Origin of the sequence: Nostoc sp. (assembly GCF_036917315.1) — a bacterium.
In the GTDB taxonomy this organism is placed as follows: Bacteria; Cyanobacteriota; Cyanobacteriia; order Cyanobacteriales; family Nostocaceae; genus Nostoc.
The window spans coordinates 230,687-288,357 of the sequence record NZ_JBALDR010000048.1 but is presented as its reverse complement, the minus strand read 5'-3'; the positions used below and the strand labels follow the sequence as shown (position 1 = coordinate 288,357).

Here is a 57,671-nt window from a genome sequence, read left to right as displayed (position 1 = left end):
CCGCGTTGCACAGCTGGACGTTGCTGCACCATGTCTACCCAGCGTTTGAGATTTGGGTGGTTGTCGAGTGTTAAACCCTGAAATTCATAAATTGCTACCCACGGATAAGTAGCAATATCAGCAATAGAATAGTCACCACAAATAAATTCATTGTCTTGCAGTTGTTTATCTAAGACACCATAAATACGTAAAGTTTCCTTTTCATAACGCTCGATGGCATAGGGAAATTTTTCGGGTGCAAAGCGTTTAAAGTGGTTAAGTTGCCCAAACATTGGCCCGACTCCTCCCATTTGGAACATCAGCCACTCTAGGACTTGAAAACGGCTTTTTTGTTCAGTGGGTAAGAGTTTACCTGTTTTTTCGGCTAGGTAAATTAGAATTGCACCCGATTCAAAGACTTTAATCCCAGTTTCTTGGTCAACAATGGCCGGAATTTTACTATTGGGATTGATGGCGATGTATTCAGGTGTAAATTGCTGTTGAGTAGTAATGTCAATTTTGTGGACATTGTAGGGCAATTCGACTTCTTCCAGCATGACGGAAGCTTTGCGTCCATTGGGCGTGGTGAAGGTGTAGAGATCAATCATCTGCTGCTATCCCAAAATCTTGACATTTTCCGATGGTAGTGTAGCTTTGATTGAGAAATTAGGGTATTAGCCGATAGAGAGATAACAGCAATACTGAACAGGTACAGCTTAGAGTTGATTCTTCTTTTAGTACTTAGTTGTTTTTAATACGCAGTGGTGAAACTGACCACTTTAAATAAAATTATCAGCCCGTTGGGGAGCATCGGTAAGTCAATAAACAAGCGATCGCACTCTGGCGCAATATCCTTTGAAGAGAGTACTTAGAATTTATCAGTAGAAACTCATGAATAACCAACCGAATCACGATAACGTTACTCCACAAGAGACACCATGCCCTATCTGCGGTTCACAAAATTTTGTTTGGGGTCGTACCGTTGGAGAATCAGTAAGTCAGTGGGTGTATTTCCGTGCTGATGGGGCTGCGTGGGGGGAAGGCGAAAAGCTACGGGCGCGTAAATGTAGAGATTGTAACAATGTTCAACTTTTTTCGTATGATTAGCTGATAAGTAGCCACCAGTGAGTAAATTGTAGTCAAATACTTGGCATTATTTATCCATCATAGGAGAAATATTACGCTACATTTTACCTCCTTACCCAGTCCGAACCCAGCAATCAATTTTGGCGGGGCAGACTAATAGTGTAGTTAGATGGCATTTTGGGCATACTCAAGTACAAAACTATACCTTTTGCAACTTTGATAAAATCCACTAAATAACAGTTAATTAGATAGTTTATTTTTTGATAAATTTACGGTAGTTTGTCTTTAGTGAAGGTAAACACTACCTAATATCAAAATCAAATTAATTATGCTTAGATTACGGGCTGTATGGTTCACTCCGGTAGCTGCCGCGCTTTTGAGTTTTGGACTAGGTACAAAAAAAGTAATGGCGCAGATACAATATCCATTTTCAGCTATCTACAATTCAGAAACTACTCTTGAACCGATTGCAGGAAACATTTTAAAAATAACCAATATAGGTGAAAGTGCTAATCCGCCATACGGTCTAACTAGACTTGTAAATATCAGTTATGGCAATCTCGACAATAATACAGGTGTGATTACAATTGAGCCAGATCCAGCAACGTTTGGGTTAGACGACTTACCGCTTGGTAATATTACAATTTTTGGTCAAGGAGAAGATAAGCTATTTGGAACCACCAGGGGTACTGCTACCCTTGACTTTCAAAATTTTGTGGGCACGGTTTCTAATACTATAAGTATTACTGGCGGCTTAGGTACATTCGACGGTGCAATTGGCACACTGATCTTGTCAGAGAATCTTACACTCAACCCAGATATAACTTCTCCTGTAAGAGGTCTACCTCTAATCTCAGGTTCGTTTCAAACATTTCAAACAGTTCCAGAACCGAGGAATAACGCGGCGATCTTTAGTATCGGCTCAATTGGAGTAGGTTTCCTATTACGCCGACATAGACTTAGAGTTAGATCATTTGAGTAATCATAAGCTGTATGTCTCGTTTAATTTAGCGGATTGGCGGTATTTTAACAAACATCCCCATACTGGTTTTTGTCCTCAGCTAAGTCAATCGTCGAAGTTGCTAGCTTGAGATAGTTAACTGTAACGCTTGCATTTGAGGAAAATCACGCTTAATAATTTCGATAGCTTTTTTTTGACTCTCTTGATTTTTAACTATCAGTTGTGCAGTGCCATCCCCCTGAGAACCTACGCCTTTTCCTCCAAAGATATAAGGCTTAAGTGGCTCGTGATGGAGAAGCAGATGCAGCTTTTTTGCAGTTAATTGATCGGGACAAGCCGGAACTACATATCGGTCAAATTCCGCTTGTGTTTTTGTCATTAAAGCTCCAAGAAGTTGGGCATCTCCAAGTTGTATTGCTTCAACTGCTGCCTGGGTAATTTCAGAGCTAATAGAACCAAAATATTTTTGGACATTTTGCTCTATTGAATTAGTAGCCAAAGGATAACACTGATTCAATCGTATTAGTATTTCTTGTGTGTTTTTGCTCCCGCCGAGATCGACAATCACAAAAAACAAATCCTCACTCACTTTCAATTCGAGTAGGTCGATTTTTTCGCCATCAAATATCATCAATATTGGGCGATTTCCATAAGCACAAGCCTGATCCATACGACCACAAAGGCTAGGAGTGGTTCTTTCTCCCAGATAGGCAAACTCCATTTCTGAACGAATTGTCATCTTCAAGTCATAGAGACGATTAAAAGACCGAGCAATGAGAACGCAAAAGGCAGCACTCGAAGATAATCCCTTTTGGATGGGTAAGTCGGTTAGATAATTATTAACCTCAAGCCCACCGACACCATAGTGAGTCAGAAATTGATAAGCTGTACCAGCAGCATAACTAAAAAAACCACCCTTTGCCGCTATGCATTTCAGGGTATTAGATTCCATAGGTAATCTCAACGGTTCATAACTCTTGCCATCATTGAGAGAAGTACGAATAATTAATTCAGTAGAATTAGGTTTGACCGAGGCATAAATTCCTTGATTAGTACCAACAATTAAGGTATAGCCCTTTGCTAGCAGAGGATTAACACTGCGATATTCTCCTGCCCAGTCAGTGTGTTCTCCGAACAAACAAAGACGGCCTGGAACAAAAATTCTCATTTTAAGTTTCCTGTTCTTAATCGAGGTATATTATCCTGATTAATTTGAATAAACAACATACCACTCATCACTCCAATAGCCCACATCAGCAGAACTTTTGGCAATAAAGAGAGAGAATTGATTGAGGAGGCGAGTTTAAAAGGAAGTAACAGAGCATTCAGGATGATTCAGGATTTTTCTAGAACCAATTACTGCTCAAGAGAAATATTGGCCGAGTAGATATGCCATCTACGTTGCTTTGGAGTTGAGCCAGGAACTTTATTGACTCGTCGCAGCTTATAGCTACCACGAAAACGCTGTGGAGTTCCATTGCTAGTAACACTCGTAACAGTAACGGGAATTTCAATATATAGCGAGCCTGCTGCCCCTTCTAAAGAACCCGGTTTTCCGACTTCTTCAACAATGGATACGGTGTTAGCAAAACCCTGCTGAAATTCCTCAAATGATTGCTTACTGGCAGTACCATCTCCATCCCAAGCCAAGTAAGCTTGTTTATAGTCTTGGCGAGCGATGGCATCGTAATAATCATGAATGAGTTGGACTGCTTGTTGTTCTGGGGACTGGTTATTTACAGGATTTTGTGTGCCAGAGGCAGGTAGAGAAGATGGATTAGACCTGTCCGAAATATTTGCCGACGTTGGGCGATTGGCAGATGCTAGTTGTGATGTGGCAGAGTTATTGCAAGCTGTAATAGACATAGCAAGCAATAAAACTCCAATGACTGTATAACGTTGTTTTAACCAGATACAAAAAGAAAAGTTGATATTGAACAAAGCTATCTCCTGTGGAGTCTGCGCTAGTAGCCTGATAAATTCAGCATACTTGAATTTATTGGTTACAGCCATTGAAAAATTAAGATAAATATGAGTTTGAGTAATGCAAATTTGGCTTTGCTATCAGCATTTTAACCTCTAATATAATAATTACCGTTCGCAACCCACACCATCCCTATCAAATCCGTGCGGTTCTGGTGGATTAACTCTAAATCTGCGGTAAGGAATATCAGGACAATTCAAATCAACCAAATTTGGTAGAATGCAAATATCTGGGTAAGCCCTATTGCATTATTGCACCTGCTGTCCGCGTGGTTGTTCCTTGAGTTAGTTTTTTGCTGCGTCCGAAATCTTAAGACATTACTGGTTGAAATTGATTCCAAAAACCCAGCTTTTTGACTTTAGCATCAGCCTCAGCCTTACGGTTTTATCTGCCAAACTTTAATAGATTTGTACATATCGAGCGATCGCAGGCAATGTTTCAGTCCCCGTGAGGGGATTTGGTTATCGGAAACTATGCGATCGCTTTCAAGAATTGCGACATTTTCAAATTGTTTCAGTCCCCGTGAGGGGATTTGGTTATCGGAAACGAAAAAAAGAGCTACCTTAGCGATCGCTCTTAAGATTATGTTTCAGTCCCCGTGAGGGGATTTGGTTATCGGAAACCCCAAACGAAACCATTACTAGCATTTACCATAAGCATGTTTCAGTCTCCGTGAGGGGATTTGGTTATCGGAAACCGCTCCATCCGAAACTCTTATGGAGTATGGTTCCTGGGAAGGTTTTTGGCGGATCGAAAAAAAGGTTCATTTTCAACCGCTATTATTGCAAGTAATTTGCAACTTTCCCAATTCTTGAAACGCTGTAATTATTATTTATTTGTCTAGGTTCTGGCGATTTTGGCAGAACCCCCAGGGTTTTAGACCCCGCTTCGATTTGCCAATCATCAAGCTGATTACATAATCATAAGACTATTGTTTGCTCTTGTCGAAGAATTTCGCAACCATACGTCCAAGTGCAAGCGATCGCTTTCTGTCCCAACAGGAACTTAATCAATCATGACATACCAAATCTACAGCCATCAACAGCTGCAACTGAAATCCATTGCCAGACTCAAGCAAATCTACAGCGAAATCGCCTGCACAGTCGAAGTAAGCGACAAACGCTGCAAGGATTCTTGGATTAGTGCGATCGCCGATTAAGCTGTTACGCAGCTTATCGTACTTGCAAGAGAATCAAATTCAGCCGCTCTCTCCACAGGAATTATTCTCATAAATCACAGCAGAGATTGAGCTTTATCAACAACAAATAAATATTCTCAAGCAACAGTTAGCCATAGTAACTGGAGGTTTCACAAATGTATAAGACGGTTGACAACAGCTTTGACCGTAGAGCAAATCATTTGCTGCGTTCGATTCGGCTTTGTGGTGGTTGTGTTCCTCTGCACCGTTTGCAATTCCAATTCTCCGATTCAGTCATTCAAACACTGCTGGATAAAGAACTGGTGCAAGTACAGAACACGGGGCGCGGCTTTTTGTTGGAGATTGCCGAGGATTTTTAACTGACGAAACAATCATTGTTGTCAGAATTTCTAAACACTATGCCTGCATATCCTGTTCCATTGTCAAGTTTTAATATGAATAATACTTACCCAGTCACCTCCTTCAGAGCCATTTCCGCTAAACCGTTCAGGAACACCAGGCCAGATATTGTTGGCATCCAACGCCTGAATATTACTAACTGTTAATTTATTGCTATCTGTCTTAAGGATGTAAACTTGACCCCCATCGACTAAGCGCCATTTTAAATTTTCCTTTTCCGTTACCAAACTAATATTTGGAGAAAGTGAAATTCCCTTTGATTGAAACTGCTGACGCAAATCATCAGAAATACTACCTTTGTTTAAATCTCCTTGCAAATTCAAATTTTCAAAATCAAACAATGGTTCTTCATTCATAATCCAATCACCATGTAATAGGACAGTAAACTGGTAGATATTACTCTGATTAAAAACAGTTTTTTGTGACCAATCATCAGGTGTAATTAATCGAACAGCTTGAGCATAACCATTATTTCCATTTTTTAAAGATTCAACTTCTGTAATTAGATTGACATTACGATCTAACACATCAGTGCCAATTGCCCAACGGATAGACTTTGGTTCAGATTTTTTAACTTGAACTGGTTCAACCTTCATTGGCAATATATAAAATACTTCCCCTCTAAATACATTATCCGTATGAGCTAAAACAGAAACACTACTCTTGTGTAAACTATCAATGCGGACTGGTTTTTGAAACTGAATTACTAGACCTAGTTTAGTAAATAAATCTTTCAAAGGCTGGGATTTTAAATTAAATAATTGATCGTCTGGTATATTGCTAGAATTTTCCTCTTCTTTTCCAAGGCTAGCTTCAAAAACTTGGTCGTGATGCCAGCTAGCATTGATTATGCAGTTGAATTCTTTAATTGTTTGTGTAGGATTTTCCTTAGTATCAACTGGCGCTGTAGAATTAGCTTTTATACTAACAGGTACTGTCGTAGAATCTTTACTACTAATCTTTCTTCGGCAATCATGAACTATTACTTTATCAGGATTACCTAAAATTACCGCTAGAGGTGCATAATAATGAGCTATACCATGCGGTGGTTGAGGTTGAGGCTCTAATTTTCCTTCTTTGTTTTTTTGTTTGGGCCATTCTACATTGCCAGTAGCTGTTCGGACAGGAATTAACCAATAATCACCTACTTGATAAAAGTTATTCTGAGTATCTGCTTGAAATTGAATCTCAATTCCATCTTCAAGGGGAAACCATTTATTACTCCCTTCAGATAAATTTACTTCGACTTCTTTAGAGTCCCAACGGCGTAATAGAGGGTGCTTTTCTGGAAGCAATGTGTTGCTCTTGCTATCTCCTGAGAGAATTACTTGATTCTCAATGCGATCCACTTGCTCAACTTTTAGTAATTGGCGATCGCTATCTCCAAGTATATAATCATCATTGATGATTTCAACCCAATCACCTGCTGATAAACTAGAATTTTTGTCTTTTCCTAAATGTTCTAGCTTGAATACAAGTACTGAGGAATTTTTCTCAGTAGATGTCACAATAGGAAAAACAATTGAGCTATTTTCGCGTGACCAAACAAATGATAGTTGATTAGTGTTTTTAACAGTAGAAACTCTAAAAATTTCCGCCCGATAAAGATGGTTTTCAGCACCACGAAATTTGGAATTAAACGGAATAACACATGGATCGTTTATTCCTGTAGAACTAGGCTTTGTAATTCTGGCAATAATTTCGCCTTTTCCAGGCTTCAATAATTCTTGACCTAGCACACTCTGAAAATAATCACGATCCTTACTAACTTGCTTGGCAACCGTTTCAATATCTTGATTATCTTTTAATTGTTTGAGCTTGACTTGCCAAACTAACTTAGAGCGAATTGCTGTATCTGCTCCCCCTAAAGCAACTTCACGAATATTAATTTTGAAGTCGTCACGATCTTCAATCGGAGTTATATGTCGTTCCCAAACATCAAGATAAGCAAGATATGTTGCTCCATTTAATTGAACTTTACAAGGATCTATAACTTCCGGCGTAAAATCTGGCTGCTGAAGATAAGATACAAATTCCTCATTTTCACAAAGTATACCATCTACATAATAATTGCCTTTGCTAATTAAATAGCTTTGGCATTGGAGCCGTTTTTTTAATTCATGTTTTTCTTCATCATTCAGGTTATCAATATTATTAATTTGCTCCTCAGTGGCGATAAATTCAAAACCACAATTCTGCTCTGGTCCACCTTGTAGTCCAAATATATCTTTGGCCAAAGTTTGCAGGCGATTTAGTAAAATTGATGTCTGTTCGTTGAAGTCTGCATCTAATTGCACTCTACCTTGTTGCATCAATACTCGAAGGAAGTGCTTGCTTTTGTCGTAGGTATCACGAGTAAAATCGCCTCTAAATTCTCCTTGCATAAAATCCTCTTTAGCTAGCGTAAATAATGCCAATTTCAGTATTAGCGGGTGTATATTCATCTAAACGGATGCGTAGGTTAGCCTCTTTTTGAGGCTGATATAGATTGTGAAAAGCACCCATTTCTGATTCATCATCAGCGCCACGTTTGATTTCTTCAGCACAGGTTGACGCTAACTGACAATAAGTAGGTGTGCCATAACGTATACTGTTGAATTGAGGTCGTAAGTGATGTCTGATGACAAGCAGGTTTGTATCTAACTGTTCTGTCTCTAGTTCAGTTTCTTGTCTAATCTTTTGCTCCACTAAATCAGGTTGACAATTATACCGACGTGGTGTGCGTGAGTTGGGCATCACGTAGCAGAAACGGATACAACCTTGTTGACGACGAGCAACGAATATAATGCCGTTAAAAATACTGTTTTCTGCCAAATCAATTGCATGTATTTGCATCTGGCCAATGACTGTGCAACGTGCAATAGTCAAACGCACATGGGCTATAGAATAACCTACTGCACCGATCGCTTCACCTTCTATATTGATAGCATCTATAATGCTATCACTAATATTTATAGGTAAAGGGTCAGTCTCTAGCTCATCTTGGTTAACCTGAATGGAGCCAATAATACTGTGTGCGATCGTTACGCACGCATTGATATTAAATAACTCCAAACTTGGCTCGCTAGAACGTCGGGGTTCGCAGTCACAATGTAATGACCAGCCCGGCACTAATGTAGAATGGCGGATAATAATCGCAGATGGTTTTTGTACAATAGAGGTAGAATAATCTGCAAATTGAGTCGGATTACCTTCTATATGCACTCCCCGACCAGTAATCAATAAACCATCCAGAACAAAGCAACTTCCTGACTCTACTGTGACATTTAAAGCGTCACCCAAAGAAGTTCTCCAATCTAGAATGCGTATTACCGGACGCTTGTGGTTAGCTGCACGTAATTGCAGACTTTGGTTTTGTTCCAGTTCAATATTAATTCGTTCTACATAAACGCCACTATCAATAATTTCAATTACAGCATTATGGGGTTTGTCTCGTTGCCACTGTGAGATTGCTTCAGTAATAGTTTGATAATACCCTCGTGAAGTTTGACTGACGCTGTAATGAGCATAATGCTTTCTGATTTGAGATGGAAAAGCTTCTTCTAATAGCAAACGATTACAGCGAATCAGTTCTTTACCTTGGAGATTTTGCTGAACCAAACGTTTAGTTTTGGCACTCAAGGTGATAGATGCAAAACGTTGTTCATCATAAAGGCTTTTACCTAAAAGTAGTTGATTTAGCTCTGAAAGCAAAGCTGCAATTAAAGCTGGTTCGGGAGGAGGACTGGTGTAGGCATCCAAAAGCCTTTGGGTATCACTGGAAAATTGCGATCGCAAAAAATCGGATAATGCAGAAGCATCTTGTTGTAAGCTAAAAATTGCTGGCTCTTGAATATCACCAACATCAAGTAAGAAATGTGCTGTAGAATCTAACAAAGTTCGGTCATATTCGCCACCACCAATATCAGCACTGAAACCATAATGATAAGAAACCCAAACACCATTTTTTGGTAACTGGCGGATCGGAAAAATCATTCGGCCTAATTCTGGATCAACTGCTATATAGTCTTGCTCTAGTTGATAATTCCAATCGCCCAGATCGGCAATAATAATTTGCTCTGGAGAGATTAGATGCAGTTTTGAGCCAACACCTTTCCAGACTTGCAAACTTTTGGTAAATTCTTCTGGATTTGGGTTTGAATCAAAATAATCGCTTTTGTGAGATTGCAAAACTTGCCGTTGAATGGGAATAGGTAAATTTAATTCGCAATCAATTTGGGTTGCATCTTTTGCTAATTGGGGACGAGTGTAAAGCGGAGTGTCGTTACCCGTAATACTAAATGTGTAGCAGTTAGAGCTAACTTCTTCCAAACAGAAAGCTGGTGTGACAGTCATAGAATAAGCTTTTAATCGCCAAACAAAAATACCAATATTTGGAGTATTATACTTTCCAGGTTGCTCTTGTGAAGAAATATGGTGGATATCTACTGTATGAGCTAATTCATCGAATGGGCTATTTAATTTTGTGATTCCATCCACCTGGCGCAGATTTAATGTTGTTGAGGTTGACGAACGCAGGTGATTGATATGCTGTGTTTTGCTAACTAGCCGATCAAATTCTACAACTCGTATCGGCCAGCCAGCTATTTTATCAGCCAGCAATTCCAACAAAGCTAGCGTTCCCTTGCGCCGTCGATAGCGAATAGTATTTGCTACTTCCCGACGAGGATTTAAAATCTTGTTATCTTGCTGTTTTGTACCAGAACTATGAACGCTTTGATAACCAATTAAATCACCAATGTATGGTACTACCCAATCTTGGCAAGTTTCAATAAACCAGTTCTCATAGAGTTGAGTAATATCTGCTTCAACAATATCTACTTGTTCAGCAATGACACGTAATAAATCCCGTAGGGGATAGCCAAGTTCTGCATCACGTATGCGGTAAACGGCTGGCAACAGTTCATAAAGACGGTCTGGGGAATTGCTCATGATTTCAACTCCTTCAGAATTAGTGTATCTGGTACTTTCGGGTTGAGAATAGCTAATTGAGCCGGGAAAAGTTGATTTATTGTTGAATCAAAAACAGCCAAGTTTACAGGAATCCATTGTTTTGGTTGTCCATTTCCACCAGTGCTGCCTACTTTTGCCAATTCTTGAAGTTTAGTATTTAAAATGCCTGGACTTTGGGCTTCAGTTTCGGAAACGCTATCTAAAATATCTACATCCACGTAGTCTACGCCAGGTACTTGTTGAATCGTGCTGATAACTCCACTGAGGACAACATTTTCTCCTAGTTCCTGATTTTCAAAGCTAAATTTATCGAATAAAGCAGTGCGAATTTCCTGTGCTACAAATGACCATTGATAATTTGCTAAAATTCGCACATTGGCGCTGATAATTAACAGCATTAGTTCCCGCATATCTATTTGTAGTGACTGATAGGGGTCGCCAAACTGGTATAATGCTTGCACAAAACTGCGATATAAATCTGAGTTTCTATCAATATAAATATCATCAGCCCCAGCGATGGTAATATGCAGAATTTGATCCGAACCATTTGAAAGACGTTGAGCATTTGATTTGCCAATTCCAGTAAAAGTACGCGCAAAATTGGCATAGTCCTGCACGGAAACTGCACGGTTGAGAGATGTTATGCCAACGGGTGCATTGCGGCGTATTTCATAATCGCTTTCTGGGTCTGCGCCTCCTGTTGCTGCTATGGGGTTGAGTACGCCACTCAAACCTAGAGGTTGCATTGCCAGTTGCGTAATTTTTTCTGCTGCAACATTACCACTTTTGCCAGTGCCAGCGCGGTAGACTGCTTTGACATTTTCAATCCCACTAGGCAACCTAGCTCCATGTTCACCATTGCCAAAGATAATAGTTGTATTGCCATCGCTATCAGTTTGGGTGACATAAGCGCGGTCTGTTGGACTTAACTCAATCAAATTTTCTACTTCTTGCCAACGGACATCATTAACATATACTTCTAAAGTGCTAGCAACACCACTAGGGATAGGTGCTGGTAGATAGCTAAGGGGCGGTAGTGATAGAGTAAATTGTTGATTTGCTTTAGTACCATCACCACTGCCCAGTATTTCAGTATGAGTCTCGCCATGAGTGGCTTTGACTACGTTGCCATAGATAGTAACAGTCTCTCGTTTGTAAGAATAAGCTAAAGGTCTAGCAAATTTCAGGAATGTATGGGGTTTGTCATTGGATAAATTCGCACATATATCTTGTCTCACCCCAGCTAACATAACAACTTCGCTAGCCCAGACACCGTTGACATCAGATATATCACTGCGTTCACCGGAGATAATTAACCAACGTCCAGGTTGGAGATTTTCGTAGAGATTGTCTAGTTCAATTTCCATCTGGTCAGATATATAATTTTGAGCGCTTGGTGCATCTTTCAGGTCAACTGGTTTTTCCACCAAATTCAAATCTTCACTCTTGAGATACACTGTAGTTTTACGCATGACATCTAAAGATATATCCTGTTCTTTTAACCAAGGCTTATCTAAAGTGAGTTGGGTAATTCTTCCTACTATGTTATAGGCAATTTTAGAGATATTTTCAATTTTTATTACTTGATAAATCTCAATTTCATTAACATCTACACGTTCAATCGCTAGGGAACTTCCAGGTGTAATTCCATCATATTGAGCATCTAAGGCTAAGATATTTCGTAATTCTGATGGTAGTGTGCTAGAGGAGCTTGATGTTGACTCATTTACATCTGCAATTTGCCATTCCTCATATTTTTCAATTCGCCCTTGCTGGTCAAAAATCGGCTTCAAAGCTACGTCATGTCCGAAAGGTGCAGCTTTGATTCCTAAAAACTCAATTCGGTTTAACTGATTAGCAGAATTAACTTGATTGTTAGTTAAAATTTGATATATTGCTGTGTTTGAAGCGGGATTTAAAGTATTATTAATTAACCGAAAATTCATATCAATATTTTCGGGAGAGAAAATCTGTTGTTTTGTCCGCTCAAGTTCTAGAGCATTGGCAGGTTGTAAGGATGGCAGTTTGATTAATTGTTTTATTCTTTCTTCTATTGTATTTACTGAATTTTCATTAGTTAATTTCTGTGTAACTTTTGGTGGTAATTGTAATGTAAGTTTTGTCCGGTTTTCCTCTGTTTGAGGCTCAATAATTTGAATTTTGCGAATGAATTGTTTAGCATCACCAAAGATCAGTAAAAGTGGATCGTTAGGTTTGAGATTCGCATTTATACCATCTAAATAAATCTTATCAATTTCGGTAACGGTTGTTGAATTAACTTGTTGTGGTTGACTCATCCGGGGCTTGAGTTGATTCAACTGGGCATAAGCTCGCAGTTTTTCGGATGTTTCAAAAAATTCCGGCGATTCGTCAGAATCAGGTATACTCTGGCTACTCAAACCAACAGGAATTTCCAAATTGTAACCATCTTCTAGGGTAAAAGCTAAATAAACGCTGGCGCTAACACCGGGACTATGTGCATAGTCTACCAATCGAGCTAATTCTACTAAGGAACGTCGCTCAATCGCAGTACGTAAGTAACCTTCATTGGCTATGCGTTCCTGATAAAATGTTAGAACGTCTGCGACAGTAGCCCAAGCATCTAATAGAGCTAGAGACGGGTCTTGAGAATCGCGGGTTTTTAGATGTTTGAGTGAGGGAAACTTGCTCTCACCCAGACGCGCTTTCATTGTCTCGAAAAAGCTTGCATGGGTTCCAACTCGATAAGCTAGGGTAGAAAAACCAGGTTGATTTGCTACTGATGTGGGAGTGATAATTTGGACACCTTCACAGCAACCACAACTAGAGCGATCGCTTGGTTTATAGTTATGACAGTTACAGCTACAACTTAATTTCATCTGCCACCTCGCAAATCGAGTGTAAATTTACCGTTTTCGGGAAAGTTGGGGTTGTTGTCGAGTCGGGCAATTTCCAAAGAACCAATGGGTAAAAAACCTGCTTCAATCTCGTGATTGTCACCTGCAAAAAGACGTTCTAGCTTAGTTATAGAGACGCTTTCAACGCCTGAAACACTATAAGCTTGAGCTACAATCTGACTTAATGCAATTCCTTGCCCAAAAGTCGAGTTATCGGGATGGAAAAAACCACGCCGACCATCAGCTAAAATCCGGTTACTGAAAATATCCAGTAAAGCAGCTTTGACATGACCGCGCAAATAGTCAAATTTAACATCAACTCTCATCGCTATATCTAAACACACGTATGCTGCTCGTTGAACGATGACATCATGACCAATGCGACGATATTTTTCTAAGTCTGTGGTAATATTTTGCAGTAATTTGCGATCTACCGTTTCTTTGTTGAAGGGATCTACTGTCACCCAGACTTCATACCCACTGCCCGTCCAGCGTAAAATGGCTGTTGCTTGTTGAACTTTTGTTGGGAAATGTTGCATTACTAATTGTGCGTAGTCATCAGCAGTAATGGCACGCTCTAATTTTTTGTGAGATAGGTGCGGTGCATATAATTTCACCTGAGATAGAGGTTCGGGTGCTGTCCCACCTTGAGCGCTTAAGGGCTGGTGTGGCTGCAATGTCGAACCACTAATTGGTTCATTGTGAAAAACAATATAAGAAATCGCTTCAGCACTAATATTACCTGCAAGTCCATTACCTACCCGGTAAGTTGCTTGGAAGTGAGTATTGGGTGCTGGTTTTATTCCTAATTCACCGTCTCCAAAACGCAAGTGAGCTTGTCCATCGTTGTCCATTTCCACAACAAAATGTTGATCTTCGTTGTTGCTGTCTATGAGATCGTATTGGGGAGTCCAAGTAGAGTGATTTCCAGTACTCCTAAGTTGGATTTGGGGTAATGCTTGCTGGGGGTCTTGAATTAAGAGACTTTTAGCATCTTGGGTGAGGTTTTTTCTAGACAGAGGTTGACTGAAAATTAAAGGCGTTTTTTGCAAGGTAGGACGGAAGCGATCGCCAACTACTAAAATTTCTCTAGGTTCGCCTTCTTCTTCGCACTCGTGAATTATCTCTTTTCCCGGTACAGTTCCTAAATCTTCCCGTTCAATAGTGCGTCCATGATCGACTAGAATCACATTGCCTCTGGCAACACTAATATCAACTAGCTGACAATCTGGTGGGACTATTGCCGAAATACAAAGGGGAAAAGGTAATGCGTCTTCTTCTGCCCATTCGATTTCTACAATTGGCTGATTGTAAAGTTCGTCTACACTTGCCTTGACATTTGTCAAGCGTACAGTATGGCGATGCTTCATGTCTGCATCTTCTGGGATACCTGTTTTCGGACTTCTAATTTCTTCAAAAATTAGGATGTCACCAATTTTCAGATGCAATTTTCGCTGATGCTCAAGTTGGGAAGAGGAATTTGCCCTCTCTGGCTGTGTGGGATGTATAAATTCATCTACTAATGTAGCGCTTGTGGAACCATGAGAAAGACAGCATGAACCATCGCCCCAAGTATAAAATAGAATTTTGTTATGAGCGTTGTAGAGATGAATCGGTAAGGGCGTTAGCGGTTCAAAAACTTCATAACTGTTAGGAGGAACATCATCTAGGTGGCGAATATCTTCTAAGATAGTGCCAAAGGGAGGCGCGTTTTTATGATTAGTAATAAAGTAGAAATTTTTTGTTTCCAGGGAAATATCAATACTTGTCTCCAGCCACAACCAAGTACGTGCATTACAACCCTCATGCATGGGATAATCGATCAGACGGGCATGACGGCGAACAGAAATCCGTTGGCGGGCAGTTTCTAGATAAGCTTCTGTGGCTACAGCGTCCTGATAGTAGCTGAGATAATCGCCAACATAAGCGAGGATTTCCACTAAAGTAATTCCTAAATCGGGAACATGACGTTCTTCCCAATCCGGCATTACTAGGGAGAGGCGGTCTAAAATCAACTGGCGAAAACTAGCATAATCTTTAGCCAAATAGTTGATAGCTGGTTCAACTAATTGTGTTGGCGGACAAGTTTGCTGTTGCAAGCAATCCATGTCAGTGTTACAGATCCCATCTCGGAATTTAAATTCTACTTGGGAGTAGCGCGGGTCAAAATTGGGATATGGTTGATCTGTGGGTTTGCCCTGTTCATCTAATGACACCAAGCGCAAAGTATACACAGAGAAATCGCCAGTTTGGTCAAGATTAACTGTTAAGTAACTCTCACAATTTTGAGGACTTTCTACCTGTAAATTAGTCACATGAAGATGGCGGATGCGCTGGCCGCCTTCAATCAAGAGATTCTCTTTTTTCAGGTTTTCTGGTACCGAACCTAAAAAGTAGACATATAGCGATGCTCCTTCGGAGCCGCTACGCGATCGCAAATCATCGCTAACTTCTACATAATCTAGCCCGTTTTTTCTTTGCCTACGGATTTCTTGGCGGCGCTGTTCGTTTTGGTAAGTTAAGGTATGGCTATTCATGGCACTGTCGTCCTAAAAGTAGCTGTTTGTGTCTCCCCAGAACTTTGCACCAAATACTCCACCACTATGTAAAGACTGGAATCAACGTTTGTTACTTCCAAAGTTTGCAGATCGATTAAATCGCCTAACCATTGCTCAATAGATGCTTGAATAGTAATTTCCATAGCTTTTGCTAGTTCCGGGCTATTGGGTGCAAAAATTAAAGACAATACACCACTGCCGAAATCTGGGCGGTTGACTCGTTCGCCGGGAGTAGTAAACAGTAGTTGTTCAATTAAGTCGCGGATGTGTTGATTTTCATCGCTGGTGCTGGCGGTGCGATAGTTTCTATCGAAATGAAAGGGAAAATCGATGTTGATGACATTTCTTTGCCTGGAAAGATTTACGAGATATTCTGGCATTAAGTTACTTCCAAATCAAAGTTGTTAATCGATACCTTATTACCATTTAGATTCACAGTGGCATTGTTTCCATTGTTGATTTCAATTCCCGAACTATTCATCACTATTGTCATAGTTTGTTTCCCGATTTTGGCTTCAATAATTATGCTTTGCTTACCTTGTTTATCATTGATTTCAATCCTGCCAATATCGGTTTTAAGTACCTTGGTTTCTGGGTCATAAGGATTAGCGGGTACTATGTTTGGAACCTTTTCATCTGCCCAAAAGCAGCCACTCCAAATTGGGTAGTCTGGATCTCCGTTTTCAAACTCAATCCACACTAAAGCACCTTTGGGTGGAATGAGGAATAACCCAACTCCTTGCCCAGCATAGGGAACGCAAGGTAATGCCCAACCGCTAGGATCGTTGCCAAAAATTTCTTGCACTTTTGCTTGCACGCGACCAATCTTCCACGGGTCGCTATTGTCAGATACTACGCCTCGGTATTTGCCGTAAAAAGAAGGTCTTTGTTGATTTATACTTCCATAAGTATCAAGTTTTGATTCGTTCATACTTTTAACATCTGAATTGTTGCACCTTGTCCCTCACGTTTCAAAGTAAAACTTTGTTTATATTCGCCACGCTTGATGCGATGCGTTACTTGTTTGACGTAGTAATAACCGCCGTAAGTTTTTCCCACACCCCGCACTCCCACCAATTGACGCACTTCTAAGACATAACCATAGCGAACAGTATCTACTTCCCCACTAGCAGTTACGGCATTTTCCTGCGAACGGCTAGCCAATAATTCGGTTTCCTTTTGAGCTAGGATTTTTTCGAGTTTATTGGTGCTACGTAGCACTTCTGTTCGTAATGATTTAGCAGGCTTGTTAGCTAAAGCTTGACCGGGCGATTTAGGAACCTGAATCGAAATTGATGTTCCAGTTTTTTCATCGCTAATTGATGCTTGAGGTTTAATAGATTCTAGAGCATTAAAATTGAAACTTATAGATGAATCTACATTGGTAAATGCCCCCATATTCATTGACAATGCTGGTTGATAAGGAGTAACTTTCTTTTTTTCCTCACCCCAGTAAGCAATGTTTTTACCAGGAGTTTTATCGGGCTTGATTTCAAAAATAAAACTATTACGTAGAGCTAGTTTCTGAATAAACTGTAAGTCTGTACTTTGCTGAGTGGTAATTTGTTCTTCTTTTTTGGGTGAAAAATCTCTAGTAGTATCTTGTACATCTAATGTCAGCCCATATCTAACTTTATATTTTTGTAAAATTTGCTTGACAATTTGAGAATCAGATAAGTTTAGGTAAGTTTCATTTTTATCTTCCAGATCGAGCATAAGACTAATATCTTCACCAGTAACTATTAGCCTTGATTCCCCTGGTTGATTACTTGGGGCAATTTGATGATCGGTAATAATGCCGTCAATTAATATAGGGCTTTGAAGACTACGGCTTACACCGACTTTTACATTAACTACTATCTGAATAACAACTCGATTGGGAGGATTCAAAATATCTTTTTGAAGTAACCAATAATCTGAAAAGCTTTTTAATTCTTTACTAAGACTAAAGGTCATTTGAAAACCACTACGATCGCGGTCTTGTTGAGTCACTTCTAAGTCTATTAGCGCGTCTATTACTTCATAAGGCGCAGGTGTTGGTATGGTGCTACCAATCATGAGTTTTAGACGAATATCTGAGTCAGGCATAAGTTAACCTTTTTAAATCAGAGGAATACGCAGTCGCCGACCAATTTGGGCAGTCAATTCATCAGGGTGCATAACGTTGTTAGCATCGCATAAATGCCAAAAAACTTCGGGGTCATGAAGATAATTTGCAGTGATATTATCTAGGCGATCGCCTTCGCTGACTTGATGTTCTTGAAGAATTTCAAACCTTTGTGATGACGGTAAAAATCTGCGTCTGAGGTAACTGATAGTTTGATTTGATGTTGTTTGCCATTTGGCAATTTCTATATCGTAGTAACGACTGCTTTCAGTAAACATTTTACTTTTTTATTTTACAACTAAAAACCTATATTTATCGAGATATTTTTGAGAAACTTACAGATGAAATAATTCATGATTAAAGATAGCCAAGTTTATAAGAAAGAAGCAACTGTCTTGATAACAGTCGCAGCCGTGTTTACCTTAGCTAGAAGCTCTTTTTGCTTGTGATAGACTCTGAACAAGCTGCTGCCTTTATGGTCAAATCTCAAATCATTTGTGCTTAATACTTGCATACCTAAACTGACTTTGGCACGAATGGGATTTAGTTTAGAATCGAATGCTTCTTCGGTAATGCTGAACTCAGAGAGACGTACTGGCATTACACGATTGAAGCTCCATATAAATACACTTAAATCCGCCTCATTTGGTAAGATTTCTAAAACACCCGTGCTGGCAAGCTGATTGTTTGTCTTAATTTGGCTACTTGTAGGATAGATCAGGGTTTCTAGGGCTGCTAATTGAGGATATATGCCAAATAACACTGTATCTGGATTTTTTGTAGGAAACTCCAGTTGATCTGTAGCATCAATTTCTGCCTCTAGTTGAATAGTCTCTAGCGGTGGTGCAACTAGACGCAAAGCTTCTAGGCGATCGCTTCCTTCAGAACCCGCACCTCTTACCTGTAAAGTGCGTCTGAGTGTTTCGGGATTGTATTGCAGTATAATCAATCCTTTGGGCAAAAAGCTAACAGCATCAAGGATGGCGATCGTTCCTTTTAATAAGCGTGGCGCACCAGGAAAGTGGGACATAAAATTATTCCTAAATCATTTGTGGTTTTTGGTACTAATTATTGAGAACGCGTAGCTCAAGGCAAATTTTTAAATTAGCGATCGCATAGTCAATAAGAGTACAAAAAATTGTGTCTCTACAAATTTTTATCAAGTACCTTTTGTTGTCATATTTGTAGTAGTAAAGTATCCCGTACCAGTATACAAAGGAATGGGGTCTGGTATTGCTGGTGTTACTGGTGTTGGCGGTATTTGAGCTGGCACGATAACTTGAAATCTCGCTATGAAGGTAGTACCTTTGAGTAATACTGCTTTTCGGGTAGATTTAACTTTTCTAGCTTTTTGATTGATGGCTAAGGATTGAATGGAAAGTGTTCCTGTACCAGGGGTGATATTTGGCGGACTTATGTAAGAACAACCAGGTACAATAACTTTTTTCTCGTCACCAACAACGCAAATATTTTTTTTGTTAACTGTTGGTATGCCAGTACCTTTTAAGATGAAAGGACGCACTACAACTATTGCTTTGCCAAAGATGGGGTTGAATATAGCTTGATCGCCAGTAATGAGAATAAAGTCTAACATCAGGTTTTTGGTGAGAAAATAGAAGATTAAGTCGAGTTTGCTATGGGAGTGATCGCACACTCCTCAACCTTCATACATAGGCGATCGCTTTGAGGTCAGGTTGAATCAGCAAATAATGGCGCGATCGCACGTCCATCAACTTTCATATATCTACACTTGCTAATAATCTTACTTACCTGTCATTCCCCTTTGTCTCCTCTTTTTTTATCTGCTTGATGATGCTAGTTCTTTGTTTTCCGTGCTATTTACAATTTCTGGGGTATGCTGGGTTAAAGGATTATGTTGATGAAATTCCAATTTATTACTTTCTTTTTCCATTGAATAGTAAGTCTTGCTTATTGGGAACTCATATATCACTCGGTGAACATATAAAGATTGCTTCTCTATAGCCGAAATGGCGATCTTTTTCAATGTATCTATATCTACAGATTCATCCAGAATAGTTACGAAGATCACTCCTTCATATGAGGAACCTGTTAGTGTAAACTCTCTTTGGTCTAATTTTCCCTGTGGATCGCCAGAAGCTGTCAAACTTGCTAGCTGATTGGCTGCTGATTCAACATTGCTTTTTACCGTATTTTTATTAGCTGTTTTTGCCTGAATAAATGTTGTTTTCTTTCCAGATTCTTTCTTCCTCCATATTGTTATATCTGCCCCAACACCACCTTGAACTAGACTTTCAGAAAGCTCATATCCAAGATACGATGGAAGGTCATTTTGTCTAACTTTTCCTAATTGCACCTTAGCTTCTTTTTCTTCTTTCACAATTGTTAAGGCTAAAGTCAATTCATTCATGAAGCCTGAATCTTTCTGTGCTTTTTTAGCTACATTTATGATTTCTTTACTAGGAAATACTCGTTGGGTATCTTGCAATTCTTTGACATAAGATTCAATGACATCAGTAAATTGTTCCTCGGCTGAGGTGCTACTTGTAGAGGAGCCTGCCGTTAAGCCAGCTCTCTGGTTCTGCAAGAAAGTTTGATGTTTCGTGACTTCTTCTATTAAAGTCTGTTTGTTATTAGCTGTCACTTCTATCTTTTCATCTTTAACTAAGTCAATAAGAGCATCCATTCTCTCCTTTTTTACTTGATCTTTGTTTTGCGGTTTCACTTTCGATGAAAGTAAGTCATTTTCCTTAATACGTTTTTTTACGTCCTCCTCATTTCTGAGCGTGTAAGGTCCGTACTTCAGAATCCTTTGTATTGGGGATATAGCTGGTGTTTGTTTTTTATAATTAGAAGAACAACGAATTCCAGAGTCATACTCTCCCTGCCAAAAGAAGATATCATGTCCCGTAGTGAAAGCCTTTGTCTGAATCAATTGATTCAACTGATCAGATTGAGCACCTGTATGCAGCCTGACATCATTGTATTTTGTCCCAAATGCGTGCCCCTTTGGTTTGCGGATAATGTCCGCGAGTGGTAGTCCGCTACCTCTCTTTTTTTTCTGTAGAAAATCCTCTATTCTTGACTTGTTTGTTTCGAGCTTTCCCTTTCTTTGATAGCTCAATGAAATAGAGCCTGCTTTCGCCCCCATTACATCTGCTTCCCTCTCCAACCCCTCTTCTTCATTAATCACCTCCCCCTTGGCTTGCAACGTTGGCTTGACACGTCCCTGTTTCTGCTGCACTACATGCCACGCTTCATGTGCTAGGTGCTTTTCCTGAGCAGGTTCCACATATATATCCGTGCCCTGCGTATACGCCAACGCCTGCAACTGGGAGGGTTTGGAGGAATTGTAGTGGACTTTCACATCATCCAGAGACATGCCGGAGAGATTTTCAATACTGGCTTTCAGGTTATCTGGCAATCCGGTTTTGTTTTCCTGATGCACTCTGGACGAATAGATGCCTTCACCTAGTGCATCTAACATCTCCTGTCGCTGGTTTGCCTGTCCTTCTCCTAAATACTCTGATGCTTGTGTGTTCTTCTGCTGCACGACTGAACTACCTATCAGCTTCGCCATAATCTGCTGTGGTTGAGTTGTGCTAATAGGCACTTGGCTAAAGTCTTTAGATAAAGCCGAATTACCCAATGGTTGCGCTTCTTTATCATCTGTTGATTGCACCTCTGCGTCCGAAACCGAACGAACAGCGGCACGCTGTAAAATACCACTCTCTTGGGGTTTCTCACTTTTTTGCTGCTGATTAGTTTGGGCAATTCTTTTACTAGTCATGGTTTCATTCCTTAATATTCAACATGCCGTTCATTGTGCTGCTCAGTCGCTTAAGAAATGTCTCGTCAAGTTTCAGGCTATTGTCTCTTTAAACTTTTCAAAGGATGCTTCATCAGGCCAAATCCATTTAGGACAATCAGTTCCGCCAGCCATTGTATCTACTGTACGGTGCGTATGAATGTGAGATTTCTGAATTTTGTATTTATCCACCAAATATCCAATCAAGTTCAACGAACACTGTTGTTGCTCTTGTGTCATACCTGAATTATTTTTGTCAGCAACGTGTTCGATTCCGATAGAATGATGATTCATAGCTCTGTCACCTGCGTGCCAAGCGGTATGATCTTCTAACACCATCTGGATGCATGTACCGTCACGAGCAACAATGTAGTGTGCAGAAACTTTCGCTTCAGGGTCTTGGAATTGAGCTATGGCAGCTTGCAATGAACAGTCGGTGTTGTGACACACAATAGAATCAATTGTCGATTCGCGGTAATCATTCTGATTTTTAGAGCTTGCAGGAATCCATTTTACGTCTGGTCTACTCATGATTTTTCTCCTAATATTTTGATAACTATTTCTTGTGCAATTTGTTGCCCCATTTGGGTAGGATTAGTTCCAAGCTCTAATTGAATAGCACCACCAGGCACTACGCCACCTGAGAGCAAGTTGTCTGGTAAACCTTTATTAGCCAACAACTTCGCCAATTCACTCTCTACCTCTGCTTGCAACAACCGCGCTTGACTGGGAGAAATCGGCATCCCCTCTAAAATCAGCTTTTCAATATCAATATTGATATTCATACCCTTACCCCCGTAGATACTAAAACTCGAAAATCCGCTTCATTCACTGGTCGATCCAACTTGCGAAACTCAGCCCGCGCTGCCGCTAACACCAACTGCATCGTTACAGGCGTACCAGCCCCAGCGGCCAGAAATGCTGCATTCAAAGCAATATTGTGGATACTGCCCCCTGTCATATTCAAACGTGCCAAACGGTTAAAATCTAAATTCTGTATTGGTGTCTCTGGTGGAAACACCTTTTGCCACATCACCTGACGTTCAGCCACACCCGGAAAAGGAAAATTCACAATAAACCGCAAGCGACGCATAAAGGCATGATCTAACGAACTCTTGAGATTCGTTGCTAGAATTGCCAAACCGCGATAAGCCTCCAATCGCTGCAACAGGTAATTCACCTCAATATTGGCGTAGCGGTCATGGCTATCCTTTACCTCAGAACGTTTGCCAAATAAGGCATCCGCTTCATCAAAAAACAGAATCGCCCCACCATCTTCCGCCGCATCAAACAAACGCCGCAGATTTTTCTCCGTTTCTCCAATATATTTGTTGACCACAGATGAAAGGTCAATGCGATAAAGATTTAGCTGCAAATCATTGGCTATCACCTCCGCCGCCATTGTCTTCCCTGTGCCGCTTTCTCCGGCAAACAAAGCGCTAATCCCCATGCCCCGATTCATACGGTTGTGAAAACCCCACTGTTGATAAACTAGGCTGCGCTGCCTAATTTGGTCAGCAATTTGATGCAACAAGTTTGTCTCTTCTGCTGGTAGGACAATATTATCCCAAGTCGCTTTCGGGTCGAGGCGTTGAGCTAAAGTATCTAACTGCGGATGAGTACTAGCAAGACAAGCCGACCAAAGCTTACCACGCAAGGTTTTTCTCCAAGCCGATTCGTTGAACCTCTCCCCCAACCCCTCTCCTACAAGGAGAGGGGAGTCTTCCTCCCCCCTTCCCTTGTAGGGAAGGGGGGCTGGGGGGGTTAGGTCTTCTTCCTGCGACGGCATTTCCCCCAACACTTGCTGGGCAATCTGCTCAATCTTGACTAAATTTAGGTTAAACTGAGTCGCCAGAAGTTGCGGACTAGTATCTGCTACTCCTCCTAATGCCTCAGTCCAAGTTGCTTTTTGTTCCGTGAGTGTTGGCTTTTCAACATCTACGACAATTGTCGGCAGACCCAATTGCCTAACTTCACGAGTGCTAAGGAAAAGTAGACCACCACTGCGGGTAAGAAACCGATGCAAGGGAAGTGCTTGTCCTTCTGTAGTCGGTTTAGTGTCAATTTCTTGGGCATCTAAATACAGCGCCAGCGGCAATAACAAGCTTTCCCGATGCCACAAACGAGCAATTGTCTCTAATTCTCCCGCCTGAGTGGGCAATAATTCCACTGACAAACGATAGATATATTTATCTAGTTGGGCTGCTACATGTTGGGCTATTAGTTGCTTGCTGAGGGAATCTGCCCCGACTAGCTGAATAATTGGTAAACGTTGTTCTCTGTGCGCTTGGTGCAGTTGCTGAATAATTGTTTTGACAACAGCGTTTTGAGATGGGGGTAATTTTACATTCCATTCAGCTGTTTCCATCGGCATCAGTAATGCCACCAAGCGATCGTCTAAAGAATTTAATCCTTTAACATAATTTAATATACGTTCATCTACCCGTAAACCACTCGTAGTCAGCGGTTGAACTCCTGACTGATGAATTTCAATTAATCGCCAGTAACGCAAAGGTCGTTCCCAACAAAGAGCATCCCAAGTAGGTTCATCGAATAATGATAAAGCTAAGGCAAAGGTAGGATAAGGCTGGTGAGAATTATCTGAAGCTTTGGCGCAAAGACGCGCTATACCTGGATCTAATTCCATTGCAATGCATAACAGTAAGACCTGTTGTTCAAAGTCAGATAAATCTAACTTTTGGCTTAATAGAACTAGTGCTGTGGATGGATTCATCCCTTCCACTATTGCCATTTCTGTGACTTTAGGCTTTTCAATATCAGGTAACTGTGCAAACTCAGACAAACGCCAGCGTAGCCAAGCCAGTTCATTTGCTAGGTATTCTTCATTGTTTGCTCTCCAAGAATCGAGGTTGTTCATAAAATCACCACCTTCTGGTTCTGGTCGAAAACAGGCGGTGTCACTGTGCGATCCACCAGCAAACTATCTACTCCATCAATCCGCACTCGTACAAAATACTCACCCGGTGTAACACCTGCAATCCGAAACTCCAGCCTATCTGTTTGATTTGGATGTGGTTGAGCTAGAACTTCGCGATCGCCTAACAATAACGCCACCCGCTGTCTTGGTCGCACTTGGGGGCTTAAAATCAGAGTGAGGGTTACTTCGCCATTAGCGTCTGTTGTTGCTTGTCGTGGTATAATATCTAAGATTTTTGGTGCTAAGGCAAAAGATAATTCATTGGTAGTCCGACTTGGTTCGTTAGTCCGCGTTACTTTGACTACCACGGTATAAAAACCCGCCGCCCAGTTTACAGGCTCATCAGGTAATTGAACTCTAATATCTGTTGCTGTTATCTCTGCTAAAGGTGGCAATTCCAGAGAAATTTCTAATCGAATATTTGTAAAAGATATAACTACATTTTCTGCATTTAGGTGAAAACCATTAAAAATCAAAATATCACCCAATCTGGCGCTAGCTTGCTGGTTAGGTAATTGCAGAGAAACTAATGTGGGCAAGGGAGACAATAGATTTGATTGTAGAATTGGGCCGCGATCGCTAGACTGACGCTTGATAATTGGTAGCGGAGTTTTTGCAGGTAAGCTACTCTCAATCAGCACTACTGACACCTCATAAGCAGCAGAAACTCGATAGGGTACTTGAAAAGTTGACCAGAGATTAAACACCTCTTCCACAGATAGCGGTTGATAATCAATTCGCAACTGTTCTTCTTGTAAGTCAAGGTCGTACTCGGTCGGATCGGTAGTAGGCAAGGCTGCCCTAATATCCGTAGAAGTAATCATCGGATGGTCATTAAAAACACTCATGGCCACGCCTAATAACCGATGACTCGTAGGTTCTGGAAAGTCATCATTTTGGGCATAAGCAGTCAGTAGGTAGTAAAGGTTCAACGGCAAAAGCTGCCCTCCTGTTTCACCAGGTTTCACTTGAGAAGGAATATCCATATTCCGCCAAGCTGGGTTTATTTGAGTATCGTAGAGAAATAAATTAACTTGATCGCCACTACTATCAGTATTATCTCGTACCTTATCCAATGGTCGTGTCGTCACAGTGATTCCCCCCGAACTCTCAACATCAAACCTTTGCTGTAGCAAGTGACGCAATGTAATTGTGACAGCCGCAATAGCTAAAGCGTTGCTCATCGCTTACCTCCTTCTGGCACGTCGCTGCAAGTATTCATTCAAATCCATCACAGATGTTGCTGTCCGGGGCTTTGGTCGAGGCGGAGGTGGTGCTGGGGCTGCGCTGCGAATTTCTAGCCGACCAATTGTGACTTGAATCTTAGGTGGTGTATCCAAACCCACTGGCGATGTCTGCGACGGGCTTCGCCAACGCTTCTGGGCTTTTTTGCTACTAGCTGCAACGACTGACAAATTTTTTACGGTGAGGTCATTGATAGGCTGAGATAGCGGTCTGAAATCAGATTCCTCTAGTTGCGTAAAGTACAAAGACTTCACTTCATCTTTACCTCTATCCGCAGACATAGACAAGTTAGGGGATGTATTCTGAGGTAATATTGAATTTTCAACTGGGCTGGTGAATATACCTTCATTGGGATTAATTTTCTGGCGTTGCATATTTGCGGGATGATGGGCGTAGTTAACGTTCATCTCTGCCTCACCTTGTCTCAATTCATCCCACTGTTCGACAACACCAATTTTCTGGCTACCAATATGTTGGCGCTTTTTAAATCTATCCGCAGACATAGAGAGGTTAGGGGATGGGTTCTGGGGTAATATTAAGTTTTTAACTGGGCTGGTGAATATACCTTCATTGGGATTAATTTTCTGGCGTTGCATATTTGCGGGATGATAGGCGTAATTAACGTTCATCTCTGCCCCAGCTTGCCCCAATTCATCCCACTGTTCGACAACACCAATTTTCTGGATACCAATATGTTGGCGATCGCTCTTATTATAGTTTTGTGAGCCGACTTCTTGAGCAGAAGCTTTTTCTGGACGGAAATCAGACAAGTGAGAGTCAGAAAAGTTGAGCTGTGATTGTATGTCAATTCCTGGGGTTGAAGGATGTAAAGCAGGAGTTGGTATTATATCTGAATTAATAGCAGTTAGCTGAGTTATCGGTTGTGAAGCGATAGACGATGATAGATTATTTACGAATGGTGCAGTAGAACTGTTTGTCTCAAACGAAGATAGTTTAGCAGAAGCATCTGCGACAAATGGCTGTATTGATGAAACATTTTTGTGGAGAAACCTCTGCTGATTTTCTGGTACATTAGACGTAAGTTTTTCCTGGGGTTCGGCAATTGTTTCTATAGCAATTGTAGGTGTTAAGCTCTGTTTGTGTGAATTCGCTAAGGTACTATCAATAGTAGATGCGTTAGCAGAGCTTACCGTACCCCTACGGGGAAGCAAGCTAGGCGTAGCGTCTCGTTGGCGCAGCCTCTCGTAGAGAAGAGAAGGTATCGCTCCATGTTGTACTTGTGGTTGAATTACAGGACTTAAGGCGGAAATGCTAGTGTCCATAGTTAGCACAGGTGTTAAAGATAGTACCCGCTCACTTGCAGATGCGTAGGCGTTGGCGTAGCCTCTCCAAGAGTTACCCGTCGTAGACATCGCCACAGGTTCTTCTAAAAACTGGTTGGAATCTAGTTGTGGATTAATGAGCTTTTTTACTTGCAAAGATAAAACATTTTCATTCCCAATTATTTGCGGTAATTGCTGTTGTACTAATTCACTTGCAGACTGTTTTTGGTGTTGAATTACAGGACTGAAGCCGGCAGTGCTAGTTTCTAGCGTCAACCCAGGTGTTAATGATTTTTGATTTGTGAGCAATATTTGATTAGCAACAGGTGCGCTGTCTACAGGTTTTTCTGGAATAGATGGCTGTAAACTTATCAGCTTTTGCACTTGAGTAGATGAAACATTCCCACTTCTTTGTAGCGACTGCGTTGATGACAATTCAGTTACAGCTTGTTTCTGGTGTTGAATTACAGAACTTGAGGCGGGAGTGCTAGTTTCCACTGCTAGCATAGGTGTTAAAGGCAAAAATTGAGAAATAGCAGATGCGTAGACGTTGGTGTAGCCTTTCCAAGAGTTTCCCATCGTAGACATGGCTATTGATTGTGATTGAAGTGGAGGAGGAAAGTCCTCAGAACTTTCGACTTGTGGTAACTGAGAATGGATAAAGACTGGATTAATTTCTGTAGGTTGTCTATGTAAGTTTTCAGTTGCAGATTTTCCCTGTTTTAGAACACTAGGAATTGATAAAATAGTGCTGGCTTCTGCTTGTATTTCCGGGACATATTGTCTCAAATGCAATACTTTTAGTAAGAAATTAGGAGAAGCTGATTGATTAATTTCAAATGGTTGGTTATTTAATGATTGAGTTGTAAGTTCTCCTGATTCTTGCTCAAATAACTTTGAGACAGGAGTATTCTTTTCCTTTGCAATCGCAGTCCTTGAAATTGCGGGATTTAGATTTTGTAAAGAAAATATTTTTTCTTCAGGAGTAAAGGAAAACATTACTGTCTTTGTTGGGTTTTCGGAGAAATATGTTTGCAAATCTGACTTTAAAGGTGATTGCAAAGATAAACTCAGACGATTGATTGTAATTAGTTGCTGGGGAAAAGATTTAAGTGGAATCTGCCTCTGTTCAAAGATGGGGTTAGAGAGAGAAGTATTTGATTCTGTGTTGTGTACAGAAACGAGATGATTCGATAGGGAAGTCTTTGTTTGTGGCACAAGTGCAGACTTCAATAGCTCTGTGTTAGGATTAAATACTATTTGATTTGTAGTCGATGAAAATCTTTCTAATTCTACAAAACGTTGAGTTATCAATCGTTCCCAGTTTACTATATTTGAATTTTGGACAGAAGAAACAACAGGATTAATTTTAGTTAGTTGTTTCTGTGATAACTGACCAGGAACCAAATCTAGTGTGGTAGTGCTTGTTTTTTGCTCTGAGTTTGAAGGTTGGATAGAAGAAACAACAGGATTAATTTTACTTGATTCTTTCTCTAATAATTGAGCAGCAGCAAAAGTTAGTGGAGTAGTGCTTATTTTTTGCTCTGGGTTTGAAGTAAATTGCTGATTATTAGTGCTGATTTGAGTCAGAACTGAATCTAAAAAAGGCCAATTGGAGGATAATTCTAAGTCAGGCTTTTGTGTCAATTTAGGAATTGACTTTAGTATTGGTTGGGAAGATTGAACAGGTGTTGAAGTTAAATTAGTTAACAGGGGGTTAGTTATCTCTTCAGATATTTGCCCTATTGTTGCAGGCGTTAGCGAAGCTCGCCGCAGGCATCGCTTCTCCAACAACTGCACAATGTCAAAATTGGGAAAATTTTCCGCTTCTGATGTTGTTTCTAACTCAGTTGATTCTGTGGTAAAATTCGATGGCTCCCAGTCAAGGGTAGGCTCTGGTAACGGTTCAAAGACTGATAATACAAGAGGTTGAACTGTATCAATTAAGTTAAAGCTTTTAGCTACCAAATGAAAGAGATAATTGCTCATCAGTCCGTCACCATCTCCAAGTACAATTGTCGCCGTCTGGGACTCATCGCCAAAATATCAGCTTCACGCCAACTGTAAGCAGCAGCTAAAGTATGTACCTCTCGCAACACTCGAAATCCCCAAGCGTTAATCTCAGCCCAGAAGAAGGATACAATGTCAAATAATGATTGCCATTGGTGGTTGCAAGCGGAACAGGAAATATCAATTGGCACATTTGCTTGAGGATCTGCTTCAGCCATTTGGGTAATAATTGCATCTCTGGTATGAGATGGTAATTGCTGAAACAGCAGATATTCACCGTTACACACTGCTTGCAAAATACAGCGTTCTAATAAAATCTCTTGAGCAATCTCTGGCTGTTTGTGTTCAGCGATCGCTATCATATCTAAACTGTTTGGTAGACGAAAACTCACCTGATAATCAGCAAGCTCAAGACAATATTTTTCAACTGGTTCAAGTGACAGTGGTGCTACACGAATATCTGCAATATCAAAATTGAGTTCCAAGACTTCACCACAGCTTGGACAGGTGACTTGACTAACCAGTTGTGAACCAAATGTCCACTCCCGCAATGTCAGCAGCATGGCATCACGCTGACCGAGGCTGAGTTGAGTAAGCATATCTATGGAGGTTTCAGGACAAGCACTAGCTAGTAGCTTGATTGCTTTAGACCAAGATGGCTGATTAAGTCCCCACTCCCAGATATTTAACAGTTCCGAGGCTGATAGCGATCGCATATAGGAGTCCTACTTGAATCTTGCTGAGTATATTGATAACTGAACCTTTATATGGCAGCTTTTTAACTAGCTTGGATTTTCAAAAGTCAAATACGAGTTCCATAACTAGCTTTAAGTCTTTCATTGATTTAATTACCAAGAAAACCACCAGTCTCCTTACCTGCCCAACAATTTTTGTTCTTACAGGTTTGAGGTAGTTTTTGGTCAAAGAATTTCTTAAAGTCATCTAAACTATCGATTTTTTTTCCTTCATACCCTTTTGGCTCGCAATTTTTTCCCTCATAATGTCCACGAACCCTTACTTGACCCACAACATAAACATTGTTCCCTACTGGATGTCCGATTTTCTGACGTGAATAGGCAGCAATGTAGCAACCTGGAGATCCCTTGAAATCACTAACTGTTGGTAAAGGGAAAGTCTTAGGGAGAATGGACTTATTAGGATCTAAAATTTGACTTACATAGGACTGTGGAACATCACCTTTTTGTATTAAACTCTCTAATTTGGAAAGAATATAAGGGTCTCTGATTAAGCCAGCATCAATATTGAATTTGAGTAATTCAGTTCTTTTTTTCGGATCGTCAGATTGAGTTGAATTGGCTATAAGTTCGGACTGATACTTAAGTTGTTCAAGTTTGAGATTAGAATTTCCCTGAACATATGCTACATAAGTCGATGTCAAAAATCCAGCAAACGCAGCAATAATAGGCGGAGTTATCGGATTACTCAAAATATTGTTGGGAAATCTATTCTGTTTAACTTTTATTATATTTTCTTCTCTTTTAATCTCCTGCTCATTTCGATTCTTTTGTTCTTCTAATGCTAGTTTTTTAATGTCAATTAAGTGATTCAAGACAGCCTCATCAATTTTGCCATTATTACTAGCACTAGCAAGAAAGTGATTAATGATTTCATCAATGTTTTGCTTTTTTTCTGAATTCATAGCTGATGTACCTCCTTAATCTAACTGCCTTATCTAGGCAATTTCTGTAAGATCCAATTAACAAAGGTTTCCTTCAAGCCAAATTGATTAAAAAGAGTTGGTAAGTTAAACGCAGCGACCTATAGGAATCCTACTTAAATCTCGCTAAGTATACTGAGAACTAAACCTTTATAGGGCATACTTTTAGCTAACTTAGCTTTTTGAAAAATCAAATAGGAATCCTATAGTTAGTTTCCTGCTGGTTGAACAATTAAATCTTGATTAACTAAGCCGAGTTAATCATCAAGCACGTTCCCAACCTTCGTTCTCTATCTTTATGTACTCAATAGCGACAGCATTAGCACTAGCATCTAGGTCTGGTAATGCTTGATATTCTGAAACCCAGCAACCAAAAACGTTATATGAAGTCGCTTTCTGACCAGCTTCATCACGAACCTCAATAGTGATATCTTTACGGAAATCTGCCAGAGACACTTCTGGACTACCACCAAGCGCCCAGACTTTGTTTGCCCATTGTTCAAAATCAGGATCTTTGCTAACACCTCGTTCTAAGGTGATGGCATCGTACTTGCTTTGTCCTGGAGACTTGTAGACAGTGCTAGGGTCGCCACCTGTACGGTGTTCTATGACCTCAGTGGTTCGCTTCAGACCACTAACTTTACTTACCCCAGCCACGTCTTTACCAGCGAATTTCACAACAAACTTAAAGTTTTTGTAGAGGTCTAAACGTTTACCTGAAATAGAAGGCATATATTTCTCCTTAAACTGCTATTTGTCCGGCTATTTGCTGAATCTTGAGAATGACAAATTCAGCAGGTTTGAGAGGAGCAAAACCAACAATGATATTGACGATTCCTAAGTTAATATCATTTTGGATTGTTGTTTCTTTATCACACTTCACAAAGTAAGCATCTTCCGGCTTACGACCTTGAAAGGCTCCTTGAAGGAAGAGAGTGTGCATAAAAGCTCCAAGATTCAAGCGAATTTGCGCCCACAACGGCTCGTCATTTGGCTCAAAGACAACCCATTGCGTACCGCGATAAAGACTTTCTTCCAAGAAAAGCGCGAAACGGCGAACCGGAATATACTTCCATTCATCCGTAAGACGGTCATCTCCATTCCGCGTCCGCGATCCCCAAATCACACGACCATAAGCTGGTAGAGTTCGCAAACAATTAATTCCCAAAGGATTCAATTCCCCATTGTCTGGATCTGTTAGAGGTACACTCAATTGTGGTACACCTGTCAATGTTGCTTCTGTACCTGCTGGAGCCTTCCACACACCGCGTTGAACATCAGTTCGAGCAAATACACCCGCGATCGCACCACAAGGAACAAATTCTTCTATTTGATTTTCCCGTAAAGGATTTGGCTGCTTGATTCGAGGAAAGAAAACACCAGCATAACTAGTTGGTTCACCAAGGTCGTTCTGAATACCAGCTTTGGCCTTATCCTTATCAGTCCAAGTACTGGGCGGATCGATGATAAAAAACGCTCGTCGGGTTTGGCAAAATTTTGCTGCTTGATCGACTAAAGAGTCATAATCTATATTGCCATCATTTTTATAAGGCGGAATACAAAGCATATTAAACAGGTCGGCTTTATTTAAAGCGTAAAGACCCTTTTTATTTGCTTCTTTATTTGTCCCTGTGAAGTCGTTCACATCTAGATCGTCACCATCCGCACCGCTGTTTGGTTCCGCTTTGGTATTTGTATCGTTATTATCATCCCACAATCTTTTATCAGGTGCGGGTTGAGCATGAGCAGCTGGTCTGTCTGTTGGCAGAGATTCATCTCTAAATCGAACGAAATAAGATTCATTCAACAAAACTTTATCTACTCGTCTTGGATGATTTGGCAGCACCGATACGTTGCGAAATACTTCTAATTGACTTGTATTTTGATCCAGAACTGTAATGTTGAATAGTTTTTGCTCATTTGCGTCACGTCTGACATTAGTATCTACATATTCAATCCGCACTTTCAAAGCATTTCCCCAACTGCCTTCATTCGCTGCTTCTAAGTTAAGACCATTCACATTTAGTTGTGCTTTCTTAGCTGTGGGTTCAGTTTCCCCTGGAGTTTGACCTTCTGCTGGAGTTTGACCTTCTGCTTGTTTCAGCTTAGAGTGAGTGAGTCGGACAATAATTGCTTGGCTACCACCATTGAGGTAAAAATCTCGTAGAGCATAGCCAAGGGTACTATTCAGCCACAATCCGCCAAAAATGCGTTCAAAGTCGCCATAACTGTTAATAGTAATCGGCTCGTCTACAGGGCCTCGTAAGGCGCGACCAATAAAGGCAGTAATAGAGGTAGATACGCCTGTAATCGTGCGTACTCCACTCTTGATTTCTTCTACGTAAACGCCTGGATAAGTTGGTTGTATGGGCATTGTTCGTTCTCTGATTAAGAATTAAAACCTACAAATTGACTAAATAGTCAACTTTTAAATAAAAAAATTAAGATAGATTGTAAATTTTAATATCAGTAATAAGTTATTCGAGCAAGTAAGCCAAATTCGTATTAGATATAACATTGCAGCGAATTACTTTTAATATTAGTTGTCTCATCGGCTCTGAAACTCATAAAACTCATCCCATAACTCATAGTAAAACTCATGAAAAATAACATTTTTAAATAGGAATGGTACTAAAATAACTTGTAACTAAGTACCTTGACTCTAAACAATTGCATAGGGTCAGAAATAGGAGTAAGTTCTAAACCAAAGGCTTGAGCTTTTTTCTTCAGGTTATTAAGTAGGCGCTCTCAATACTGTTACTCATAAAGATTTGTTTACTTTCTAAAAGCTTATTGTCACTCTTTAGGAACAGACCAGAGTTTGATGGTTTTGTCGGCACTGCTGCTGGCTATGATGTTTCCATGCGGTCTGAAAACTACTGACCGCACGCCTCGCTCATGCCCGATCAAATTCTCCAAGAGTTTGCCTTCAGCCAACCCCCATAACTTGATAGTGCTATCATTGCTACCACTAGCTAATCTCTTGCCATCGGGACTGAAAGCCACTGACCACACAACTCCATCATGTCCAATTAGGGAGTGCAACAATTTACCAGTGGGCATTTGCCAGAGTTTCACTGTCCTATCAGCACTGCCACTCGCTAAAGTCCGTCCATCAGGGCTAAAAGTCACTGAGCGCACAGCTTGTGAATGAGCATTCAGGGTTTTTAGAACAGCACCATCCATGAGCCGCCAAATTTTGAGTGTGCCACCCTCATTGCCACTAGCTAAAGTCTGCCCATCCGGACTAAAAGCAACAGTTCTTACCCACTTTCCATCCAAGAACTGATGCACTTGTACGCCAGTCTGCATGTTCCAGATGCGGATGGTTTTGTCAGCACTACCACTGGCTAACCACTTTCCCTTGGGGCTGATGGCAACAGCTTCTACATCATCTGTATGGCCATCTAAAGTCCGAAGCAGTTGCCCCGTCTCCAGATTCCAGAGTTTAATCCGGTTATCCCAACTGCCACTAGCGAGCAGCTTGCTATCTGGACTGATGGCAAGGCTTACCACTGCATCGCCGTGTCCTTCTAAAGTATAGAGTAAGGTGTTACTAGGCAGATCCCAAATTCTAATTTTTTTATCGTAACTGCCACTAGCGAGGAAGCGTCCATCAGGGCTGATTGCAAGAGCGTAAACCCAAGTTGAATTTCCTTGGAGAGAACGTAAGGGTTGAATGGTTGCAACAGAGATAGTAGCAACACTAGCGTTTCGGAAGTGGAAGAATAGGCTAGCACAACTGCTACTACCAACCAAGATCGTTAGGGTGCTGATTGCCAATGCTGCTGAAGATTTCCAGGTAATTTGTTTCGATCTCATAACAGGACATTCCTTGTGCGAGTGAAAGAATAATCTGACTTGCACCCACTGCGTAACGGTGTCGGAGACTAGCGGTACTAGAAAGTAATTTTTTCCGGAATTTGAGATGAGAACGCTTTTCCTTTCGCTTTTTGTTGTTTATTTCGATATTCAATCCAGCGTCGCATCAGAAATAAAAGGGTTGTCATGACAATCCCTACTAGCCCAATCGGGGTTAAATAGCTCCAATGCTCTAACATTTTGTCCCAAACGTGCCAAGTGAGCAGGAACATAGCTAAGTAAGTCAGGGTATGTAATCGCTTCCAATTTTTTTTCAGTCTTTTGACACTCCAGTCATTAGAAGTAATTGCCAATAGGGTAAAAATTATGAAGGTAGATACACCTTGGATATAAATCCAATAGGTATTGGGATCTAAAAAATCAAGGTCTCTCTTTTTCACTAAGAGGAAAGCGTGAAGCAAAGCCAAGCAGAAAGCCAGAATACCGATAAGTCGTCGATATTTTAACAGCCATTTGGGAAGCTTCGCTTGTTTAGTTTGAGGAAAAATTATTCTGAGATTCGTGGGCATTAAGGTGAGAATATAAGCTCCTAAAGCTAGAAATCCCAGGCTGTTTTCTAAGGGTGCTGTATCGATTGCTGCCATGACCAATCTTCCTTAATTTTTCAAGAAAAGCCACTTTTTTATAAGTTAAATATTTCCTAGACGCACATGAGCGAAGAAGGTCAAAGCTTGCCAGCGTAAGACTGGTATATTTATCTAACTCTACTAATAACTGAGTTAAAGCCTGAAATTTACTGACTAATTTCTGACTTTTTGGATTTGTTTATTCTCGATGATCCATGAAAGATAATTGAGCGCAATCTGCCTTTATTTGGTACCTAATTTATCAGAGACTACCCCTATTGGAAGGTTGTTAGCTCAAACAATCTTATCCTCAAGTTCCGGTGGTCGCAGTTCTTCAATTCCCATATCTTTTGGTGGAGTAAGTAATAAGTTATTTGAGCAAGTAAGCAAAATTAGTATTAAATATAACATTGCAGTGAATTACTTTTAATATTAGTTGTCTTATAGACTCTGAAACTCATAAAACTCATTCCATAACTCATAGTAAAACTCATGAAAAATAACATCCCTAAATAGGAACGTTACTAAAATAACTTGTAACTAAGTACAACATCTCATTAATTCATAGCGAAAATTCATAGCGAAATCTCTGCGTGCCTCTGCGCCCCTTTGTGTTTAAATTTCAACCCTCAATTCGCCATGATTTTACGCAAAGCTGTACTAAGCACCTATACTCTCAACAATTGCGTAGGGTCAGAAATAGGAGTGAGTTTTAAACCAAAGGCTTGAGCTTTTTTCTTCAGATTATTAAGTAGGCGCTCTCAATACTGTTACTCATAAATCAATACTTCAATTAAGCCTGAAAGTCTGGTAAAGTAAGTATTATTCCCAAGCATGAAAATTAACTGTGGTACATCTCAAGGATTTATCACTATTGTGTCCAAAAATACAAGGTAGTTATTTTGTTTACTATTTTTGCGAATGCGGATTAATCCACATCTTGGACATTCCATAGCAATCGCACTAATTCATATTTTGATTCTGCAACGCCAAATGCTGCTCTTTTTTTGTAAAAAATCGCCGATACAATTCACAACTTGCGATCGCTTTAGATCCAGAAAGTTTAATCAACCCCATACTGCTTAACTTATGAGTAAGGATGGGATCTAAGAGAATAGCTTCATTAGCATTCAGAACGTTATCAAAAGCTTGTGCTAACTCAGGCTGTTTTTGCAAGGTTGCCCAGTGACGCTGCAAGTGATAAGAATAAATTTTGCTAGCAGTGGGAGCAGTTTCTAGTAGTTGCGACAGAGTTACCTCGTTTCGACTTAGATGATAGAGAGCTAAATTTACTAGTGCCGGATGTCCCCCGACCATTGCCATTAATTGTCTAGCTCCTTCTCCATCTGTCCAATTGAGTCCATAGCGTTGGGCTAACTGTTGTACCTCTTCTTGGCTAAAGTTGTCTAACTGAATCGGTAATCCTACATTGAAAGGAGACTGATTAAGTTCAAGAGGAACATAAATATCTGTTGAGTGAACAACGACTAAACGAAGCTTTTGCCAAATCGGCAGTCTTTTTGCTTCTTCGTACCAAGAACGCAACAGAGGTAGAAAATCCTTCGCTACTTGGGGATGCTCGAAAATATGGTTCACTTCATCCAACGCCAAGATCAGGGGAGTATTAATTGACGCTAGTAGATATTCTTGAAAGTAGACGGTGCAGCTAACTTTACTTCCCAAATCTTCATCCCAATACTCGTCTAACATTGGTTGAAGCTGAAGCTGGCGGGCGATATTGGCACACAACCAGCGTAAAAGTTGATTCAAGTCGCTCAGAATTGTCTGCTCGACTTGTTCTAGATTCAAGCTGATAGTGCAGTAACCCTGGTACTTCGCATAGTCAAGAATCCTGAGCAGCAGTGAAGTTTTGCCCATTTCTCTGGGAGCTTTGATCCTGATTAACGCTCCTGGTTTCTTAATTTCTTGATAGATTTGCTTCTCAAGGTAAGAACGTTTGAGGTAAAAGGGAGAGGCGAGAGGAACTGAGCCGCTGGGGTAGCAAGGTGACGTATCCTGATTAACTGTAGGGGGAAATTGCGTCAGGTCTTGTTTCAAAAGTTTTGTATTTGGAGCTGCTTCAACGATGGCATAAGATTCCAGCAGCACCTGACAGTTTTTCTTGGTCACGCGCTGGCCAATGACCTCAGAAAGTCGCCCAAACAACTCTGGGGCAACAACATTGGTAAAGTAACCAGGACTATAACCTGCCTCTATAGCTATTTGGTTATAAGTTTTATACTGCCAAATCCCACGCAAAACCAGATTTTCGGTGGAATTAAGGGGGCGATTGTGGCTCTCAATTAGCAGGCGATCAACAATCTCAAACAGACTATCAAGGTTCATAGAGATTACAGGCAAATGCTACTAATAAAGATAACAGTCAAGACAACAGGAGTTACGCAAGTAACACAATATCTGCCATTTATTAGTACAATAGTATTGTTTAGACAAATTAAATTATCCAGAAGGATAGACCTCTTCTTTCACTTTCCAGATTAAACAAAAGTTTCGTAAATCAAACAAAAATAGATTCATAAATACGGTTCTGAACTCTCAATTTTCCCTGTTGCTTGACTACTAGCCCTGACAAAAGCAATTCTCTTTCCTCTGAACTATCAACTGCAATAATCTCTCCTTGATGCAAAATTTGACGGTAGAGTTCTAGTAACCGAACGGATTGTTTACTTTTGAGAAGGCGATCGCGGATGGTTCTTAAATGCTCTGGTTCATCCTGTGATTCCCAATTTTGTATTACCGACCTTTGCACCAAATTTTCAATCCATTCAGCTTCTCTATTGTTAGGGATAGGAGATGAAGAATTGCGGATAAATCTACAGAGCTTTTGAGTCAAAAAGGGCTGCCCATTAGTCCAGGCTAACACTTCTTTTAAAACTGTTTGAGGATTGCTCACATTCTCGGTCAATCCTTGAAGTAGAGGTTGCGCTTCATGCTCTTTAAACCCTTCTAATTGAATGGTCTGACCGATGTTAAAAGGCGTTCTTTGGTGGTCATTAATTAAGTCACCAGGGGTAGTTACTCCAAAAAGAGCAAAGGTTAAACGTCGATACTCTGGATTAATACTACGCTGATTATAGCAAGAGCGAATTAGCGCAAAAAAATCATTAACTGGGAATTTTAAACTTAAGAAACTATCAATTTCATCGATAAAAACTATCAAGTTTTTAGGTATAGTATCATTTTCTTGAGCAACTTCAACTAGCAAAACTTCTTCAATAAATTGACTCAACCTCTGAACCGGAGAAATATCTCCTTGCTCTTGCCACCAAGTTTTTAGATTAACTTTTTTTAACAAACCAAAACTTCGCCATAGCTCTACTGTTAAGCCTTTGTACCATTGGTCAGGCGTGACGTTTTCGCTACCAATGCGGGTCAGATCGATCGCCCCGCAGCTAAATCCCTCATGCTGGAGATGGTGTATCATGCGTACCATCAGACTTGACTTGCCCATCTGCCGAGGATTGAGAATGTAACAAAATTCCCCGCGCTTCAACGCCTTGTAGAGATAACGGTCTGCTGAACGCACAACATAAGTGGGAGCATCCATCGGCAAACTTCCTCCCACTTGATAGTCAAAGGTAGAGGGTTGTTCGCCACTTTTGAGTAACTCGTTTTCAAAGAGCAGTTCGGCTTGGGTGGCTTTGAGAATTTCTAGGGTTTGTGAGAGTTCTTGAGTGCGCTCTTCTACTCTCATCTCTAGATTTCGGTTATAATCTTCTAACTGTCCGTAGAGACGAGCATTTTCAATGGAGATAGCAGCTTGAGCCGAAAGAATTCTTAAAACTTCAATGCGATCGCTGGTAAATGCATCTGTGGTTAAATTGTTTTCTAGATATAAAATACCACTTAGTTTGCCTTGATTTAACAAAGGAGTACAGAGAATCGATTTTGGTTGAGTGGCGACGATGTAGGGATCGCGGATAAACTGTTCTTCTTCGGTAGCGTTATTAAGTACTACATTTTCTTGAGTACGGGCAACATAGTTAACGATCGCAACTGGTAGGATAGGTGTCTGGCGATCGCTATCTACAGAGTCAATGGGAAGCGATCGCAGTAGAGTCCCATCATCAGAATCTACTGTCCCTTCAGCTTCGATCGCCCATTTATGATCTTTTTCCAATATCAGAAAGCCTTTTTGGGCACCTCCATTTTCAATTACAGTTTTCATTAACTTAGCCAGCAGTTGGTCTAGTTTTATTTCGCTAGCTAATACTTGAGAGGCTTTGGTAACTGTCATCAGATCGAGTACTTGGGGATTTGTACCACCAGTAGATTCAGTTGTATTAATGCTTTGGTTTTCTTTTCGGTTGTTTATATCCATTAGAAACTGTGGGTACTCTAATTCTAAAGCTTGAACTTTGGCTTTTGCACCCCAATGAGAATAACAATGATGGGCATTTCTTAAGTATAGTCTTCCTATTTCTTCTCTACCAAGAGAAAGATAAAATTCTGCTGCGCGTTCGTAAGCTATGGCTTCTTCGTGAATAAATTCAGATTTTTTAGCACCTTGAATTGCTTTTTCGTAAAGTTCTTGAGCTTGCCAATTTTGCCCTAATATTCGTGCTTTTTCTGCTTCTACTAAATCGTATTTATTTTGAAAGTTCGCAGGGCAATGACCAGCCCATATTTTCATATCCTGCTGATTTTTTTCTACTTGTTCTAATATTTCTTTTTGCTGGTCTATAGCGCAATTGTGATAATGAGCGATAAAGGAAAGAGAAGAGTAAAAATTCTGTTGTGGTGCAGGTAAATAGTACGAACAACTTGTAACGTATTTTTTCGCCTTGATTCCGCTTTCATAAGCCCGTGCATAATCTTTAAAAAAATAGCATGAAATTGTCTTACAAAATTGAGCGATAAAGAGCAACCATCCGTTGTTTATTTGCATCCAACTCTTTAAATATTCATCTTCTTGTTCCCAAGAATATTCCTTAAACAACCGAAAAATATTTTCTTTTTTATTAATCAAATTTATAATTATTTTATAACATATTTTTATGTAAAAAATACTGTATTCTATCTTTAACTTTTCAATTTTTTTAGTATAACCTATGTAACTTTCCTCAACCTCTCTTAAATTAAAGCCTCCAAAAAAAAATATTAAACAAAAGCTTATAATTGCATAACTAGCATATTCATTATTTCCTGTATCTAAACCTGTTTGATAACCTTTCAGTAATTGTTCCTGCGCCTCTTTATTTCTAAGAAACTCTTTCCAATGAAATATACAGCCATAAGATAAGTGAATTATTATGGCTTCTAATCTCATAACCTTAGATTTTTGCTGCAAGTTAATAGCAAGTTTCCCAAATTGATATCCAGAATTAATATCCCTCATTACTCCACACATTAACGCTCCATAAAAGCTGTAAACAGCCGCAGCCTGTGGTGCATTCCCATATTTAATCAAGAGATGAAGTTGCACAAAAATTATCTCAATATGTAATGCAAAGTTTGTAGTAGTAGTAGCGCCAAAAATATGCTGCAATATTTGTAGAGCTACTAGTTTATCTGGAGCGACCATTGTAGGAAGATTAACTAATTCTTCAATTTTTTTTCCTTTCGATAGCAATTTTAAATATTTTTGTTCTTGTAGAATTCTATTTTCTAATTTGCTCCCATTGTCTTTTTGAGAGATACATACGCCTAGTTCTGCTAAATATTCTAAGGCAGTATCTATTGCTTTTTGTGGCTCAAAAATTGCATAGTAGACAAGCAATAAAGCTTCGTATACTTTAACTCGATCTAAATTATTCTGAGTTTCTTGCAAAACCTTTATAGCTAGCTCTTCTACTTGAGCATACTTTGTATTTAAATAAAGTCCTTCTAAAGTTTCTACATGGAGTTCTAAAGTTAATTTATAATGTTTATTCCAGCTATTTGATGCTAAAAATCCTAAAGCAGTTTCTAAATATCTTAGAGCTGGTTGATAAGCTGTTGATGCTTTCGCTTTTTTGCCTGCTCGAAGATTTAATCTTACTAACTTATCCGTTTCCGATTGCTCAGTAATTAATTCAGAACCTTCGTTTAGTTGCTTGACAATCTCAAAAATATTTTCTTCCAATTCATTATCTTTTGTATTTTTCAGTAGGAGACGACCTACTTGCAGATGAACTGCTTTTTTCTCTGCTTCTGGAATCAAAGCATAGGCAGCTTGCTGAACTCGGTCATGCAAAAATTTATAAGGGATATATTCGGGAATTTTAGGAATAAAGGCATCAGATATTTCTGAAGTATCCCTTGATATTTCTTCCTGATCCCAAAGTAGAGCTATTTTATAGTCATTACTCAAGGGTAAAATCAAACCTGACTCTAGTGCTGGCTGAAGTTCTCTTGCTGTAATTATTTGAGATTGATTATTGATAATGGAGAGGACTTCTAAATTAAATTGGTTGCCAATACAAGCAGCTAATTTCAAAATATTCTGAGTTTTTTCATCCAGTTTATTAATCTTGGCAATAGTTAATTCAACTACATTGTCAGTGATTTTTAATTTTTGAATTTTCTCTATATTCCAGTACCAAACATTTTTATTACGTTCCAAATTAAAAATTTTTTCTTTGTACATAAATTGGAGTAATTGAGTTGAAAAAAAAGGATTTCCTTGAGTTTTATTTGTTACTAATTCTGCTAAAGTTTTTGATTTTTCTATTGAGCAGCTTAAAGTATCAGCAATTAATTGATTGATATATTCAATTCCTAATGGTTGCAGCGATATTTTCTTGACGCTAACACCTTCTTTTCTGATTTGCTCTAAGGTTTGCATCAAAGCATGAGTAGCATCAACTTCATTCTCTCGGTAAGCTCCAATTATCAATAGATATTGGCTGTCAGCATCGGTTATTAATAGCTCAATCAACTTCAGGGATGCTAAATCTGCCCACTGTAGATCGTCGAGGAAGATAACTAAAGGGTGTTCTTCTTGAGCGAAAACAGTAATAAATCTTTGAAAAAATAAATTAAATCGATTTTGAGCCTCAGTTGCTCCTAATTGCTCAACTGGCTGCTGTTTACCAATAATCTGCTCCAATTCAGGGATTACATCGATGATAACCTGAGCATTAGGATTCAAGGCTGCTAAAAGTTCTCGTTTCCAAGTTTGTAGTGCTGCTTCAGATTCGGTAAGTAACTGTCGTATTAAGTCTTGAAAAGCTAAAGCGATCGCCGCATAAGGAATATCTCGCTGTAACTGATCGAATTTTCCGCTAATGAAGTATCCTCGCTGGCGTAAGATTGGTTTATGAACTTCATTAACTAAGGCAGTTTTGCCAATTCCTGAATAACCAGAAACCAGCATTATCTCAGTGCTACCTTGACTAACTCGCTCAAAAGTAGTTAATAGTTGCGTCACTTCTTCTTCTCTACCGTAAAGTTTTTCAGGAATGATAAAGCGATCGCAAATATCCTGAGTTGCTAAACAAAACTCCTCAATTTGCCCTAAACTCTGTAACTGATCCCTACAGGTTTCCAAGTCGGCTTTGATTCCCCAAGCACTTTGGTACCGTTCTTCTGGGGTTTTTGCCAACAATTTCATCACAATGTCTGAAACAGCTTTAGGTATTGGTTGAGACGTTGAATTTAACGTTTCTATAAGTTCATGTGGGGGAACAGGTTGTTGAGCAATATGACAATGAACTAATTTTATAGAGTCAGTGGTTGCAAAAGGCAGTTTATTGGTGAGCAATTCGTAGAAAGTGATACCCAGCGAATAAAAATCGCTGCGGTAATCTATTCCTCGATTCATTCTTCCTGTTTGCTCTGGAGCAATATAAGCTAAAGTTCCTTCTAAGCGCTCAATATTGCTAACTGTCTGATTTTCTCGCAATAAACGAGTGGAAATGCCGAAGTCAATGATTTTGAGTTGTTTGGTTTTTGGATTATAAACAATATTAGAGGGGTTAATATCTTTGTGGATAATGTTGGCTGCGTGAATAGCCCCCAAACTTTCAGTAGTTTTAATAGCGATAGAGAGAAATTCTTTGAGAGTAAATTGGCGATTACACATTAACAATTTTAAGGATTCACCGCCAAATTCTTCTAAAAATATAACTAGACTATTTTCATATCGCTGCAAAGCATAGGCTTTAATCACTCCATGCGTATTTAAGGAGCGGGTAACTTCATATTCCTGCTTGTATCGAGTCAATTCTGAGGGAGTAGGGTAGTTTTCTTTAAGTATCTTTAAAATAACTAGTTTATTATCGGGCTTGAGAATGGCTCGGTAGATTAATGAATTAGCACTTTCATAGATTTTTTTTATAATTTGGTAGTCTGTTTGAATCTTTTCTGGCTGCCGATTCATAGGAAGTTTGATAAAATACTGGATTTTTTCTACAGGCTTTCCAGTATTTTATCATTGTGCATAAATTTTCAGCTATATTTTTAATTAGCTGGAACTGACCGGAATATAAGGATAAGGAGGTTTAAAATAATTCACATTTATCAAATAAACTTCCTGGCCAAATCGATTTATTCCCTTTTTATAAAAAGGAAATTCCCCTTCAATTACTGGTGCATCTGCCCATTTTTTTAGGTCACTTGGATCTAGCTGTTCTGAAGAAGGTATGGGAGGATAAGGCATGGCAACTTGATAAAGCATCCAAGGTGATTCCTGACTTGTAATTAATTCCTTGAATTGTCCTTGAAATATAGTCCAATCTACTTCTAAGCTGTAATTAAAGACTATTTCACCTGTACTAAGAATGGATTCACCAACTTGGTGGTATTTACCTTTTTCGTTACAATAATATGCCTGTCCCGAAGACAACAGAGACAACGTAATTCCTTGCCAAGCCCTACTAGTAGGCAAAATCAAAAATCTTGCCCTTGTGTCAGTCTCATAATCTGGAGCTTCTTGAGCTTTTAGTGGATCGTAAATTGTTTTATCCTCAGGAGTAGGGTTGTCAGGAGAAGAACTTCCTGCAAAAAGAAAAATTTCTCTAGCTATAAGACCATCCAAAATTTCAGAGCGAATCTTGTCCCACTCACCATTAGTAAAGTTATTCCAGTCATCATTTTTTTTCGCTTCCAAATAAGTCCACCAAGTTCTAGCAATTAATTGAGATAGCTTGCGACCCTGTAATATGACGCGCATTGATGGATAGAAATTACCTAGCTCAGTTTGATTTAGCTTAGTTTGATCAGAACTATCATTGCATAAGGTTTTAATAAAATCTTTTGGAAAAATAACTCCTGGGAAAGGTAAATATGAAGATAGCTTATTTTCAGCACCTTTTCTAGGATAATCTCTTAATTTTTCTATTGTCTCCTGATCTAATTCCAAAGAATCAAAACTATCGTTGTTGTTTTGTGGCGGCTTAGTATCTATTTCGTTTTCTGGCTGGTTAGTATCTATCGAATTTCTCTTTCGCGCTAATATGGTTGTCTTTATATTTTGACCTTTTCTCCTTGCTATTTCATCGTTTTTAGCAGGTTCGACCTTCAATATTTGGTAATAGGTATTCGCTTCATACCACTGTCCTGGATAAAGTGCATCTCCACTACCAAGGAATCTACTAGGGTTGATTTGATTCATTATCTTTTTCTCAATTTAAGATAAGTTGTAAAAACGACAAGGATTATCCCAAAGAATCTTTTGCACAGTTTCTTGCGATAATTTTTCCTCAAGCTTTACCATGTCTGCAACGATGTTCGGCTTGTGATCCATATGGGGATAGTCCGAACCAAAGATTAAATTGTCTGTGCCAATGTATTCGATCGCCTGAGCCAGTAATGGTTCTGAAGGCTCTATGGCAATAAAGCACTGGCGACGAAAATACTCTGATGGCTTGATTTTGACATTATCATGAATTGTATCCTCCCAAGCTAAATTTTCATACTCTTCATCTAGTCGCCACAGCCAGTAGGGAAGCCAGCCACAACCGGACTCTAGAAAAGCCACTTTCAGCTTTGGATGACGTTCTAATACCCCTCCTTCAATCAAGGCTAATAAAGCCATCATCTGTTCCATCGGATGAGAGCAAGCGTGGGTAGCAAAACGAGTGTTAAACCTTTCCGTACCTGTAGTTGGCAAACGACTGTGAGTCCCTTCGTGAATGCCTACTGCTATGCCTAATTGTTCGCATTCTGTCCAAAAAGGCTCGTAAGCAGAGTCGCTCAATAGTCTTCCTTTGATAGGGTTAGGGCGTAAAAACACCGCTTTCCAGCCAAAATCGACAATTCTATGCAACTCATGCACCATTGACTCTGGCGCGTGCAGATTAATTGCTCCTACCCCCTTCAATCTATCTGGAGCGTAACTGCAAAAGTCTTTTAACCAATTGTTGTAAGCGCGGGTAAAAGCGCCAGCAACTTCTGGTTGCATAGTATCGATCGCCCAAAGCCACAATCCATAAGTTGGATAAAGGAATGCCAGATCGATCCCCATCTGCACCATCTCTTGAACGTGAGACTCGACATTGTAGCTTTGGAAATAAGCATTAGGATGAGCTGACATCATCTGCTTATTGGCCTTATCTCGAACTTGTCTAGAGACTTTTTTTACAATGTCTTCCCCTTGAATTTTCATGTCTGCTGAGGGAGCAAACTGTTTAAATTCTGGTTCGAGATATTCAGTCCACATACTGGGAGGTTCAATAACGTGGGAATCAGCATCAATAATCAAATATCCTTCGAGCATAATCTGCTATCTCAGTTGCTTTAAAACTCTCACTCCCACTGAAATAGTTTCCTTAATTCATCCCCAGGAATAATTGTTGTCTGGAAGGTGTACTTATTATTTCTCAGATAGCGCTTATCCTGCTTGAGAATCTGCATAAATTCCTTATGACCTGCGCGAGTACGTCCAACAAGACAGCCTGCACTTGCATAAGAAATATCGTTACGACGATAGTCGAATCCCCAATGTTGGTCAATTTCAAATTTTCCCGTCTCGGTTTTATCGCCAGAGCGTATAGAATCTTTGTTTTTGTCTCGATAGACTGTAATTGGTTGTACCTGAACTAGTGCTTCATGAGGGTCTGAACCACTACCGTGATGAATGCCCACTTGCCAAGATTTATACTGTCCAAAAGCAATACGTGCTGCTCCACCTCCACTCGAACTCATTGGATTTTCCGTGTAGTAAGCACCTGGTTCGGTTGTTCCTTCCCATTTACCTCTAATAATCGGTTTACCATCAATAATTTCTAGTATCATCCGCAAATCATTGAAACAGTTCGGAGCATCATTGTTTAACTTACCATCGGGATCTAAGCCTTCAACATAGACAATGTTGTATTTATTCGCTTCAGTAGCAATCCGGTATCCTTTTGATTGCATATACTTAATAATACTACTAGCTAAGTCATTACTTAGATTTAATTTAGGTTGAGGTAAGTCATTGGGTGATGTTTGTAGTAATTTGCTGGCTGCTTCTTTACCCAAGAAGTTTTTCTCTGGGCAATTGAAAGTTTCTTCAAATTCGATTAATGCATCCGTGGAAAGGGGACCAAAGCTGCCGTCAGCAGGTGGTTCCAAAAATTTCAACGAAATTAGCACCTTTTGGATATCTTGGGCTAATTCTTTGTCAGCTGCGATCGCATCAAAGCCATATTTCTGGTCGAGGGTAGCAAAGTCTTGGAGTTTCATAATTAAAAAGCCTGGTTAATAAGTTGGTAGATCATGTAGATACATCTAGGATGATTTAGTGGCTAGGTAAAAATTATAAGTTTATGCAATCAACGAATCTTTAACAAATGCAACTAAATCGTCAAACGAGCTATTAAAGCGATTTCTGTCAACAAAGCCATTGACACCTGCGACAGTACCACTTTCTGTATACTGCCAAATAGTCCATCCTTTTCCACCCCAATTGTTAGCTGGAACAGTTGGTTCAGGTTTATCTGTATAGTGAGCTAACCACAAAGGATAATTGATAAAAGCTTGCGAGTCTTCCATATATTCATCCCAAAAGCTAGGACTGGTGTAGATTATCGGTTTACGACCAGTGGCTGACTCGACTTTATCCAACCATTGTTGGACAATATCAATTCGCTGATTCAGACTGACTTGTTGCCATTCCAAGGCAATTTTTTCTGGATAATGTTCGATATCTAAAACGGGCGGTAAATCACCTATTTCCAAATCTTGGATTTTTTTCAAAAAGTTGTCTGCTTGTAATTTGGGGTCTTTTAGTGGTCGAAAGAAATGATATGCACCCCGAATTAATCCGGCAGCTTTCATACTTTTCCAATGTTTTGCAAATTGACTATCTACGAAGGTTTCACCTTCAGTTGCTTTGGCAAATGCAAAGGAAATATCGCTGTTTTTGACTGTTTGCCAATCAATTGAGTCGCCATTATTGCTGTAAATATCGATACCGAGTTCATTCTGTCTCGCACCAACCAAAAAAACATCAACTGCATCGCTGCTAATTTGTTGTTGATTCGCATCTAACCCATTAGCAACTATCCGACGTTTACCCGCACGATTGAAGGGATAACTAATTGTCCAAGTACCGTCATAAACTCCTGTTTCTCCTAGTTTAAACTTATCATCTGCGAGTAACTCGACTTTAGTGACTCCATTATCGGATATACCTTGAAATGCGATCGCTTCACCGAGTTTTAGGTGAGAAAGATTAGTTGGGAGTGTGAATTTAATAGACATAAGATTTCTCCAATAGATGTCTTGATGCGTAATGAGTGAGGAATCAAAGCCAATATCTTTTTTGAATACGTCTGTAGTAACTACATCTAACAGTATCCTTATGAGTAAGTTTTTTGACTTTACAACGTTTTTCAACCTCGACCTATTACATTGAAATCTTTAGAAACAATACCAAGAGTAGCGAGTCCTCCAGCTGTCACATATTTACAGACCTGAACTAAAGGTGCTTGTTCACCACCAAACATACTAGGTGAGAATGCTACAAAGCCACTGAAGGAGAGGGTTATTGCAATCGTTGTGGTTTTCCAATTTTTAATAAATGCTGCTTGAATGGGTGAAGATATCGAATTTTCGATCGAATCTTGGGGTACTGGTGATGGTGATTTTGGTGATTGTGACACGTTTTACTTCCTGTTGTAATTCATTTTTTAGTTATATATTGCCTCAGCTTCAATACTTTCCATCTCTGCTGATTCAAATTCCAGACCCTCAGCCTCTACTGGAGTAAATTGTTCCAAAGCTTCGACTGTGTAGGTTGCCATGATTTTCTCGTTTCAGAATGTGATTTTTGTTGTTTAGAAGGTGTCGTTGAAGGAAAGTTGTCATTAAATAGGTTGAGAAATTATGCGTTGAGGAAAGTTTTCGTCTTCGCGTTTATTTCCACCTGATTTAATTTGATATTAGTTTTTTCTTAGTCTCTGAAACTCATAAAACTCATTCCAGGACTCATAGAAAAACTCATAAAAAATAACATCACTAACTCAAAGAGAACTTCACATCCACATGGGAAAAGAATTGAGTCGCTCTTCTGTAAGTGACTCTGACAACCAACCCATTTTCACTGGAACCTCATAAAGCCGTCCAAACGCTAACCTTTTCCACATATGGCGCATTCCCGGAACGATTACCTTGGCAACGTGAAGTCCAATATCGGGACGAGTCTGATCTAAAACCAGCATTTCTAAACCATTGTTCTCAACGATTTGTTGACACAGCTTGACATCTTCGAGTAAATCGTCACTTGCAACTTTGCGATAATCGCCACTGACTTTAGCAGCAATTCTCTCGCTTGGAACTAAATAAGGTTGATCGCTTAAAGTTGCGGTTTTCCACCAATCTACCGCCAAGCGATCGGCTGATGGAGGATATTGAGTACTTCCATCAGCTTTGGCAAATAAAACGTTGGGTAGAATTTGGTTAACTTCAGTCAAGGCTCGACTAATAGCAATCTTGGCATCGAAATGAGCGCCATAACCCAAAACAATATCTTCTACAGAGCGATCGCTTCTTCGAGTCACAGCAGCAAAAACTGGAATATTCAGATCGCTGGTAATATCTAAAACCCAAATTTCTCGATTAATAGTTTGATAATATTGTTTCAGGCTTTGAAAATAAGGCTCATCGAAACTATCTAAATCCACTTGCGGCTTTTGCAGAGAGTTATACCACCATAACGCAACAGCATCTCGCTCTACTAACTCCATAAACCCTTGCAGAATAGCTTCTTCAAGAGTATTACCCGCCGCACATCCATTAGAATCAGCCCAACAGTCGGGTTTATAGTCCGGTTGATAGCCATAATAACAGTAAGCCGTTGGCAGATACTTAAATTTCTGGTGGGTTAAAGACCAAACGGGAGTCCAGTCAATTTCTCTTTGTTCATCAAAAGGTTCAGGGACTTTTTGAAACCAACCTTGACACTCAACATTCCATTGCTCTCTATTCTGATATTGCTGTTGGCTGAAGTTCATACAAACATTGGGATGGATCGCCTTCTCTCCCATTTGTTGATAACTGCCTTTTTCTCTAATTTCATACCCTTGAAACACCCCAGAATATCGCTCGATCGCCTCGCAAAAACCACTAGCCATCGCTTGAGAGTCAGTCCTACCTTTCCCCGCACTTCTACCCCCCAAATTTTGGCGCAAACTAGCGCAATCGTCGAAAACACTGAGAAAATGATGTTTAGCGATGTAATTATGAGTTAATCCATTCCCAGGAATTTTATTTAGTTCTCGCACAACGCCCGTAATGGGGCTAATATGATGTTGATATTTCCTGAGAGTTTCTTGTGGCGAACAAATACGGTGTCCTCCATCGACAGTAAAGGTTTTCTGGCGGTGTTCTAAAACAACAGGTAGGGGGTTGTTAGTTAACCCATTTACCATCTCTGCACAGCTAGAACATTGAGGGCGCTTCACCCAGCGATGATTTTGAGTTTGCAGTGCGATCGCATCGTAAGCAATCAAATTGCTTTCTAATTGTTGATTTTCCCCTTGGACAATCCACTTAAACACCTCTGTGGCTACCATTCCTAAAGCGGTTTGTACTGTAGATGGCAAAAATCCTAAAGGAGGAGTTAAAGGGGAAGATATTTGCTTCTGTCTCTCAATAAACCCTTCAATCGGTCTATTCTCTCGCAAACGCTGGGCTAAACAGTTCCAACAACCTGTTTTCTGAGGATTAAATAAAGGGCCGATCCAGACTATTGTCCCTAACGGCTTAACAAGTATCCAAGGAGTTTGGGATTTTAAGGCTTGTTGATTGAACTTCTCTAGCTCAACATTGAGATAATCATCGGTTAAAACTACTGTCAAATCACCTGCATCTGCTACTTGAATTTGGAGAGACTCAAGCACAGCAATCAAGTCAGATGCAGCAACTGAACCTAATGCTTTTACTGCTACTTTAGTCGATCGCAATCTTTGATGGGCTACTGTGGGAGCAATATTAAGATGATGGCAGAAGATTTCTAAGTGCGATGGGAGAGAATTATCTTCTTGAATAAGATAGCCCTTTTGTTGCATTTGTAATAAAGCATATTGGGCTTTAATACTCACATTGAGAACTTCTTGGAAAAAAGTGGTAGCTGACTGTAAAGATTTTGGATCTTGCAGTAGCGACTGTTGAATGGTATCAATAATTTCGTCAATATTGCGATCGCCATCGATGAAAGTAGCTAAAGTATGAGAAAGATGATCGTTTAACCAGACTTTTTCTCTTTCTGACAAAAAAAAGATATTGTCTGCTTCTATAGTTTGAACAGAATAACAAGGATTGAATTGGATTTTAAGTTCCATTGAGCTTTATTAATTGTTTTTTTACTAATTAAAGTGTAATTTTAGTAGAGTTAACTTGTAGTTAATTTTTATTTGTTTATTTTATTATTTTTTAAAAATATGTTTATATGTATTTAGTAAATTTAGAAATCAAACTTTGGCACAATTAATGATAGTTGATAACTAAAATAGATTTCCGCTCATTGTATTTTAAGGGAATTTATAATGAATCTCAGGTAGCTTTTAAATTATTGTTACACAATTCTTATTAAAATCATTTCAAAAGCTCATATAAAAACTCATATAAAAACTCATAACTTTTTATAAAAAGCAATGGAATAGCTCACTTATTTTTATCAGTTAACTTTAGCTACTACCATCCTCATAGCCCTAAAACAGCATCAGTATGTTCAGCAGTATCTCTATTTGCTGCGCCAACAGTTGTTTAGCTTTAACCACCAAACCGTACCACAAATGATGGCTTGTTCGATGCAGATCGTGTGTGTACAAGTCAGTGAGAGGGGGATCTTTTTTTATATTCAAACTCCAACAAATTCAGCACTTTTCCTTCCAAATCGGTCAAATAAGCACGGTTCAGCTTCTCCAACGACTCCAAAAACCTCTGCACCGATTCCTCCAGTCCACTCGAATACACCCGATTGATGCGTAGGCGTAGCCCACCGCAGGCATCGCATATCTCCCGCATCTGCTCACACTCGGCAGGCAGGTAATTGTAAGATTTGAAGTGCTGCAAACCAACGGTGTACCCTCCATCCCAGAGTTTTACAGTGCAGCTGAAATCATTCACCTGATTAACGATGCCCCAGCAGCCACCCTTACCTCTGAGTTCTGGGTTGTCTTTTGCAAGGATCTGACAGACTTCGCCGATTTGGTAGGTATTGGGTACTTGGGTTCGCTCCATGATGCGCTGCACAACATCTTTCACGATTCTCCCAGTTGGCATTTTCCCGCCAGCAAGTTCTACTGCCTTTAGCCACACTTCCTGCTGTTCCTGGGGTTCAAGCTTTGTCATTGGTCGAACTTGCCCCTCTGCTGTCGGCAAAATGTCCACAACAACTGCTGCATCAACTAGCTGGTAATAACAGGAATGATTGTAGCCAAACCTGTCTAAACAGTACCGATCAAAGGTTTTGTGCGTGAAGCGGTACAATCTGCGATCGCGTAATTCTATTAAAGCTTTGCCTGCTTCAAAAAACGCCCGCTCCACTTTCCTCTCCAAGTGCAAGCGATCGCTTTGCTCCTCTTGGATCAACTCTGTTACTTCAACAGCACTAACTGTAATTGTTGCTGAAGCGGGATCTACTTGCTGGGAGATATCCTTTAGCGCTGCCCAGATATTCCACTTTTCGTGGGCGATCGCCAGCCAAAAGATTTGTCTGCACTACCTCTTGCTGTTTTTTAGTCCCGTCGAGTTCAGCTTGTTTTAACTCCCTCAATAATACAGAATTCCGTTTTTGTTGAGACAATTTTGGTAAGTTTGAACCCGGCAGATTCAAATAAGTCTCTGAACTCGGCTTCAGTGCGTTCCCGTCCCTCAGAGCACATCACCAACATATGGACATCTACAAACTTGCTTATAACAAACTCGTTTCCGGTAGGCATTATGCGTTCGATCGCTAACAATCGTCCTTGTTCTTTCATGGCTTGATGACAGCGCTTAAGAATGGCGATCGCCCGCTCCCGATCCCAGAGATGAATAACTTCCATAAGTAAGTAAGCATCTCCACCTTTCGGGACAGCCTCGAAAAAGCTACCCCCAATCAGTTGACAGCGATTGCTAACAGATGTTAGATGAGGTGAATTTTTGGCTTCATCGATCGCTTTTGGAAGTTCAAACAATACCCCTGTCATCATGGGGTGAGTTTTGAGGATAGCGGCAAGCATATTACCTGTGCCACCACCAACGTCAACCAATTTTCCAATTGACGAAAAATCATAAGCCTCCAACAATCTATCGGATGTCTCTTCTAATATAGGGACAGCAGTATGAAACAATTTTCTGGCGACAGGATTTTGCTCGTAGTACTCAAACAAATCTATACAATACAAATGCTCAAAGGCACTTTTCCCAGTCTCCACGCTATACATCAAATTTTCCCAAGGTCTATAATAGTACTCCTCACCCCGCAAGATTGCCTGATTTCGTATTGAGTCAGGAACGTTACTCTGCAAGCAATCTGCTAATGGGGTTAACTCAAAGCATCGGGATTGTATCTCTGCAAAAATTCCGATCCCAGCAAGAGCGCGTAACACTCGATAAAGAGAATCGCTGTGGGTATTTGTTGCCGCAGCTAAAGCATCGCAGTGCTGTGAACCGTCTTTGAGCAAATCAGCAATGCCAAGTTTTGCAACAACATAAATACACCGTGAAACGCAGTAGGCAGATACCCACTGTCCCATAGTTAACGGAGATTGAGTCTTGCTAGGATTAAATTCTGATAAAACCATGATTTTTACCTAAATTCCTGACGTGTTGGTATTTTGAAAGCACTCAATAACGAATTTCCCCGACCTTCAAGTATTCATCTAAGAGGATGTCTGAGAAGTATCAAATATTTCTTGATCCCCCCTAACCCACGCCAGTCGCTCATGGGGGAAACCCCCATCGCGCAGCGTCTCGTAGAGAAGACCGCGCTGGCTCCCCTTAAAAAAGGGGGGAATAAGAGTCTTAAAGTCCCCCTTTTTAAGGGGGATTTAGGGGGATCTCCAAGGGTTAGATGTATAGAAAAAAACTTTTCAGACATCCTCTAAACCGCGTCTATCTTCAAAACCGTAGCGTTTTTGGTAATGAGGGTAAAGTTCATAACTCAAGCCATGACAGAATAATATACTCTCTTTAAAAACTCTAGACTTGAAAATAAACGGGATTTAGATAAGATAAGGAGATCGAAAAATTGCTGTTCAATTTTGATTTTCTAACTTCCATCTTTTTAAAATTAATGCATCGAAACTCCGATCTGGCAGGAATTTTTTAAGTATCAAATCAAGCATTAGATAAATCTGAGAGTTGGACAAGAAATAGCGTGTTTTAGGTTTGCTAGCTTCTAGAGCCTCTAGAATTATATCTGCAACTTGTTCAGGTAGCAGTCCTGTGCGATTCGATCTAATCAAACCCTCTACAAAAAATTTATAGGCATCGCCATACATAGTTTTAGCTTCAGGTGACATTTGGGCAAAGTTTTTCTGAAAGCTTTCTTCTACTTTATTTGGTGTTGCTGAAGCAATTGAACCAGGTTCAACCAGAATTACTTCAATCTTCCAAGGATCTAATTCCATTCTTAAGGCGTCTGTAAATGCCTCCAATGCAAACTTGGAAGCAGACAAAGCAGAGGTAAATGGCCCGGTAATTTTGCCACCTATTGAGCCAATATTAGCTATTCGACCCCTGGCTTTTCGGATTAATGGTTAAGAATTCCTGTGTAACAGCTATCTGTCCGAAAACATTGACTTCAAATTGCCATCTGAGGTCGTCAATTGCAATATACTCCATCGGGCCGTCTACTAACAGACCTGCGTTATTCACCAATCCAATTAGTCCCCGATCGCCAACAGCTTTTGAGACAATATCTGCGGCAAATTTAATCTCTTCTGCTTTTGTAACATCCATCAAGATTGGTGTCAAACTCTTAGATGCATAACGTTTGAGTGATTCAGCATCTTCTTCTTTACGTACTGTAGCAAAGACAGAATATCCTTTTTGATCGAGTAATAGTGCTGCTGCTCGACCGACACCTGTGGATGTTCCTGTAATCAGTACAGCACCTTTTTCGCTCTGAACCATTGTTTTGACCTTCACTATTGGTAGGAGACTTACTGCAAGATAAAAATTCAAAAATAACTATCCTAAAATTTAGAGAAGAGATAATTATTGAATAGTGTTTTTTGACTTATATTTTGCGGGAATACTTGAATTCTATAAATGTTAATATAAGTGCAATTAACTGCAATCATTGTAGAATGTTGGAATTAGTATTACTCAACCTTGATTAAATGGCTAACGCAATACTGTTTTACTGCTTCTAACTCCATCTCTTTTTTTGAGCCAAGCGCACTCATAACTTCACCACAAACTTCAACTCTGGCTTCATAAGCACCTGATGTACTGCCATCTGAAGCAGCAAAACCAATACGCACATTAGCCCAATTAGGATCATGCTCTTCATTCATTTCCTCTTTTGCCAGCACTTCGCCACTTTTCAAGTAGTCGAGCCAAGTCCAACCCAATTGCATCCAGATTTCACGCTCGGCAATTTGCTCAAATTTAGTTAAACCTGTCCATCCGCGATAGAACTGACGCAAGCCTAAAACTGAATCATTTCTATTTACTAGTAAATCAAGGACTTCTGGTTCTAAATGTCCCCACAAGCATCCTTGGGGTAAATCAACTAAGGTTGGAGCAAACTGATGACCGCCAAAGTGAGTTGTTTGCCATATTCTTAACTTTCCATTGGAGACTGGAGCGTATTCCTTACGTAATCGTCGATATATAGAAGTGCCAAATTTCCCACAGGCGATATCTACTTGACCATGAGTGCAAACCATAAGCTCCCGAATGTGACTTGTTTGTTGCTGATAGTGCTGAAATTTTGATAAATCGTTGGGCTGTTGTATCAACTGTTTCATAATTGCGGTTACTAGAGCATTTGCTTCCTCCTGTGGAACGACAAACTCTTGCTTCTCAAACTGAGAAAAGAGTTTTGCAGGACGATAGTAGTACAGCACGCGGGTAAAACCAGGATAAGAGTACTCGCGATCGGGAGCAATTAGTATTGGTCTTAAGTTAATTCCATGCTTGACAATGACCTTTTGGAAATCGTTTATCAATGCCTTGATTGTTGGATTTTCCTGAAAAATTTCTTGAGGCCAAGGTTGGGGAATTTCCATAATCAACCAATGGTCACAAGTACCTGCTGTACCAATTGGATCTTCTTGATTAGCTTTAGAAATGAGCGAACAGAAACGACAATTTGCAAGGGAAAGTTGATCGGTTTGTTGGGTTTGCATATTTTTAAGTTACATATTTAATTTAAGTAGAGCTAGTAACAAGCTGTGGTGATTCCCCTTGAGATAAACGCCGACAGAGCATCAACATTTTCAAGCCACTAGCAGGGGGATAGTTAATACCTATAGCCTTGGGTTTTTCTATTTTTTCTTGATGCGCTAGGGCTAGTTGGTAGCGTGAAAGAATTGTTGCTAAAACTAGCTTCATTTCAAAAAGCGCTAATACTTCGCCCGGACATCGACGAGCGCCGCCGCCAAATGGGAGAAATTCATAAGGAGAGTATTGTCGCTCTAGAAAGCGCTCTGGCTGGAATTGCTTTGGCTGTGGATATAAGTCCTCACGCTGATGTGTTAGATAAATACACCCTATGACTACTGTCCCTGGACTCAATTCGTAGCCCATTACCTGAATTGGTGATTCTACTAGGCGGGGAAATGTGACCACCTGAGTCGGATAAATTCGTAGTGCTTCATTACAGACAGCACTGAGGTAAGGTAGTGCAACAATCTTCATTGGATCTGGAGATTCACCAAGGGTATCAAGTTCTGCTAACAATCGTTCGCGAACATCTGTTAAACGGTGAATCCAGTACAATGACCAAGTTATAGCGGTGGCTGAGGCATCCTGACCACCGAATAACAATGATGGGAACATATCTCGTATGTCCTCATCAGTGATGGCTTGACCGGTTTCATCACGAGCAAATATTAATTCAGAGAGGACATCGGTGCGGGAGGGGTCTGCTTGCGATCGCCGTTCTGCAATTTCAGTGTAGAGGAGCTTGTCAAATTGTCGTTGCAGGTCAAGCCAATGTCCCCACGGACTCCACCGACCTAAATCCTGTCTTAGGAAGGGATAGGATAGGGAGAATTTCAGCCAACGAGAACGGGCAAAAGTTAAGAAATTAGAAAGGAGTTGCCTAAACTGTTCGTAACGCTCTCCTGAGTCCAAACCAAATAAAGCTTGCAATATTACCTCAAGGGTAATTTTTTGCATGGTCGGGTAGGCATAAAAAGATTTGCCGGCGTAGCCTGCCGCAGGCATCGCTAGATTGTTCATGACTTTATCTGTAACTTGACAGATCCGCTGACCATATTCTTGTACCCTAGTTCCGTGCAGGGGAGGCATCAACAACTGACGCCGATGTTTGTGGCGCAAGCCATCAAGCATGAGTAATCCGTTGTTTCCCACAAGTAGAGCGCTATGTTCGTTCAGTTTACCAGAAGCTGTAATCTCTTTGGCACTGGTAAAAATCTGCTTTATCCCCTGTGGTTTGCTGACATATACTGTTGGTGTAGAACCGGCCATGATGGTGAAAATATCACCATAGCGATCGCTCATAGCATCCATTAAAGCAAGAGGATCGGTCTTAAATTGATGACTTAGCCACTGGGGGGAAGCTTTTGGCCCTTCAGGTAATTTCATAAGGATTTTTATTGTTAAATTATCGATAGCTATTAAATCGAACCTACAAACAATAGCTGTGACTGTCCTTGATGCTGACGACG

At 40.0% G+C, this 57,671-nt stretch carries 41 protein-coding genes and 2 pseudogenes (2 of these 43 running past the window's edge); 4 read left to right on the top strand and 39 right to left on the bottom strand.

What is annotated here, in order from left to right; translation table 11 throughout:
• Positions 1–587, bottom strand: partial view of a glutathione binding-like protein gene (locus tag V7K84_RS22500; RefSeq protein WP_334841303.1) — the 5' portion only. Its footprint begins 16 nt before the window's first position; 587 of the gene's 603 nt are visible here — the first part of the coding sequence; it begins with the start codon at positions 585–587; its stop codon lies beyond the left edge, outside the window.
• 283 nt (positions 588–870) lie between these two features.
• Here V7K84_RS22500 and V7K84_RS22495 point away from each other — a divergent pair, with 283 nt between their 5' ends.
• Positions 871–1,086, top strand: coding sequence for a hypothetical protein (locus tag V7K84_RS22495; protein ID WP_334841302.1), 216 nt, complete (start codon positions 871–873; stop codon positions 1,084–1,086).
• 307 nt (positions 1,087–1,393) lie between these two features.
• Positions 1,394–2,047 (top strand): hypothetical protein, encoded by a 654-nt coding sequence (locus tag V7K84_RS22490; protein ID WP_334841301.1) that lies wholly within the window; start codon positions 1,394–1,396, stop codon positions 2,045–2,047.
• Between the two features lie 100 nt (positions 2,048–2,147).
• On the opposite strand, the gene V7K84_RS22485 is transcribed toward V7K84_RS22490, so the two are convergent.
• Positions 2,148–3,194 carry a mevalonate kinase family protein gene (locus V7K84_RS22485; protein WP_334841299.1) on the bottom strand — a complete coding sequence of 349 codons (1,047 nt, stop codon included), beginning with the start codon at positions 3,192–3,194 and terminating at the stop codon, positions 2,148–2,150.
• Positions 3,195–3,382: 188 nt separating this feature from the next.
• On the bottom strand, positions 3,383–4,039 hold the full coding sequence (locus tag V7K84_RS22480) for a hypothetical protein (RefSeq protein WP_334841297.1): 657 nt from the start codon (positions 4,037–4,039) through the stop codon (positions 3,383–3,385).
• Between the two features lie 986 nt (positions 4,040–5,025).
• Between V7K84_RS22480 and V7K84_RS22475 the strand changes: the two genes are divergently transcribed.
• Both V7K84_RS22475 and V7K84_RS22470 read left to right on the top strand, forming a co-directional pair.
• Positions 5,026–5,169 (top strand): hypothetical protein, encoded by a 144-nt coding sequence (locus V7K84_RS22475; RefSeq protein WP_334841295.1) that lies wholly within the window; start codon positions 5,026–5,028, stop codon positions 5,167–5,169.
• Positions 5,170–5,324: 155 nt separating this feature from the next.
• The gene (locus tag V7K84_RS22470) at positions 5,325–5,528 is read left to right on the top strand and encodes a hypothetical protein (RefSeq protein ID WP_334841294.1); all 204 of its coding nucleotides are present in this window, start codon (positions 5,325–5,327) and stop codon (positions 5,526–5,528) included.
• A 63-nt stretch (positions 5,529–5,591) separates the two neighbouring features.
• On the opposite strand, the gene V7K84_RS22465 is transcribed toward V7K84_RS22470, so the two are convergent.
• From V7K84_RS22465 to V7K84_RS22290, 36 genes and pseudogenes are all read right to left on the bottom strand, one after another.
• Positions 5,592–7,952 carry a DUF6519 domain-containing protein gene (locus V7K84_RS22465; protein WP_334841293.1) on the bottom strand — a complete coding sequence of 787 codons (2,361 nt, stop codon included), beginning with the start codon at positions 7,950–7,952 and terminating at the stop codon, positions 5,592–5,594.
• A gap of 10 nt (positions 7,953–7,962) precedes the next feature.
• Positions 7,963–10,500: a hypothetical protein gene (locus V7K84_RS22460; RefSeq protein ID WP_334841292.1), complete on the bottom strand. Its 2,538-nt coding sequence runs from the start codon at positions 10,498–10,500 to the stop codon at positions 7,963–7,965.
• Complete coding sequence (locus V7K84_RS22455; RefSeq protein ID WP_334841290.1) at positions 10,497–13,379, bottom strand: putative baseplate assembly protein; 2,883 nt, start codon at positions 13,377–13,379, stop codon at positions 10,497–10,499. Before V7K84_RS22455 ends, V7K84_RS22460 begins: the two co-directional genes overlap by 4 nt.
• Positions 13,376–15,934 carry a putative baseplate assembly protein gene (locus V7K84_RS22450; protein ID WP_334841289.1) on the bottom strand — a complete coding sequence of 853 codons (2,559 nt, stop codon included), beginning with the start codon at positions 15,932–15,934 and terminating at the stop codon, positions 13,376–13,378. The genes V7K84_RS22455 and V7K84_RS22450 overlap by 4 nt, the downstream gene beginning before the upstream one ends.
• Positions 15,931–16,335, bottom strand: coding sequence for a GPW/gp25 family protein (locus V7K84_RS22445; protein ID WP_334841288.1), 405 nt, complete (start codon positions 16,333–16,335; stop codon positions 15,931–15,933). The genes V7K84_RS22450 and V7K84_RS22445 overlap by 4 nt, the downstream gene beginning before the upstream one ends.
• Complete coding sequence (locus V7K84_RS22440; protein WP_334841287.1) at positions 16,335–16,886, bottom strand: phage baseplate assembly protein V; 552 nt, start codon at positions 16,884–16,886, stop codon at positions 16,335–16,337. Before V7K84_RS22440 ends, V7K84_RS22445 begins: the two co-directional genes overlap by 1 nt.
• Entirely contained in the window at positions 16,883–18,043 is a 1,161-nt protein-coding gene (locus tag V7K84_RS22435) for a phage late control D family protein (protein ID WP_334841286.1), read from the bottom strand. Before V7K84_RS22435 ends, V7K84_RS22440 begins: the two co-directional genes overlap by 4 nt.
• Before the next feature lie 12 nt (positions 18,044–18,055).
• Complete coding sequence (locus V7K84_RS22430; RefSeq protein ID WP_099103146.1) at positions 18,056–18,340, bottom strand: hypothetical protein; 285 nt, start codon at positions 18,338–18,340, stop codon at positions 18,056–18,058.
• 95 nt (positions 18,341–18,435) lie between these two features.
• Positions 18,436–19,092 (bottom strand): hypothetical protein, encoded by a 657-nt coding sequence (locus tag V7K84_RS22425; protein WP_334841283.1) that lies wholly within the window; start codon positions 19,090–19,092, stop codon positions 18,436–18,438.
• A 129-nt stretch (positions 19,093–19,221) separates the two neighbouring features.
• Positions 19,222–19,656: a hypothetical protein gene (locus tag V7K84_RS22420; protein ID WP_334841282.1), complete on the bottom strand. Its 435-nt coding sequence runs from the start codon at positions 19,654–19,656 to the stop codon at positions 19,222–19,224.
• Positions 19,657–19,860: 204 nt separating this feature from the next.
• The gene (locus tag V7K84_RS22415) at positions 19,861–21,831 is read right to left on the bottom strand and encodes an eCIS core domain-containing protein (protein WP_334841280.1); all 1,971 of its coding nucleotides are present in this window, start codon (positions 21,829–21,831) and stop codon (positions 19,861–19,863) included.
• A 72-nt stretch (positions 21,832–21,903) separates the two neighbouring features.
• The gene (locus V7K84_RS22410) at positions 21,904–22,380 is read right to left on the bottom strand and encodes an N-acetylmuramoyl-L-alanine amidase (protein ID WP_334841278.1); all 477 of its coding nucleotides are present in this window, start codon (positions 22,378–22,380) and stop codon (positions 21,904–21,906) included.
• Positions 22,377–22,634, bottom strand: coding sequence for a hypothetical protein (locus tag V7K84_RS22405; protein ID WP_334841276.1), 258 nt, complete (start codon positions 22,632–22,634; stop codon positions 22,377–22,379). The genes V7K84_RS22410 and V7K84_RS22405 overlap by 4 nt, the downstream gene beginning before the upstream one ends.
• On the bottom strand, positions 22,631–24,727 hold the full coding sequence (locus tag V7K84_RS22400) for an ATP-binding protein (RefSeq protein ID WP_334841275.1): 2,097 nt from the start codon (positions 24,725–24,727) through the stop codon (positions 22,631–22,633). The genes V7K84_RS22405 and V7K84_RS22400 overlap by 4 nt, the downstream gene beginning before the upstream one ends.
• The gene (locus V7K84_RS22395; protein ID WP_334841274.1) at positions 24,724–25,971 is read right to left on the bottom strand and encodes a DUF4255 domain-containing protein; all 1,248 of its coding nucleotides are present in this window, start codon (positions 25,969–25,971) and stop codon (positions 24,724–24,726) included. Before V7K84_RS22395 ends, V7K84_RS22400 begins: the two co-directional genes overlap by 4 nt.
• A gap of 3 nt (positions 25,972–25,974) precedes the next feature.
• Positions 25,975–29,304, bottom strand: a complete 3,330-nt coding sequence (locus V7K84_RS22390; RefSeq protein ID WP_334841272.1) for a hypothetical protein — start codon at positions 29,302–29,304, stop codon at positions 25,975–25,977.
• The gene (locus V7K84_RS22385; RefSeq protein WP_334841270.1) at positions 29,304–30,041 is read right to left on the bottom strand and encodes a T4 family baseplate hub assembly chaperone; all 738 of its coding nucleotides are present in this window, start codon (positions 30,039–30,041) and stop codon (positions 29,304–29,306) included. Before V7K84_RS22385 ends, V7K84_RS22390 begins: the two co-directional genes overlap by 1 nt.
• A gap of 128 nt (positions 30,042–30,169) precedes the next feature.
• Complete coding sequence (locus V7K84_RS22380) at positions 30,170–30,985, bottom strand: hypothetical protein (RefSeq protein WP_334841268.1); 816 nt, start codon at positions 30,983–30,985, stop codon at positions 30,170–30,172.
• Between the two features lie 282 nt (positions 30,986–31,267).
• Positions 31,268–31,735, bottom strand: a complete 468-nt coding sequence (locus V7K84_RS22375) for a phage tail protein (RefSeq protein WP_334841267.1) — start codon at positions 31,733–31,735, stop codon at positions 31,268–31,270.
• Between the two features lie 10 nt (positions 31,736–31,745).
• A complete protein-coding gene (locus V7K84_RS22370) occupies positions 31,746–33,377 on the bottom strand; it encodes a phage tail sheath family protein (protein WP_334841265.1) in 1,632 nt (543 codons plus the stop codon).
• Between the two features lie 422 nt (positions 33,378–33,799).
• Positions 33,800–34,825 carry a WD40 repeat domain-containing protein gene (locus V7K84_RS22365; protein ID WP_334841263.1) on the bottom strand — a complete coding sequence of 342 codons (1,026 nt, stop codon included), beginning with the start codon at positions 34,823–34,825 and terminating at the stop codon, positions 33,800–33,802.
• 77 nt (positions 34,826–34,902) lie between these two features.
• A complete protein-coding gene (locus V7K84_RS22360) occupies positions 34,903–35,469 on the bottom strand; it encodes a ferric reductase-like transmembrane domain-containing protein (protein WP_334841262.1) in 567 nt (188 codons plus the stop codon).
• A gap of 945 nt (positions 35,470–36,414) precedes the next feature.
• Entirely contained in the window at positions 36,415–37,797 is a 1,383-nt protein-coding gene (locus V7K84_RS22355; RefSeq protein ID WP_334841261.1) for an AAA-like domain-containing protein, read from the bottom strand.
• Positions 37,798–37,969: 172 nt separating this feature from the next.
• The gene (locus tag V7K84_RS22350; RefSeq protein WP_334841260.1) at positions 37,970–43,774 is read right to left on the bottom strand and encodes an AAA family ATPase; all 5,805 of its coding nucleotides are present in this window, start codon (positions 43,772–43,774) and stop codon (positions 37,970–37,972) included.
• Between the two features lie 84 nt (positions 43,775–43,858).
• On the bottom strand, positions 43,859–45,007 hold the full coding sequence (locus tag V7K84_RS22345) for a hypothetical protein (protein WP_334841259.1): 1,149 nt from the start codon (positions 45,005–45,007) through the stop codon (positions 43,859–43,861).
• A gap of 15 nt (positions 45,008–45,022) precedes the next feature.
• Positions 45,023–46,111: an amidohydrolase family protein gene (locus V7K84_RS22340; protein ID WP_334841257.1), complete on the bottom strand. Its 1,089-nt coding sequence runs from the start codon at positions 46,109–46,111 to the stop codon at positions 45,023–45,025.
• Positions 46,112–46,140: 29 nt separating this feature from the next.
• Complete coding sequence (locus tag V7K84_RS22335; protein WP_334841255.1) at positions 46,141–47,061, bottom strand: peptidoglycan-binding domain-containing protein; 921 nt, start codon at positions 47,059–47,061, stop codon at positions 46,141–46,143.
• Positions 47,062–47,142: 81 nt separating this feature from the next.
• Positions 47,143–48,081, bottom strand: coding sequence for a glycoside hydrolase family 25 protein (locus tag V7K84_RS22330; RefSeq protein WP_334841254.1), 939 nt, complete (start codon positions 48,079–48,081; stop codon positions 47,143–47,145).
• 131 nt (positions 48,082–48,212) lie between these two features.
• Positions 48,213–48,482, bottom strand: a complete 270-nt coding sequence (locus V7K84_RS22325; RefSeq protein ID WP_334841252.1) for a hypothetical protein — start codon at positions 48,480–48,482, stop codon at positions 48,213–48,215.
• A gap of 372 nt (positions 48,483–48,854) precedes the next feature.
• A complete protein-coding gene (locus V7K84_RS22320) occupies positions 48,855–51,161 on the bottom strand; it encodes a TOMM precursor leader peptide-binding protein (protein ID WP_334841251.1) in 2,307 nt (768 codons plus the stop codon).
• A gap of 490 nt (positions 51,162–51,651) precedes the next feature.
• Entirely contained in the window at positions 51,652–52,413 is a 762-nt protein-coding gene (locus V7K84_RS22315; protein WP_334841250.1) for a hypothetical protein, read from the bottom strand.
• A gap of 161 nt (positions 52,414–52,574) precedes the next feature.
• Complete coding sequence (locus V7K84_RS22310; protein ID WP_334841249.1) at positions 52,575–53,609, bottom strand: methyltransferase; 1,035 nt, start codon at positions 53,607–53,609, stop codon at positions 52,575–52,577.
• Between the two features lie 453 nt (positions 53,610–54,062).
• A pseudogene (locus V7K84_RS22305) lies at positions 54,063–54,942 on the bottom strand (SDR family oxidoreductase).
• A 191-nt stretch (positions 54,943–55,133) separates the two neighbouring features.
• Positions 55,134–56,165, bottom strand: a complete 1,032-nt coding sequence (locus V7K84_RS22300) for a sucrase ferredoxin (protein WP_334841247.1) — start codon at positions 56,163–56,165, stop codon at positions 55,134–55,136.
• A gap of 22 nt (positions 56,166–56,187) precedes the next feature.
• Complete coding sequence (locus tag V7K84_RS22295; protein WP_334841245.1) at positions 56,188–57,588, bottom strand: cytochrome P450; 1,401 nt, start codon at positions 57,586–57,588, stop codon at positions 56,188–56,190.
• A gap of 32 nt (positions 57,589–57,620) precedes the next feature.
• Positions 57,621–57,671 (bottom strand): annotated as a pseudogene (locus tag V7K84_RS22290) (cytochrome P450) (its annotated part continues 684 nt past the right edge of the window); the annotation flags it as partial.

Coding starts and splice junctions, on each gene's coding strand:
- V7K84_RS22420 (WP_334841282.1), bottom strand. CDS start 19,656: ATGTTAGACTTTATTCTCATTACTGGCGATCAAGCTATATTCAACCCC.
- V7K84_RS22405 (WP_334841276.1), bottom strand. CDS start 22,634: ATGAATATCAATATTGATATTGAAAAGCTGATTTTAGAGGGGATGCCG.
- V7K84_RS22490 (WP_334841301.1), top strand. CDS start 1,394: ATGCTTAGATTACGGGCTGTATGGTTCACTCCGGTAGCTGCCGCGCTT.
- V7K84_RS22375 (WP_334841267.1), bottom strand. CDS start 31,735: ATGCCTTCTATTTCAGGTAAACGTTTAGACCTCTACAAAAACTTTAAG.
- V7K84_RS22470 (WP_334841294.1), top strand. CDS start 5,325: ATGTATAAGACGGTTGACAACAGCTTTGACCGTAGAGCAAATCATTTG.
- V7K84_RS22295 (WP_334841245.1), bottom strand. CDS start 57,588: ATGAAATTACCTGAAGGGCCAAAAGCTTCCCCCCAGTGGCTAAGTCAT.
- V7K84_RS22340 (WP_334841257.1), bottom strand. CDS start 46,111: ATGCTCGAAGGATATTTGATTATTGATGCTGATTCCCACGTTATTGAA.
- V7K84_RS22350 (WP_334841260.1), bottom strand. CDS start 43,774: ATGAATCGGCAGCCAGAAAAGATTCAAACAGACTACCAAATTATAAAA.
- V7K84_RS22495 (WP_334841302.1), top strand. CDS start 871: ATGAATAACCAACCGAATCACGATAACGTTACTCCACAAGAGACACCA.
- V7K84_RS22355 (WP_334841261.1), bottom strand. CDS start 37,797: ATGAACCTTGATAGTCTGTTTGAGATTGTTGATCGCCTGCTAATTGAG.
- V7K84_RS22445 (WP_334841288.1), bottom strand. CDS start 16,335: ATGCCAGAATATCTCGTAAATCTTTCCAGGCAAAGAAATGTCATCAAC.
- V7K84_RS22330 (WP_334841254.1), bottom strand. CDS start 48,081: ATGTCTATTAAATTCACACTCCCAACTAATCTTTCTCACCTAAAACTC.
- V7K84_RS22465 (WP_334841293.1), bottom strand. CDS start 7,952: ATGCAAGGAGAATTTAGAGGCGATTTTACTCGTGATACCTACGACAAA.
- V7K84_RS22410 (WP_334841278.1), bottom strand. CDS start 22,380: ATGAGTAGACCAGACGTAAAATGGATTCCTGCAAGCTCTAAAAATCAG.
- V7K84_RS22370 (WP_334841265.1), bottom strand. CDS start 33,377: ATGCCCATACAACCAACTTATCCAGGCGTTTACGTAGAAGAAATCAAG.
- V7K84_RS22300 (WP_334841247.1), bottom strand. CDS start 56,165: ATGCAAACCCAACAAACCGATCAACTTTCCCTTGCAAATTGTCGTTTC.
- V7K84_RS22385 (WP_334841270.1), bottom strand. CDS start 30,041: ATGCGATCGCTATCAGCCTCGGAACTGTTAAATATCTGGGAGTGGGGA.
- V7K84_RS22480 (WP_334841297.1), bottom strand. CDS start 4,039: ATGGCTGTAACCAATAAATTCAAGTATGCTGAATTTATCAGGCTACTA.
- V7K84_RS22400 (WP_334841275.1), bottom strand. CDS start 24,727: ATGAACAACCTCGATTCTTGGAGAGCAAACAATGAAGAATACCTAGCA.
- V7K84_RS22415 (WP_334841280.1), bottom strand. CDS start 21,831: ATGACTAGTAAAAGAATTGCCCAAACTAATCAGCAGCAAAAAAGTGAG.
- V7K84_RS22365 (WP_334841263.1), bottom strand. CDS start 34,825: ATGAGATCGAAACAAATTACCTGGAAATCTTCAGCAGCATTGGCAATC.
- V7K84_RS22380 (WP_334841268.1), bottom strand. CDS start 30,985: ATGAATTCAGAAAAAAAGCAAAACATTGATGAAATCATTAATCACTTT.
- V7K84_RS22435 (WP_334841286.1), bottom strand. CDS start 18,043: ATGCCTGACTCAGATATTCGTCTAAAACTCATGATTGGTAGCACCATA.
- V7K84_RS22320 (WP_334841251.1), bottom strand. CDS start 51,161: ATGGAACTTAAAATCCAATTCAATCCTTGTTATTCTGTTCAAACTATA.
- V7K84_RS22335 (WP_334841255.1), bottom strand. CDS start 47,061: ATGAAACTCCAAGACTTTGCTACCCTCGACCAGAAATATGGCTTTGAT.
- V7K84_RS22460 (WP_334841292.1), bottom strand. CDS start 10,500: ATGAGCAATTCCCCAGACCGTCTTTATGAACTGTTGCCAGCCGTTTAC.
- V7K84_RS22395 (WP_334841274.1), bottom strand. CDS start 25,971: ATGAGCAACGCTTTAGCTATTGCGGCTGTCACAATTACATTGCGTCAC.
- V7K84_RS22425 (WP_334841283.1), bottom strand. CDS start 19,092: ATGTCCCACTTTCCTGGTGCGCCACGCTTATTAAAAGGAACGATCGCC.
- V7K84_RS22475 (WP_334841295.1), top strand. CDS start 5,026: ATGACATACCAAATCTACAGCCATCAACAGCTGCAACTGAAATCCATT.
- V7K84_RS22455 (WP_334841290.1), bottom strand. CDS start 13,379: ATGAAATTAAGTTGTAGCTGTAACTGTCATAACTATAAACCAAGCGAT.
- V7K84_RS22440 (WP_334841287.1), bottom strand. CDS start 16,886: ATGAACGAATCAAAACTTGATACTTATGGAAGTATAAATCAACAAAGA.
- V7K84_RS22450 (WP_334841289.1), bottom strand. CDS start 15,934: ATGAATAGCCATACCTTAACTTACCAAAACGAACAGCGCCGCCAAGAA.
- V7K84_RS22310 (WP_334841249.1), bottom strand. CDS start 53,609: ATGGTTTTATCAGAATTTAATCCTAGCAAGACTCAATCTCCGTTAACT.
- V7K84_RS22430 (WP_099103146.1), bottom strand. CDS start 18,340: ATGTTTACTGAAAGCAGTCGTTACTACGATATAGAAATTGCCAAATGG.
- V7K84_RS22485 (WP_334841299.1), bottom strand. CDS start 3,194: ATGAGAATTTTTGTTCCAGGCCGTCTTTGTTTGTTCGGAGAACACACT.
- V7K84_RS22390 (WP_334841272.1), bottom strand. CDS start 29,304: ATGAGCAATTATCTCTTTCATTTGGTAGCTAAAAGCTTTAACTTAATT.
- V7K84_RS22345 (WP_334841259.1), bottom strand. CDS start 45,007: ATGAATCAAATCAACCCTAGTAGATTCCTTGGTAGTGGAGATGCACTT.
- V7K84_RS22360 (WP_334841262.1), bottom strand. CDS start 35,469: ATGGCAGCAATCGATACAGCACCCTTAGAAAACAGCCTGGGATTTCTA.